The 55,976-nt window shown below is 71.6% G+C and carries 54 protein-coding genes (2 of these 54 running past the window's edge); 31 read left to right on the forward strand and 23 right to left on the reverse strand.

The window, feature by feature from the left end; all coding sequences use genetic code 11:
* Window positions 1-51, reverse strand: partial view of an inorganic diphosphatase gene (locus AC07DF_RS15550; RefSeq protein WP_217556031.1) — the start only. It extends 441 nt beyond the left edge of the window; only the first 51 of its 492 coding nucleotides appear in the window; the start codon lies at window positions 49-51; its stop codon lies off the left edge, out of view.
* Between the two features lie 79 nt (window positions 52-130).
* On the opposite strand from AC07DF_RS15550, the gene dacB reads away from it, so the two are divergent.
* The 6 genes from dacB to folE all read left to right on the forward strand — a co-directional run bounded on the left by dacB (window position 131) and on the right by folE (window position 7,945).
* A complete protein-coding gene (gene dacB / locus AC07DF_RS15555) occupies window positions 131-1,720 on the forward strand; it encodes a D-alanyl-D-alanine carboxypeptidase/D-alanyl-D-alanine endopeptidase (RefSeq protein WP_478970828.1) in 1,590 nt (529 codons plus the stop codon).
* Between the two features lie 282 nt (window positions 1,721-2,002).
* Entirely contained in the window at window positions 2,003-3,130 is a 1,128-nt protein-coding gene (locus tag AC07DF_RS15560; RefSeq protein WP_478970830.1) for a zinc-dependent metalloprotease, read from the forward strand.
* Window positions 3,131-3,325: 195 nt separating this feature from the next.
* On the forward strand, window positions 3,326-4,363 hold the full coding sequence (gene tilS / locus AC07DF_RS15565; protein ID WP_478970832.1) for a tRNA lysidine(34) synthetase TilS: 1,038 nt from the start codon (window positions 3,326-3,328) through the stop codon (window positions 4,361-4,363).
* Window positions 4,364-4,425: 62 nt separating this feature from the next.
* Window positions 4,426-4,986 carry a hypoxanthine phosphoribosyltransferase gene (gene hpt, locus AC07DF_RS15570; RefSeq protein WP_184594965.1) on the forward strand — a complete coding sequence of 187 codons (561 nt, stop codon included), beginning with the start codon at window positions 4,426-4,428 and terminating at the stop codon, window positions 4,984-4,986.
* A 185-nt stretch (window positions 4,987-5,171) separates the two neighbouring features.
* Window positions 5,172-7,211, forward strand: coding sequence for an ATP-dependent zinc metalloprotease FtsH (gene ftsH, locus AC07DF_RS15575; protein WP_478970833.1), 2,040 nt, complete (start codon window positions 5,172-5,174; stop codon window positions 7,209-7,211).
* Between the two features lie 128 nt (window positions 7,212-7,339).
* Window positions 7,340-7,945, forward strand: coding sequence for a GTP cyclohydrolase I FolE (gene folE / locus AC07DF_RS15580; protein WP_478970835.1), 606 nt, complete (start codon window positions 7,340-7,342; stop codon window positions 7,943-7,945).
* A 9-nt stretch (window positions 7,946-7,954) separates the two neighbouring features.
* On the opposite strand, the gene AC07DF_RS15585 is transcribed toward folE, so the two are convergent.
* The 6 genes from AC07DF_RS15585 to AC07DF_RS15610 form a co-directional block, all read right to left on the reverse strand.
* Window positions 7,955-8,443 carry a DUF3180 domain-containing protein gene (locus AC07DF_RS15585; RefSeq protein WP_454364620.1) on the reverse strand — a complete coding sequence of 163 codons (489 nt, stop codon included), beginning with the start codon at window positions 8,441-8,443 and terminating at the stop codon, window positions 7,955-7,957.
* Window positions 8,444-8,502: 59 nt separating this feature from the next.
* Entirely contained in the window at window positions 8,503-9,114 is a 612-nt protein-coding gene (gene folK, locus AC07DF_RS15590; RefSeq protein ID WP_399024575.1) for a 2-amino-4-hydroxy-6-hydroxymethyldihydropteridine diphosphokinase, read from the reverse strand.
* Window positions 9,111-9,470 (reverse strand): dihydroneopterin aldolase, encoded by a 360-nt coding sequence (gene folB, locus AC07DF_RS15595; RefSeq protein ID WP_478970839.1) that lies wholly within the window; start codon window positions 9,468-9,470, stop codon window positions 9,111-9,113. Before folB ends, folK begins: the two co-directional genes overlap by 4 nt.
* A gap of 260 nt (window positions 9,471-9,730) precedes the next feature.
* Complete coding sequence (locus tag AC07DF_RS15600) at window positions 9,731-10,234, reverse strand: nuclear transport factor 2 family protein (RefSeq protein WP_382490895.1); 504 nt, start codon at window positions 10,232-10,234, stop codon at window positions 9,731-9,733.
* On the reverse strand, window positions 10,231-11,121 hold the full coding sequence (folP, locus tag AC07DF_RS15605) for a dihydropteroate synthase (protein WP_478970841.1): 891 nt from the start codon (window positions 11,119-11,121) through the stop codon (window positions 10,231-10,233). Before folP ends, AC07DF_RS15600 begins: the two co-directional genes overlap by 4 nt.
* 80 nt (window positions 11,122-11,201) lie before the next feature.
* The gene (locus tag AC07DF_RS15610) at window positions 11,202-13,046 is read right to left on the reverse strand and encodes a phosphatidylglycerol lysyltransferase domain-containing protein (RefSeq protein WP_478970844.1); all 1,845 of its coding nucleotides are present in this window, start codon (window positions 13,044-13,046) and stop codon (window positions 11,202-11,204) included.
* Window positions 13,047-13,278: 232 nt separating this feature from the next.
* On the opposite strand from AC07DF_RS15610, the gene AC07DF_RS15615 reads away from it, so the two are divergent.
* Both AC07DF_RS15615 and AC07DF_RS15620 read left to right on the forward strand, forming a co-directional pair.
* Window positions 13,279-14,427: an alpha/beta hydrolase gene (locus AC07DF_RS15615; protein ID WP_478970846.1), complete on the forward strand. Its 1,149-nt coding sequence runs from the start codon at window positions 13,279-13,281 to the stop codon at window positions 14,425-14,427.
* A 115-nt stretch (window positions 14,428-14,542) separates the two neighbouring features.
* Window positions 14,543-15,763 (forward strand): hypothetical protein, encoded by a 1,221-nt coding sequence (locus tag AC07DF_RS15620; RefSeq protein ID WP_478970848.1) that lies wholly within the window; start codon window positions 14,543-14,545, stop codon window positions 15,761-15,763.
* Between the two features lie 21 nt (window positions 15,764-15,784).
* Here the strand turns inward: AC07DF_RS15620 and AC07DF_RS15625 are convergent, their stop codons facing one another.
* On the reverse strand, window positions 15,785-17,059 hold the full coding sequence (locus AC07DF_RS15625) for a PH domain-containing protein (protein ID WP_478971005.1): 1,275 nt from the start codon (window positions 17,057-17,059) through the stop codon (window positions 15,785-15,787).
* A 497-nt stretch (window positions 17,060-17,556) separates the two neighbouring features.
* The gene (locus AC07DF_RS15630) at window positions 17,557-18,114 is read right to left on the reverse strand and encodes a PH domain-containing protein (protein ID WP_478970850.1); all 558 of its coding nucleotides are present in this window, start codon (window positions 18,112-18,114) and stop codon (window positions 17,557-17,559) included.
* Window positions 18,115-18,145: 31 nt separating this feature from the next.
* On the opposite strand from AC07DF_RS15630, the gene AC07DF_RS15635 reads away from it, so the two are divergent.
* Window positions 18,146-19,297, forward strand: a complete 1,152-nt coding sequence (locus tag AC07DF_RS15635) for an NADH-quinone oxidoreductase subunit D (protein WP_478970852.1) — start codon at window positions 18,146-18,148, stop codon at window positions 19,295-19,297.
* 4 nt (window positions 19,298-19,301) lie between these two features.
* Here AC07DF_RS15635 and AC07DF_RS15640 read toward each other — a convergent pair whose 3' ends face one another.
* Window positions 19,302-20,312, reverse strand: coding sequence for an SAM-dependent methyltransferase (locus AC07DF_RS15640; RefSeq protein WP_478970854.1), 1,011 nt, complete (start codon window positions 20,310-20,312; stop codon window positions 19,302-19,304).
* 118 nt (window positions 20,313-20,430) lie between these two features.
* On the opposite strand from AC07DF_RS15640, the gene AC07DF_RS15645 reads away from it, so the two are divergent.
* Complete coding sequence (locus AC07DF_RS15645) at window positions 20,431-21,621, forward strand: sensor histidine kinase (protein WP_478970856.1); 1,191 nt, start codon at window positions 20,431-20,433, stop codon at window positions 21,619-21,621.
* 68 nt (window positions 21,622-21,689) lie between these two features.
* Window positions 21,690-22,361 carry a response regulator gene (locus tag AC07DF_RS15650; protein WP_478970858.1) on the forward strand — a complete coding sequence of 224 codons (672 nt, stop codon included), beginning with the start codon at window positions 21,690-21,692 and terminating at the stop codon, window positions 22,359-22,361.
* 70 nt (window positions 22,362-22,431) lie between these two features.
* Here the strand turns inward: AC07DF_RS15650 and AC07DF_RS15655 are convergent, their stop codons facing one another.
* The gene (locus AC07DF_RS15655) at window positions 22,432-23,541 is read right to left on the reverse strand and encodes a DUF5937 family protein (RefSeq protein WP_478970860.1); all 1,110 of its coding nucleotides are present in this window, start codon (window positions 23,539-23,541) and stop codon (window positions 22,432-22,434) included.
* Window positions 23,542-23,701: 160 nt separating this feature from the next.
* Between AC07DF_RS15655 and AC07DF_RS15660 the strand changes: the two genes are divergently transcribed.
* Window positions 23,702-23,923, forward strand: coding sequence for a hypothetical protein (locus tag AC07DF_RS15660; protein WP_478970862.1), 222 nt, complete (start codon window positions 23,702-23,704; stop codon window positions 23,921-23,923).
* Here AC07DF_RS15660 and AC07DF_RS15665 read toward each other — a convergent pair.
* The gene (locus AC07DF_RS15665) at window positions 23,917-25,077 is read right to left on the reverse strand and encodes a threonine aldolase family protein (protein ID WP_478970864.1); all 1,161 of its coding nucleotides are present in this window, start codon (window positions 25,075-25,077) and stop codon (window positions 23,917-23,919) included. The genes AC07DF_RS15660 and AC07DF_RS15665 overlap by 7 nt on opposite strands.
* Window positions 25,078-25,250: 173 nt before the next feature.
* Here AC07DF_RS15665 and AC07DF_RS15670 point away from each other — a divergent pair, with 173 nt between their 5' ends.
* From AC07DF_RS15670 to AC07DF_RS15715, 10 genes are all read left to right on the forward strand, one after another.
* Window positions 25,251-26,189, forward strand: coding sequence for a Rossmann-like and DUF2520 domain-containing protein (locus AC07DF_RS15670; RefSeq protein WP_478970866.1), 939 nt, complete (start codon window positions 25,251-25,253; stop codon window positions 26,187-26,189).
* The gene (gene panC, locus AC07DF_RS15675) at window positions 26,186-27,187 is read left to right on the forward strand and encodes a pantoate--beta-alanine ligase (protein ID WP_478970868.1); all 1,002 of its coding nucleotides are present in this window, start codon (window positions 26,186-26,188) and stop codon (window positions 27,185-27,187) included. The genes AC07DF_RS15670 and panC overlap by 4 nt, the downstream gene beginning before the upstream one ends.
* Window positions 27,184-28,893, forward strand: a complete 1,710-nt coding sequence (locus tag AC07DF_RS15680) for an L-aspartate oxidase (protein ID WP_478970870.1) — start codon at window positions 27,184-27,186, stop codon at window positions 28,891-28,893. The genes panC and AC07DF_RS15680 overlap by 4 nt, the downstream gene beginning before the upstream one ends.
* A gap of 5 nt (window positions 28,894-28,898) precedes the next feature.
* The gene (nadC, locus tag AC07DF_RS15685; RefSeq protein ID WP_478970872.1) at window positions 28,899-29,873 is read left to right on the forward strand and encodes a carboxylating nicotinate-nucleotide diphosphorylase; all 975 of its coding nucleotides are present in this window, start codon (window positions 28,899-28,901) and stop codon (window positions 29,871-29,873) included.
* A 17-nt stretch (window positions 29,874-29,890) separates the two neighbouring features.
* Window positions 29,891-30,688, forward strand: a complete 798-nt coding sequence (locus AC07DF_RS15690; RefSeq protein ID WP_478970874.1) for a type III pantothenate kinase — start codon at window positions 29,891-29,893, stop codon at window positions 30,686-30,688.
* A 368-nt stretch (window positions 30,689-31,056) separates the two neighbouring features.
* Window positions 31,057-31,791, forward strand: coding sequence for a hypothetical protein (locus AC07DF_RS15695; RefSeq protein ID WP_478971007.1), 735 nt, complete (start codon window positions 31,057-31,059; stop codon window positions 31,789-31,791).
* 18 nt (window positions 31,792-31,809) lie between these two features.
* Entirely contained in the window at window positions 31,810-31,992 is a 183-nt protein-coding gene (locus AC07DF_RS15700) for a hypothetical protein (RefSeq protein WP_478970876.1), read from the forward strand.
* 188 nt (window positions 31,993-32,180) lie between these two features.
* Entirely contained in the window at window positions 32,181-32,654 is a 474-nt protein-coding gene (locus AC07DF_RS15705) for a BlaI/MecI/CopY family transcriptional regulator (RefSeq protein ID WP_478971009.1), read from the forward strand.
* A gap of 9 nt (window positions 32,655-32,663) precedes the next feature.
* A complete protein-coding gene (locus AC07DF_RS15710; protein ID WP_478970878.1) occupies window positions 32,664-33,197 on the forward strand; it encodes an amino-acid N-acetyltransferase in 534 nt (177 codons plus the stop codon).
* Window positions 33,198-33,420: 223 nt separating this feature from the next.
* Window positions 33,421-33,756 carry a histone-like nucleoid-structuring protein Lsr2 gene (locus AC07DF_RS15715; RefSeq protein WP_053673923.1) on the forward strand — a complete coding sequence of 112 codons (336 nt, stop codon included), beginning with the start codon at window positions 33,421-33,423 and terminating at the stop codon, window positions 33,754-33,756.
* 9 nt (window positions 33,757-33,765) lie between these two features.
* Here the strand turns inward: AC07DF_RS15715 and AC07DF_RS15720 are convergent, their stop codons facing one another.
* Window positions 33,766-34,680, reverse strand: coding sequence for an SCO3374 family protein (locus tag AC07DF_RS15720; RefSeq protein WP_478970880.1), 915 nt, complete (start codon window positions 34,678-34,680; stop codon window positions 33,766-33,768).
* Window positions 34,681-35,110: 430 nt separating this feature from the next.
* Between AC07DF_RS15720 and AC07DF_RS15725 the strand changes: the two genes are divergently transcribed.
* Window positions 35,111-37,636, forward strand: coding sequence for an ATP-dependent Clp protease ATP-binding subunit (locus tag AC07DF_RS15725; RefSeq protein WP_478970882.1), 2,526 nt, complete (start codon window positions 35,111-35,113; stop codon window positions 37,634-37,636).
* 81 nt (window positions 37,637-37,717) lie between these two features.
* Here AC07DF_RS15725 and AC07DF_RS15730 read toward each other — a convergent pair whose 3' ends face one another.
* Window positions 37,718-38,359 carry an HAD family acid phosphatase gene (locus AC07DF_RS15730; protein WP_478970884.1) on the reverse strand — a complete coding sequence of 214 codons (642 nt, stop codon included), beginning with the start codon at window positions 38,357-38,359 and terminating at the stop codon, window positions 37,718-37,720.
* A 438-nt stretch (window positions 38,360-38,797) separates the two neighbouring features.
* On the opposite strand from AC07DF_RS15730, the gene AC07DF_RS15735 reads away from it, so the two are divergent.
* Window positions 38,798-39,511: a M23 family metallopeptidase gene (locus AC07DF_RS15735; RefSeq protein ID WP_478970886.1), complete on the forward strand. Its 714-nt coding sequence runs from the start codon at window positions 38,798-38,800 to the stop codon at window positions 39,509-39,511.
* Window positions 39,512-39,539: 28 nt separating this feature from the next.
* Here the strand turns inward: AC07DF_RS15735 and AC07DF_RS15740 are convergent, their stop codons facing one another.
* Window positions 39,540-40,136, reverse strand: coding sequence for a TetR/AcrR family transcriptional regulator (locus tag AC07DF_RS15740; protein ID WP_478970888.1), 597 nt, complete (start codon window positions 40,134-40,136; stop codon window positions 39,540-39,542).
* A 139-nt stretch (window positions 40,137-40,275) separates the two neighbouring features.
* Between AC07DF_RS15740 and AC07DF_RS15745 the strand changes: the two genes are divergently transcribed.
* The 3 genes from AC07DF_RS15745 (at window position 40,276) to AC07DF_RS15755 (ending at window position 42,964) form a co-directional block, all read left to right on the forward strand.
* On the forward strand, window positions 40,276-41,871 hold the full coding sequence (locus tag AC07DF_RS15745) for an MDR family MFS transporter (RefSeq protein ID WP_478970890.1): 1,596 nt from the start codon (window positions 40,276-40,278) through the stop codon (window positions 41,869-41,871).
* Between the two features lie 149 nt (window positions 41,872-42,020).
* Entirely contained in the window at window positions 42,021-42,455 is a 435-nt protein-coding gene (locus AC07DF_RS15750; protein ID WP_382490824.1) for a helix-turn-helix transcriptional regulator, read from the forward strand.
* A gap of 62 nt (window positions 42,456-42,517) precedes the next feature.
* Window positions 42,518-42,964, forward strand: coding sequence for a VOC family protein (locus AC07DF_RS15755; protein ID WP_478971011.1), 447 nt, complete (start codon window positions 42,518-42,520; stop codon window positions 42,962-42,964).
* A gap of 13 nt (window positions 42,965-42,977) precedes the next feature.
* Here AC07DF_RS15755 and cseC read toward each other — a convergent pair whose 3' ends face one another.
* The 5 genes from cseC to AC07DF_RS15780 all read right to left on the reverse strand — a co-directional run bounded on the left by cseC (window position 42,978) and on the right by AC07DF_RS15780 (window position 47,596).
* Entirely contained in the window at window positions 42,978-44,327 is a 1,350-nt protein-coding gene (gene cseC, locus AC07DF_RS15760) for a two-component system sensor histidine kinase CseC (protein ID WP_478970893.1), read from the reverse strand.
* Window positions 44,328-44,334: 7 nt separating this feature from the next.
* The gene (gene cseB, locus AC07DF_RS15765; RefSeq protein WP_478970894.1) at window positions 44,335-45,036 is read right to left on the reverse strand and encodes a two-component system response regulator CseB; all 702 of its coding nucleotides are present in this window, start codon (window positions 45,034-45,036) and stop codon (window positions 44,335-44,337) included.
* A gap of 152 nt (window positions 45,037-45,188) precedes the next feature.
* Window positions 45,189-45,845, reverse strand: a complete 657-nt coding sequence (locus AC07DF_RS15770) for a hypothetical protein (protein ID WP_478970896.1) — start codon at window positions 45,843-45,845, stop codon at window positions 45,189-45,191.
* Window positions 45,833-46,372 carry a SigE family RNA polymerase sigma factor gene (locus AC07DF_RS15775; RefSeq protein ID WP_398108755.1) on the reverse strand — a complete coding sequence of 180 codons (540 nt, stop codon included), beginning with the start codon at window positions 46,370-46,372 and terminating at the stop codon, window positions 45,833-45,835. The genes AC07DF_RS15770 and AC07DF_RS15775 overlap by 13 nt, the downstream gene beginning before the upstream one ends.
* 282 nt (window positions 46,373-46,654) lie before the next feature.
* Window positions 46,655-47,596, reverse strand: coding sequence for an HhH-GPD family protein (locus AC07DF_RS15780; protein WP_478970898.1), 942 nt, complete (start codon window positions 47,594-47,596; stop codon window positions 46,655-46,657).
* A gap of 117 nt (window positions 47,597-47,713) precedes the next feature.
* Here AC07DF_RS15780 and AC07DF_RS15785 point away from each other — a divergent pair, with 117 nt between their 5' ends.
* Complete coding sequence (locus AC07DF_RS15785) at window positions 47,714-49,294, forward strand: sensor histidine kinase (RefSeq protein ID WP_478970900.1); 1,581 nt, start codon at window positions 47,714-47,716, stop codon at window positions 49,292-49,294.
* Window positions 49,291-49,947 carry a response regulator gene (locus tag AC07DF_RS15790; RefSeq protein ID WP_478970902.1) on the forward strand — a complete coding sequence of 219 codons (657 nt, stop codon included), beginning with the start codon at window positions 49,291-49,293 and terminating at the stop codon, window positions 49,945-49,947. Before AC07DF_RS15785 ends, AC07DF_RS15790 begins: the two co-directional genes overlap by 4 nt.
* Before the next feature lie 12 nt (window positions 49,948-49,959).
* Here AC07DF_RS15790 and AC07DF_RS15795 read toward each other — a convergent pair whose 3' ends face one another.
* Window positions 49,960-50,604 (reverse strand): phosphatase PAP2 family protein, encoded by a 645-nt coding sequence (locus AC07DF_RS15795; protein ID WP_478970904.1) that lies wholly within the window; start codon window positions 50,602-50,604, stop codon window positions 49,960-49,962.
* 175 nt (window positions 50,605-50,779) lie between these two features.
* On the opposite strand from AC07DF_RS15795, the gene AC07DF_RS15800 reads away from it, so the two are divergent.
* On the forward strand, window positions 50,780-51,670 hold the full coding sequence (locus AC07DF_RS15800) for a hypothetical protein (protein ID WP_478970905.1): 891 nt from the start codon (window positions 50,780-50,782) through the stop codon (window positions 51,668-51,670).
* Between the two features lie 96 nt (window positions 51,671-51,766).
* Here the strand turns inward: AC07DF_RS15800 and disA are convergent, their stop codons facing one another.
* Both disA and radA read right to left on the reverse strand, forming a co-directional pair.
* Complete coding sequence (gene disA / locus AC07DF_RS15805) at window positions 51,767-52,891, reverse strand: DNA integrity scanning diadenylate cyclase DisA (RefSeq protein ID WP_215119785.1); 1,125 nt, start codon at window positions 52,889-52,891, stop codon at window positions 51,767-51,769.
* 80 nt (window positions 52,892-52,971) lie between these two features.
* Window positions 52,972-54,381, reverse strand: coding sequence for a DNA repair protein RadA (gene radA, locus AC07DF_RS15810; protein ID WP_478970906.1), 1,410 nt, complete (start codon window positions 54,379-54,381; stop codon window positions 52,972-52,974).
* A gap of 220 nt (window positions 54,382-54,601) precedes the next feature.
* Here radA and AC07DF_RS15815 point away from each other — a divergent pair, with 220 nt between their 5' ends.
* Window positions 54,602-55,976, forward strand: the 5' portion of a protein-coding gene (locus tag AC07DF_RS15815) for a BACON domain-containing protein (RefSeq protein ID WP_478970908.1). The gene runs 329 nt beyond the window's last position; 1,375 of the gene's 1,704 nt are visible here — the first part of the coding sequence; its start codon is at window positions 54,602-54,604; its stop codon lies beyond the right edge, outside the window.

The raw sequence follows: 55,976 nt of genomic DNA on the forward strand, positions 1-55,976 counted from the left end.
GTACTTGTTGCGCGAACCCTTCGGAATCTCGATCGTGACGTCGAACTCCACCGGTGGCTCCTCCATGATCAACACATAGTTCTGGTGGTTAAGTGTCCCTCACGCAGGTGTGTGATCGCGAAAGGGGCTGGTGTTCGTGCCAGAGCTGAGGCCTTGGCGGTCCGCGAGGCCGCACGTGGTGCGGATCGCGGGTGCCGTACGACCGCGTCTGGCCCGGGCCGCCGCGGCCGCGAAACCACGGGTCGCGCGGCTTGCACGGGCCGGGAAACCGCAGGTCGCGCGGCTCACACGGCCGAAGACCTGGCAGTACACCGCGGGTGCCGCCACCGCCGGTCTCGCACTGGCCGCCGGTGTGGTGACCGCCGCCGGTCCCTGGGACTCCTCGGGTCAGCGTACGGCCGAGCGGGACCGGGCCGCCGCCCTGAACCGCCCGGGTGGCACAGATCACGGCGGCACCTCCGGCACCTCCGGCGCCCCCGGCCGGCCCCGGCCCGCCCCCAGCGCCGCCCCGGTGCTGACCGGCCTCGGCGGCATCAGCAAGGTGAAGTCCGCCCCTGACGGCAAGGCCCTCGCGGACGCCCTCACACCCCTGCTGAAGAACCCGGCCCTCGGCCCCCGGCCCGCCGCGGCGGTCGTGGACGTCACGAGCGGCAGGCGCCTGTACGGCACGGACGCGGACGCCGCGCTCACCCCGGCCTCGACGACGAAGATCGCCACGGCCGTCGCCGCGCTGTCCGCCATGGGCGCCGACCACCGCATCACCACCCGCGCCGCGCTGGAACCCGACACCAAGGAAGTCGTCCTGGTCGGCGGCGGCGACCCCACGCTCACGGCCCACGAGGACTCCGCCGGCTCGGCGAGCCTGCGCGATCTGGCCGCCGACACGGCCGGAGCCCTCGCCGAGCGAGGCGTCCGCGAGGTGACGCTCTCCTACGACACGACCCTCTACGCGGGCGACGAAAAACACCCGATCGGGGTCAACCCCAACCTCGCCCTCGTCAGCCCCCTGATGGCCGACGAGGGCCGCACCGACGACTCGACGAGGGGCCCGGCCGCCCGTGTCCCCGACCCGGCGCAGGACGCGGCCCACCGGTTCGGGGACCTCCTGAAATCCCACGGCATCAAGACCACCGCCCCCGGCCCGTCCAAGGCCACCACCCGGGCCAAGACCCTCGCCACGGTCTCCTCGCCCCCGCTCTCCGCCCTCGTCGAGCGCATGCTGACCAACAGCGACAACGACATCGCCGAGGCCCTCGCCCGCCAGACGGCCCTCGCCGGCGGCGACCGCGCCGACTTCGCCGGCGCCGACCGGGCGGTCAGCGCCCAGCTGCGCAAGCTCGGCCTCCCGCTGAAGGGCGCCGCCTTCAAGGACGGCAGCGGCCTGAACCGCGCCGACCGGCTGACGGCGGACCTCCTCACCGCACTGCTGGCCAAGGCGGCCGACCCCGACCGCCCCGAACTCCGCCCGGCCCTCACCGGGCTCCCCGTCGCCGGCTTCACCGGCACCCTGACCAGCCGCTACACGGACGGAGCGGCCGGCGTCGTACGCGCCAAGACCGGCACCCTGACCGGCGTCAACACCCTCGCGGGCACCCTGGTCGACCAGGACGGCCGCCTCCTCGCGTTCGCGTTCATGGCCAACGACACGACGAACCCGGAAGCAGCCCAGAAGGCCCTGGACAGAGCAGCGACGACACTGGCGGAATGCGGCTGCCGATAGCTGCTTGCCCCGCTGTGGGCAGTCGTTCCGCCCAGCTGTGCCCACCCGCCCCGCCCGGCTGTGCCCACCCGCCCCGCCCGGCTGTGGGCAGTCGTTCCGCCCGGCTGTGGGCAGTCGTTCCGCTGGGGCGGAACGGGTGGGCACAGCCGACAACGCCGAGCACCGGCCGAGCAACCCCGGCGTCAGCCGACCCCGCAAACGCCGAGTACCGGAAAACGGGACCCGGCGTCACCCACCCTCGCCGCCCTGCCCCAGCGGCCGGCGCTCACGTACGGTTGACGCATGACGAGCATCGGTGGTGCTTCAACCGGCATGGTCGACTGGAATCTCGCGGTCGCGACCGCGACCCGGCTCGTACGGCCGGGCCCCGACGTCAGCCGGGACGAGGCCCGCGCCGTCGTCGCGGAACTGCGCCGGCACGCCAAGGCCTCGGAGGAACACGTCCGCGGCTTCACCCGCCTGGGCACCGAGGAGGGCCACGACACCCCCGTCCTCGTCGTCGACCGCCCCGGCTGGATCCGCGCGAACGTCGCCGGCTTCCGGGAACTCCTCAAGCCCCTGCTCGACAAGATGCAGGACCGGCGCGGCAACACCCCGGGCAGCGCGGTGATGAGCGCGGTCGGCGGCAAGGTCACCGGCGTCGAGCTGGGCATGCTGCTGTCCTTCCTGGCCTCCCGGGTCCTCGGCCAGTACGAGACCTTCGCCCCCGCCACCCGGCAGCTCCCGGCCGCGGAGAACGGCGGCGGCCGGCTCCTGCTCGTCGCCCCCAACATCGTGCACGTGGAACGCGAACTCGACGTCGACCCCCACGACTTCCGCCTCTGGGTCTGCCTCCACGAGGAGACCCACCGGACCCAGTTCACCGCCGTCCCCTGGCTGCGGGACCACCTCGAGGGCGAGATCCAGTCCTTCCTGGGCGAGACCGACGTCGACCCCATGACCGTCCTCGAACGCGTACGCGAAGCCGCCCAGACCCTCGCCGGGGGCCGCCCCGAGGCCGAGGAGGACGACGGCGGACGCTCCCTCGTCGAGATCGTCCAGACCCCCGCCCAGCGGGAGATCCTCGGCCGCCTCACCGCCGTCATGTCCCTGCTGGAAGGCCACGCCGACTTCGTGATGGACGGCGTCGGCCCGGACGTCGTACCGACCGTCGGGGAGATCCGCGAGAAGTTCCAGCAGCGCCGCGCCAAGGGCGCCTCCCGCCTGGACATGGCCCTGCGCAAGCTCCTCGGCCTGGACGCCAAGCTCCGCCAGTACCGCGACGGCGAACGCTTCGTACGGGCCGTCGTCGACGAGGTCGGCATGGACGGCTTCAACCGCGTGTGGACCTCGCCCAACACCCTCCCCACCAAGACGGAGATCGCCAAACCGGCGGACTGGATCGCGCGGGTGCATCGCAGGGCCGAGTAGTGAACATCGCGGGAAGGTCGTGAAAGAAAGCCGGCCGACGGCAGGCGAACGCCCCTTCAATCACCCGTCCGAGGGACCGTGAGGCAGGGGTAGGCGTGCAATGCTCGGGGAACGGCCCGGTTCTGTCACCATCTACACACTCTGCGTGACCGACCTCGGGCTCACCCCCCGACAACTTCATGAAGGGAACCGGACATGGGTCCCCATCCTGCGGTCGCGGCGATACGCCTGGCGGTCCGCCGCGTCCTCCACGACCTCCTCACCGAACACCACAGCACCACCGCCGCACTCCGGCACGCCCCCTCGCACGAGCCGCCGCCCCCGCCGCTCGTGCTCGTGGCATGCTCCGGCGGCGCCGACTCCATGGCCCTCGCCTCAGCCCTCGCCTTCGAGTCCCCCAAACTCGGCATCAGAGCCGGCGGGGTGACCGTCGACCACGGCCTCCAGCCCGGCTCCGACGCACGCGCCGCGGAAGTCGTCCAGCGCCTGCGCGAACTCGGCCTCGACCCGGTCGACTCCGTCGCCGTGACCGTCGGCCGAACCGGCGGCCCCGAAGCCGCCGCCCGCGACGCCCGCTACGCCGCACTCGACACCGCGGCCGAACGCCACGGCGCCACCGCGGTCCTCCTCGGCCACACCCGCGACGACCAGGCCGAAACCGTCCTGCTGGGCCTCGCCCGCGGCTCCGGCATCCGCTCCCTGTCCGGAATGGCCGCGGTCTCGGGGGCCGGCGGCCGCTACCGGCGCCCCTTCCTGGAACTCGACCGGCAGACCGCCCGCAAGGCCTGCATGGTCCAGTCCCTGCCCGTCTGGGACGACCCCCACAACGCCGACCCCGCCTACACCCGCTCCCGGCTGCGCCACGAAGGCCTGCCCGCCCTGGAGAAGGCACTCGGCAAAGGCGTCGTCGAAGCCCTCGCCCGCACGGCACAGCTCTCCCGCGACGACGCCGACGCCCTCGACGCCTGGGCCGGCCGGGCCGAGGCCACCGTCCGCGACGCCACCGGGCTGCTGGAGTGCGCGAAGCTCTACGCCCTGCCCCCCGCCGTACGCCGCCGCATCCTGCGCCGGGCCGCCATCGAGGCCGGTGCGCCGGCCGGCTCGCTGTTCGCCCGCCACATCGAAGAAGTCGACCGGCTCATCACCGGCTGGCGCGGTCAGGGAGCCATCAACCTCCCCGGCAAGGTCGTGGCCCAGCGGCAGGGTGGCAGACTGGTGATTCGGCAAGGCTGAACCAACGACCCCTCCGGGCAATCGGTGGAGGGGCCGCTCAGCCGGTGGGACGACCGAAAGTGATGCGGGTGGACGCGAAAGACATGGGTGCCGACCTCCAGCAGGTACTCATCACCAAAGAAGAGATCGACGCCAAGCTCGCCGAGCTGGCCGCGAAGATCGACGCGGAGTACGCGGGCAAGGACCTGCTGATCGTCGGAGTCCTCAAGGGCGCGGTGATGGTCATGGCCGATCTCGCCCGGGCGCTGTCCACCCCCCTCACCATGGACTGGATGGCCGTATCCTCGTACGGGGCGGGCACCCAGTCCTCCGGTGTGGTGCGGATCCTCAAGGACCTCGACACCGACATCAAGGGCAAGCACGTCCTCATCGTCGAAGACATCATCGACTCCGGACTGACCCTGTCCTGGCTGCTCTCCAACCTCGGCTCGCGCGAGCCCGCCTCCCTCAAGGTGTGCACCCTGCTGCGCAAGCCCGAGGCCGCGAAGGTCGCCATCGACGTGGAATGGGTCGGATTCGACATCCCCAACGAATTCGTCGTCGGCTACGGACTGGACTACGCCGAGAAGTACCGCAACCTCCCGTTCGTCGGTACGCTCGCGCCCCACGTGTACGGCGGCTGAATCCCGGCCGGGGTGCCGTGACGGTGATCGGGAACCCCAGCGGACTTCCCGCCGTTGGAGCATGCGTAGACGGATCGCCAGTCGTCCCGCGCAGCTTCAGGTGACAATGCTGGGGTACCGTCCGAAGAACAGCCTTTATCAAACTCACTATGGCAGGAGGGACGGGGCGGCACCGCTCCGTATGGATGGACGTGAAGCGATACTTCCGTGGGCCGGTCATGTGGATCGTGCTGGCCGTCCTTGCCGTGGTCGTGTTGATGCAGGTCGTCGGCTCGTCCGGCGGCTACAAGACGGTGGACACCGGCCAGGTCGTCCAGGCGATCAATGACAACAAGGTCGATTCGGCCAAGCTGACCACCGGCGATGAGCAGATCATCAAGGCCGAGCTCAAAGACGGCGTAAAGATCGAGGGCAGCTCGAAGATCCAGGCGAGCTACATCGGCGACCAGGGCGTGACGATTGCCAACACGCTCCAGGCCAAGTTCCAGGACAAGCAGATCTCGGACGGCTACACGGTCTCGCCGTCGAAGCAGAACCCGTTCGTCGGGATCCTGCTCTCGCTGCTGCCCTTCGTCCTCATCGTCGTCGTCTTCCTGTTCCTGATGAATCAGATGCAGGGCGGCGGCTCCCGGGTCATGAACTTCGGGAAGTCCAAGGCCAAGCTCATCACCAAGGACACCCCCAAGACGACGTTCTCGGACGTCGCCGGCTCGGACGAGGCCGTCGAGGAACTCCACGAGATCAAGGAATTCCTCCAGGAGCCGGCCAAGTTCCAGGCCGTCGGCGCCAAGATCCCCAAGGGCGTGCTGCTGTACGGCCCGCCCGGCACCGGCAAGACCCTGCTCGCGCGTGCCGTCGCGGGCGAGGCGGGCGTGCCGTTCTACTCGATCTCCGGATCCGACTTCGTCGAGATGTTCGTCGGTGTCGGTGCCTCCCGAGTCCGTGACCTGTTCGAGCAGGCCAAGGCGAACGCCCCGGCGATCGTCTTCGTCGACGAGATCGACGCGGTCGGCCGCCACCGCGGCGCCGGCCTCGGCGGTGGCCACGACGAGCGCGAGCAGACCCTGAACCAGCTGCTCGTCGAGATGGACGGCTTCGACGTCAAGGGCGGCGTCATCCTGATCGCCGCCACGAACCGTCCGGACATCCTCGACCCGGCCCTCCTGCGCCCCGGCCGCTTCGACCGTCAGATCGCGGTCGACCGCCCGGACATGCAGGGCCGTCTGGAGATCCTCAAGGTCCACCAGAAGGGCAAGCCGGTCGCGCCCGACGTCGACCTGTCGGCGGTCTCCCGCCGCACGCCCGGCATGACGGGTGCCGATCTCGCCAACGTGCTGAACGAGGCCGCCCTGCTGACGGCCCGCAGCGACCAGAAGCTGATCGACAACCACATGCTGGACGAGGCGATCGACCGTGTGGTCGCGGGCCCGCAGAAGCGGACCCGGATCATGTCGGACAAGGAGAAGAAGATCACCGCGTACCACGAGGGCGGACACGCCCTGGTCGCGGCGGCCTCACCCAACTCCGATCCCGTCCACAAGATCACGATCCTGTCGAGAGGCCGCGCCCTCGGCTACACGATGGTGCTGCCGGACGAGGACAAGTACTCGACCACGCGCAACGAGATGCTCGACCAGCTCGCCTACATGCTGGGCGGCCGCGCGGCCGAGGAGCTCGTCTTCCACGACCCGACGACGGGTGCGGCCAACGACATCGAGAAGGCCACAGGCCTGGCCCGCGCGATGGTCACGCAGTACGGCATGACCGAGCGTCTCGGCGCGATCAAGTTCGGTGGCGACAACACCGAGCCGTTCCTCGGGCGTGAGATGTCTCACCAGCGCGACTATTCGGAAGAGGTCGCCGCGCTGGTCGACGAAGAGGTCAAGAAGCTCATCGAGACCGCGCACAACGAGGCGTGGGAGATCCTGGTCGAGAACCGCGACGTGCTCGACAACCTGGTCCTGGCCCTCCTCGAGAAGGAGACGCTGGGCAAGGAGGAGATCGCCGAGATCTTCGCGCCGATCGTCAAGCGCCCGCCGCGGCCCGCCTGGACGGGCTCCTCCCGCCGTACGCCGTCCACCCGCCCGCCGGTCCTCTCCCCCAAGGAGCTGGCCCTGACGAACGGGACGAACGGCGCGACGCCGGCGATCACCACCGCGAAGAGCACCGCGGCGGACCCCGCCCCGGCGCCCGAGCGGACCCCGGAGGACCGCCCCGAGAGCTGACCCCAGCTCTCCCGGCGGCCCCCGGGCCCGGAATGGATGCCGCGCCCCCCAGGTTTTAGCCTGGGGGGCGCGGCTTTTCGCCATTTCCGCAGGCCGCCACGTGAAGGACACAGGAACGAGGCACCCAGATGACCGACCCCGTGACCCTGGCCGGCGAGGGCCAGCTCGGCGAATTCGACGAGAAGAGAGCCGAGAACGCCGTTCGGGAGCTGCTGATCGCGGTCGGCGAGGACCCCGACCGCGAGGGGCTTCGGGAGACCCCGGCGCGGGTCGCGCGGGCGTACAAGGAGATATTCGGCGGGCTGTGGCAGAAGCCCGAGGATGTGCTGACGACGACGTTCGACATCGGGCACGACGAAATGGTGCTCGTGAAGGACATCGAGGTGTACTCGACCTGTGAGCACCATCTGGTGCCCTTCCGTGGCGTCGCTCACGTCGGGTACATCCCGGCCACCAGCGGCAAGATCACCGGGCTGTCCAAGCTGGCCCGGCTCGTGGACGTCTACGCGCGGCGCCCACAGGTGCAGGAACGACTCACCACGCAGATCGCGGACTCGCTGATGGAGATTCTCGAGCCGCGCGGGGTCATCGTGGTCATCGAGTGCGAGCACATGTGCATGTCGATGCGAGGGATCCGCAAGCCCGGCGCGAAGACGCTGACGTCGGCCGTGCGGGGGCAGTTGCGGGACGCGGCGACGCGGAACGAGGCGATGAGCCTCATCATGGCGCGCTGACGCCGGGCGTCACGTCGTCGGAGCCGCCCCCGTGCCGTCGTGTTCGTCGTCCTCCGGGAGTTTGCAGACGCGTTCCAGGAAGATGGCCGCCGCTATGACGCCGATGCCCGCGACGACGGAGAAGCCGGCGTAGATGGCCTGGTCGCGGCGGGCGGGGATGTCGAGGGACTCCAGCAGGAAGACGCCGGTGCCGCCGTACATGCCGGAGACGAGGGCGGCGACCAGGGCGCTGGCGTGGCCGAAAACGACCGCTCGGGCCGCCATCATGGGGTCGACGCCCTTGGCGTCGGGCTGCCGCTCGCGCTGGGCCTTCAGCCGGGAGCGGAGCGAGAGCGCCGTGGCCAGGAGGACCACGGCGATCAGCGCCAGGACGATCGGGGCGGCCAGGGGGACGCTCGGGAGAGTGCCGACCGAGTTCCACAGGCGGGCCCCGGCCCAGGACAGCACCCCGGCCACGACGAAAACGCCGACCAGCACCCTGATGCGCAGCTCTCTCACGGTGTCCCTTCAGTTCCCCCGGCGGTGGCCCCGTTCCGCGGCCGTCTTGACCTTAACGGCTACTCGGGCAGCCGGAGTTCCAGGTCCTTGCGGGGTTCGACGCCCGTACGGGTCACGGCGTCCAGCAGGCCCGCGACCGGGCCGCGGCCCGGAAGCTGCGCCTCGGGGTCCAGGTCGTGCCAGGGAGCCAGGACGAAGGCGCGCTCGTGGGCGCGGGGGTGGGGGAGGGTGAGCTGCGGGTCGTCGGAGACGACGTCGGCGTACGACACGATGTCGACGTCCAGGGTGCGGGGGCCCCAGTGCTCGTCCCGGACGCGGTGGAAGGCCTCCTCGACCGCGTGCGCGCGCTCCAGGAGCGAGGAGGGCGGAAGGGTGGTCTTCAGGACGACGACCGCGTTGAAGTAGGCGGGCTGGCTGCCGGGCTCCACGCCCCAGGGCTCGGTCTCGTAGACCGGGGAGACGCCCTTGATGCGGAGGCCGGGCGTGTCCTCGAGGGCGTCGACGGCTCCCTGGAGGGTCTCCAGTCGGTTCCCGAGGTTGGAGCCGAGGGCGATGACGGCCCATTTGGGGTTGCTGAGCGTGGTGTCGGCGGCGTCGACCTTGTCGACGACGGAGGCGGGTACCGGCTGTACGGTCGGGTCGCTGGGACCCTTGATGAAGGGTGCAGTCATACTCGGCTCCGGGTGATGGTGACGGTCACGTCGTCGAAGGGGACCGTGATCGGCGCGTCCGGCTTGTGGACGCAGACGTCGATCTCCTTGACCCCCTCGTGCTTCAGACATACCTGGGCTATGCGCTCGGCGAGCGTCTCGATGAGGTTGACGGGCTCGCCCTCGACGACGGCCACGACCTCCTCGGCCACGATGCCGTAGTGCACGGTCTTCGCCAGGTCGTCGTCGGCCGCGGCCGGCCGGGTGTCCAGGCCGAGGACGAGGTCCACGACGAAGGTCTGGCCCTCCTCACGTTCCTCGGGGAACACACCGTGGTGCCCACGGGCCTTCAGGCCGCGCAGCGCGACACGATCCACGCGAATCACTCCTGCAATCGTCGGTCACGGCCGGTCCGTGCCGTGTGCGGGCGGCACACCGGCCTCAGTCGAATCTACCTGCGAGCCCGGACGGGGCCGGGCCACGGGGGTGGGCACCCGGGCCGGGCCGGGCAGGATTCATCCAGCGTTTCCCCTGGCGAACCCGGCGGCTCATGGGTTGGTAGCCGCCCATACCCGGGGGTCCGTGATTCCAACCACGTCGTCGTCCCGCGTTCGGCCCTTGTGAGCCGCCTACCCACTCAGGAGGGGGTCTCCTCGCCCTCGTCCTCGTCGGTTTCGGCCAGAACGGGGGAAGCGTGGTGCGACCAGAGTTTCCACCCCTGGGGCGTGCGCCGGAACACGTTGGTGGCGACCACGAGCTGGCCGACGAGCGGGCCGAGCTCCTCGTCGCCCTCGGGGGCGGGGCCGCCGCTGAGGATGTTCTCCGTGCAGTTCACCAGGGCGGTGTCGCCGGTGACCGAGACATGCACATCGGTGAGGAAGAACTGGATGTAGTCGGTGTTCGCCATGATCAGCGCGTACGACCGGAGGACCTCGCCGCGGCCGGTGAGCACGGGCCAGCCTGGGTGTACGCAGGAGACCACGCCGGTGTCGGCCGGGTCGTGGTAGGACTCGTCGACGCCCAGGTCGGAGGGGGTCAGCCAGAGCGACGCCAGTTCCTCGAAGTCGCCCTGTTCCAGTGCCTCGTAGAAGGCGGTGTTGGCGGCCTCGACCTGTTCGACGTCGGTGTGCGGGGCGCTCACCGTGCTCCTTCTGCGCCGGTGCCCGTCGTACGCGCCCCTTCGATGGCGTGGGCGACGCGTACGGCATCAGCCGTGGCGCGTACCTCGTGCACGCGTACGGCCCAGGCGCCGGCGTGCGCGGCGAGGGCGGAGACGGCGGCGGTGGCGGCGTCGCGCTCGCGTGCGGGCGGGGGCGGGCCGTCGGGGCCGGCCAGGACCCGGCCGAGGAAGCGCTTGCGGGAGGCGGCGACGAGCAGCGGGTGGCCGAGGCGCAGGACGCGGTCGAGGCTCGCGAGGAGCGCGAGGTCGTGCTCGGCGTCCTTGGAGAAGCCGAGCCCGGGGTCGACGATGACGCGGTCGGGGGCGATGCCGCCGGCCAGGACGGCTTCCACGCGGGCGCGGAGCTCGTCCACGACCTCGCTGACGACGTCGGTGTACTCACCCTTGACGTTGCCGCCCTGGAGGAAGCCGCGCCAGTGCATGACGACGAAGGGGGCGCCGGCGTCGGCGACGGCGGGGATCATGCGGGGGTCGGCGAGGCCGCCACTGACGTCGTTGACGAGGGCGGCGCCGGCCGCGAGGGCTCGTTCGGCCACGGAGGCGCGCATGGTGTCGACGGAGACGGTGACGCCCTCGGAGGCCAGGCCGCGGACGACGGGGATGACGCGGCGGAGTTCCTCGGCCTCGTCCACCCGGGCCGCGCCGGGGCGGGTCGACTCGCCGCCGACGTCGACCAGGTCCGCGCCTTCGGTGACGAGGGCGAGGCCGTGTTTGACGGCGGTCGTGGTGTCGAAGAAGCGGCCGCCGTCGGAGAAGGAGTCGGGGGTGACGTTCACGACTCCCATGACCGCGCAGCGGTCCCATTCCGGTAGGCCCGCCGCGCGCCCGCGTCCGCTGTGGTTGCTCATATGTTCAGCGTAGGCCCAGGCGGGGGCCGTCAGGCGCTGCGGCCCAAGTGACGGCCCCGTGTGGGGGGCAAGGCCTTGGGTCACGCCGCCCGGACGCTCCGTTCCGCCGTGGTGCCGTGGGGGCAGGGGCGGCGGCCGGCCGGGCCGCGGCGGCGCAGGAAGCGCGGCAGGGGGAGGGCGAGGTTGACGAAGCCCTCGGCCTGCATGGCGGCGAATCCGATGCGGGGCAGGTCGGCGGAGGCGCGGTAGACGACGAAGCGGGGCTCCCAGCGCGGCTGGAACTTGGCGTTGAACTTGTACAGGGACTCGATCTGGAACCAGCGGGAGAGGAAGACGAGCAGTCCGCGCCAGGCGCGCAGCACCGGGCCGGCGCCGATCTTCTCGCCGCGTGCCAGGGCGGCGCGGAACATGGCGAAGTTGAGGGAGACGCGGTCGATGCCGAGCTTGGGGGCGGCCTGGAGGGCGGCGACGATGAGCAGTTCGTTCATGCCGGGGTCGGCCAAGCGGTCGCGGCGCATGAGGTCCAGGGAGACTCCGTCGGTGCCCCACGGCACGAAGTGCAGGATCGCCTTGAGGTCGCCGTATTCGCCGGGGTGGTCGTCCTGTTTGTGGGCGGTCGCGATGAGGCAGTCGCCGTCGGCGGGGTCGCCGATACGGCCCAGGGCCATGGAGAAGCCGCGTTCGGTGTCGGTGCCGCGCCAGTCGTCGGCGGCGCGGCGGACGCGGTCCAGCTCGGCCTCGCCGAGGTCACGGACACGTCGTACCCGGGTTTCGTAACCGGCGCGCTCGATGCGCTTGACCATCTGGCGCACGTTGCGCATCGCGCGGCCGGCGAGTGAGAAATCCTTGACGTCCACCACCGCCTCGTCACCCAGTTCGAGGGCGTCGAGCCCGGTCTCGCGGGTCCACACCTGGCCGCCGGTCTCGGAGCAGCCCATGACGGCGGGGGTCCAGGAGTGGGCCTTGGCCTCGTCCATGAACTGTTCGATGGCGCCGGGCCAGGCCTCGACGTCGCCGATGGGGTCGCCGCTGGCGAGCATCACGCCGGAGACCACGCGATAGGTGACGGCCGCCTTGCCGCTGGGGGAGAAGACGACGGCCTTGTCGCGGCGGAGCGCGAAGTGGCCGAGGGAGTCGCGGTCGCCGTGCCGCTCCAGCAGGGCGCGCAGCCGGGTCTCGTCCTCCTCGGTGAGCCGGGCGGCCGGGTGCTCGGGGCGGAAGGCCAGGTAGATGGTGGTGACGGCGGTGAGCAGGCCGAGGGCGCCGAGCGAGAAGGCCACCGTCCAGGAGGTGTTGCCCTGGTAGTCGACGGGGCCTTCGAAGCCGAACAGGCCGTAGATGACGTGGGTGATGCGGTCGGCCAGGCTCGGGTCGCCGACGATGCGCTCGGAGTGGACGCTGACGATGAGCAGTCCGAGCGTCAGCGAACCGGCGCTCATCAGGACGAAGTTGGCGAGGGCCCGCCAGCGGCTGCGCGGGTCGGGCAGGGCGTCGAACTGGTCGCGGTGGCGCAGCAGGGGTGCCAGCAGTGCCAGGGAGATGAGTACGCCCACGAGCGAGTGCCGGTAGGTGAACTGCGCGACGGCACCGGCGGGCAGCAGGGCGACGGCCGCCCGCCAGGCCCGGCGCTTGCCGCGCTTGAGGCCGTGGGCGAGCAGCAGCAACAGCACGCCGGTGCTGAGCGACAGGGCGGCCGCGAACGGGCCGAGGGCGCCGGGCAGTACCTCGGCGATGGCGTGCATGCGGCTGTGGCGGAAGCGCGGGAACACGCCCGCGGCGATGTCCAGGACGCCTACGAGGGCGCATGCTCTGCCGACCAGGACGGGGACGGCCTCGGGGCGCGGGCCGCGCAGCAGTTGGCGCACCCGGTTCATCCGGGCCGTGGGCGCCGCGTCGCCTCTGCGACTCGGAACCCCGACCGACATTTCCTCATCTGTCCTGACAGACATCGCATCCCGTAGTTCTGCGAGAGACCTTGGATCCGGTGCCGATTCGGGCATCCGGCGACATTGCGCCCTCTAGGACGGTGTCTAAGAGGGAGAGGTTCACTCCCCACGTCAAAGCCGTTTCAAAGGCCAAGGAAAGTCCGGGACAAGCCCTCGCGAAGGTGTGGTCGCGGGGGTGGCCGGGCGGAGAGCGCGGACAGGTAACCAACCCATGGGTCTCACGAGCAACAAGGTGCTGCTGCTGGCGGTGCTGTCGGCCGTGCTGCTGTTCGCCGGCACGGTCTGGCTGTGGCCACGGCTGGCCCGGCGCGGCTGGCGGATGGTGGGCGGGCGCGTCGGCCTGCTGCTGGCCACCCAGTTGGCGCTGTTCGCCGCGGTGGGTCTCGCCGCCAATCAGGCCTTCGGGTTCTACGCGAGCTGGGCGGACCTGTTCGGGCAGGAGAAGGACCAGGGCGTGGTGGTCGACCACGCGCGGGGCGAGGGCCCGCTGGAGGTGGTCGCCACGCGGCGGGTGCCGGGGGCAGGTGGCGCGCAGCCCCAGGCCGGCGGCCGGATCCAGGAGGTCGGGATCGTGGGCCGGACGACCCGTATCGCCACCCCGGCGTACGTCTATCTGCCGCCGGAGTACTTCCAGCCGCGGTACCGCACCCGTTCGTTCCCCGCGGCCGTGGTGCTGACCGGCTACCCGGGCACGGCGTCGGCGCTGGTGGAGAAGCTCCACTATCCGCGTACGGCCCTGGAACTGGCCCGGGCGGGCCGGATGCGGCCGACGATCCTCGTGATGCTGCGGCCGACGGTGGCGCCGCCCCGGGACACGGAGTGCGTGGACATCCCGGGCGGGCCGCAGACCGAGTCGTTCTTCGCCAGGGATCTGCCCGAGGCGTTGCGTTCGCAGTTCCGGGTGGTCGGAAAGCCGGGCCGGCTGGGCATCATCGGCAACTCCACGGGCGGGTACTGCGCCTTGAAGATCGCCATGCACCATCCCGATGTGTATGCCGCGGGGGCGGGTCTCTCCGCGTACTACAAGGCGCCGATCGACGCCACCACGGGTGATCTCTTCCAGGGTGACAAGGAGTTGCGGAATCGGGCCGACCTGTGGTGGTACCTGAAGCACAGGCCCGCTCCCGATACCTCGCTGCTGGTCACCAGCAGCAAGGCGGGCGAGTCCAACTACAAGGACACGCTGCGGTTCATCGAGCGGGTGAAGAACACCGGGCGGACGCGGATCTCGTCGATCGTCCTCGAAAGCGGCGGGCACAACTTCAACACCTGGCGGCGCGAGATTCCGGCGACGCTGGAGTGGATCAGCGGGCGGCTGGAGGGCCGTTCGGGGAACGCTGGGAATGATCTTGAGAATTGATTGAAGGCCAGATTCCGCTTCCTGTCGAGTTCTGATGCGGTGTGAACACTTCGGTATGGCTTTGTTTTGCGGGGTGGCTCACCATGATTCGCCTACGCGCGGTAAGTTTCTGGCCATGCCACGTGGACGTCACCGCCATTCCCCGCCCCTGCACAGGCTGCTCCCCCCGTCGGCGATCGCAGGCGTCTCCCTCGTCTGCGCCCTGGGGCCCTGGGTCTTCACGGAGCCGATGGCGCTCCGCGGTCTGGCCGCGGCGGCCGCGGTCACGGCGGTCGTCGGCGCGGTCGTGCTGCGCCGCTGGGACGCCCAGGCGGGCAAGCGCGTCGCCGACCTCACGCGCGGGCGCGCGAGCGACGAGTGGCGCTTCGAGGAGCGCGTCGCCGAACTGGAGGGCGACCTCGAGGAGTCCCGCGAGCTGCGCGTGAAGCTCGAGCAGCGGCTGCGCGCCAAGCGCACGGAACTGGCCGGGCTGCGCAACGAACACGCCGCGCTGCTGCGCCGGTACGCCACGTCCGAGACCGAGCGGGCGAGCGTCCTGGAGGAACGCCGGGTACTGGAGATCGAGGCGACGGTACCGGTGCGCGCCGAGCTGACCGCGGGGGCGGCGAAGACGGCGGACGCTTCGGCGGAGGCCTCGGCGGAGGCGGACGAGGCGGCCGCAGCTCAGGCCGATGGCCTCACCGCCGAGGAGGAGCCGGCGGTTCCCGCCGTCTTCTCGCCGGAGGGCTCCCGGCTGTTCCTGCGCGCGGCGGCCGCGCTCGCCCGGTTCGACGGCGACACGGCCCCGGACCCGGACGGCGGCCCGGACGGCGACGGTGACGGCGTCCCGGAGGACGACGAGGACGAGCCCGCGCAGGAGCAGCAGGACGAACAGCCGGACCGGCGGGCGCCGTCGCACGAGGACGAGCCGCAGGGGCGGTCCGAGGCGGCCGAGGCCCACGAGCGCCCGGCCGTCGGCACGTCCGCCCAGGACGACACCTCCGCCAGGGCCGAGATCGAGCGGCTCCCGCAGCCCGCCTCTCCCGGCCACTACACGGTGCCGACCGCGGTGGCCGTCGCCCCGCAGACGCCGGCGCGGCGCCCCCGGACGGAGGGCGGGTTCGACTTCTTCGGTACAAAGCAGGAGACGTCCCGCGCCGCCCTGGAGGCCGTGCAGAACGAGGACCTGGCGGATGTCGTCGGCCAGGAGGCCCTCGCCCTGCACAAGGCCGAGGCGGAGGCCCGGTACAAGCCCGCGGACGAGGATGCGCGCGGGATCGGCCAGGTCATCGACCTGACCGCGCACGACGAGACGGAACAGATCGACGTGCAGGGCCTGCGCAGCGCGGTTTCCTGACAGGGCGGACCGGGCGGCCTGTCACGCCATCCAGCGGTCCGGCCGCGCGTCCCTGCGCCCGGTCCGGGACCGCTCCGCCTGCCGGGCCAGCAGCTCGCGTGCCTCGTCGGCGTCCCGCAGCCGCGCCCGCACCACCTTGTTCGCGCCCGTGTCCACACACACGTCCGCCACGCCCCGGGCCCGCTCCCAGGGCCCCTGCGTCATCCGTACGCTCTGCACCTTGGCGTGCGGCACCAGCGCCAGGCTCCGCGCCAGCAGCCCGGAGCGCGCCGCGAACACCGCGTCGGTGACGGCGAGTCCGTACCCCCGCCACCACACCGGCACGCACCAGCGGGCGCGGCGCGGCGACGGCGACAGGGCCGCGCGCTCCGGCACGGTCACCCCGGGCAGCACCAGCGCGACGAGGGTCTCCGCGAGTTCGCGCGGGGCGACCGGCACCAGCACGGAGTTGGACGAGCCCGCCACATCGAGCTCCACGCGCACCCAGCCGCGCCGCCGCCACAGCAGCGGCTCCACGATCCGCACGGTCTGCACCCGCCCCGGTGGCACCGTCTCATGGGCCCGGTCCAGCAGGCCGTGGTCGATGCGCAGCCCGTCGGGCGACTCGCCCACCGTCCAGTCGTACTCGCCGACGAACCGCCCCACGCTGCTCGCGCCGGCCGCGCCCAGCAGCGGCAGGGCGACCGCGAGGACCGTCCACAGGCTGTGGGTGAGCAGCCACAGCACCGGCGGAACGACGAGCGCCGCCGCCAGCGACCCCCAGGTCGCGCCCGTCAGCACCAGCGACAGGGCGAGGACGCCGGGCGGCACCCGCAGCAGCTGCCGGGACGGCGCCTCACCGACCTCGTGCGCGGTCTCGGGGGCGAAACCGGCCGCCCTTGCGAGCAGTTCGGCCCGCAGCGTCCGTGCCTCGTCCGCGCCCAGGAAGGCCAGTTCGTCCTTCTTGTCGGTCCCTATGACGTCGAGTCTCAGCTTGGCGACGCCCGCGACCCGGGCGAGCAGCGGCTGGGTGACGTCGATGGCCTGGATCCGCTCCAGCCGGATGTGCGCGGTGCGCCGGAACACCAGGCCGGTGCGGATGCGCAGTTCGGTGCCGGTCACCGCGAAGTGCGTGAACCACCAGGAGCAGAAGCCGTAGAGGGCGGCGGCCGGGACGATCACGGCGAGGCCGATCAGCAGCGTGGTCGTCGTCAGCCGGGTCAGATGGCGCTGTGCCCCGTCGGGGTCGTGCACGGCCCAGCCGATGAGCACGGCGACCGGCGCCCAGGCCCGCCGCAGTGGCGTGACGGGATGCAGCCGCCGCTCGGCCGGGCCGTCGCGCTTGGCCGCGTCGTCTTGTTCGGCCGTGCGGTTTCTCCGGGCCGTGCCGTCTTGTTCGGGCGGGGTGTTTCTCCGGGCCGTGCCGTCTTGTTCGGGCGTGCCGTCTCTCCCGGCTGCGCCGTCTCTCTCGGCTGCGCCGTTTCTCCCGGGCGCGCCATCTCCGTCGGCCAGGCCGTCTCGCTCGGCCGCGTCGTCTTGTTCGGCCGGGGTGTTTCTCCGGGCCGTGCCGTCTTGTTCGGCCGGGGTGTTTCTCCCGGCCGCGCCGACTCCCTCGGGCACCGCGCCGCCGCCGGGCACCGCGGCTCCGCCGGGCGCCGCGCCGCCGCCGACGTGCGCGGCGCCCTCGGCCGGGTCGCCGGTGTCGGTCAGCTCCTGGCCGACGGTCACTCCGCCCCGGCCGGCCGGGGCGCTGCCGTCCGTTCCGCCGCCCCCGTCGGTCATCTCGCCGCCGGCCCCCGCGGCCTCGGGCGCCGTCACAGCCCGGCCGATCGGGCCTCGCCCAGCTCGGTGAGCCGGTCGCGCAGCCGTTCCGCCTCGGCCGGGTCCAGGCCGGGAATCGTCGCGTCGGTGGCCGCGGCGGCCGTGTGCAGTTGCACGCTGGCCAGCCCGAAGTGCCGCTCGACGGGCCCGGAGGTGACCTCGACCAGTTGCATCCGCCCGTACGGCACGACCGTCTCCTCGCGCCACAGCACGCCCCGGCTGATCAGCAGGTCGTCGGCGCGCTCGGCGTACCGCCAGGAACGCCAGTTGCGGTCGATCATCACCCAGCCCCAGGCCATCAGCGCCAGCGGCAGCACGGCGAAGACGGCCCAGGCGGGCCCGGCCAGCAGGCCCGGCAGCAGCCCGGCGGCCAGGGCGATCAGTCCCAGCCACACCACCAGCAGCAACCGCCGCATCTTCAGCAGCCCGGGCGGCAGCGCGATCCACACCGGCCCGCCCTCGACCGCCGCCCCCGCCGTCCCCTCGACGGCCCCCGCCGTGCCCTCGGCCGCCGCCGTCGGCCCCGTCCCGTGCGGACTCCCCGTATCCATGAGCCCAGCGTACGTAGGAGAGACTGTGTCCATGACTCCTACGACGGAGACCATGGTCGGAATCGGCGGCGCCGCGGAGAGCACCGACATGGTGCTCAACATCGGACCCCAGCATCCCTCCACGCACGGCGTGCTGCGGCTGAAGCTGGTCCTGGACGGCGAGCGCATCCAGCACGCCGAGCCGGTGATCGGCTATATGCACCGCGGCGCGGAGAAGCTGTTCGAGGCGCGCGACTACCGCCAGATCATCATGCTGGCCAACCGCCACGACTGGCTGTCGGCGTTCTCCAACGAGCTGGGCGTGGTCCTCGCCGTGGAGCGGATGCTCGGCATGGAGGTCCCCGAGCGCGCGGTGTGGCTGCGCACGCTGCTCGCCGAGCTGAACCGGGTGCTCAACCACCTGATGTTCCTCGGCTCGTACCCGCTGGAGCTCGGCGGGATCACCCCGATCTTCTACGCCTTCCGGGAGCGCGAGGAGCTCCAGCACGTGATGGAGGAGGTCTCCGGCGGGCGGATGCACTACATGTTCAACCGCGTCGGCGGCCTCAAGGAGGACCTGCCGGCCGGGTGGACCACGCGCGCGCGTGCCGCCGTCGCGGACGTGCGCTCGCGGATGGACCGCTTCGACGACCTGGTGCTCGGCAACGAGATCTTCCGGGGCCGCACCCGAGGCGTCGGCAGGCTCACGCCCGAGGCCGTGCACGCGTACGGGGTCAGCGGGCCCATCGGGCGCGGCTCGGGCGTCGACTTCGACCTGCGCAGGGACGAGCCGTACCTCGCCTACGGTGAGCTGCGCGACGTCCTGAAGGTGGTGACCCGGCAGGAGGGCGACTGCCTGGCCCGCTTCGAGTGCCTCCTGGAGCAGACGCACAACGCGCTCGACCTGGCCGACGCCTGCCTCGACCGAATCGCCGAGCTGCCGCCCGGGCCGGTCAACCAGCGGCTCCCCAAGGTGCTGAAGGCGCCCGAGGGCCACACGTACGCCTGGACCGAGAACCCCCTCGGCATCAACGGCTACTACCTGGTCAGCAAGGGCGAGAAGACCCCGTACCGGCTGAAGCTGCGCTCGGCCTCGTACAACAACATCCAGGCGCTGACGGAGCTGCTGCCGGGGACGCTGGTCGCGGACATGGTGGCGATCCTGGGGTCGATGTTCTTCGTGGTCGGGGACATCGACAAGTAGGGGCTCAGTTCCGGAGCGGGTCCGGGATCCCGACCGGCTGGACCAGCCACCCGAAGTCGCCCAGCCCGCCCGCGGCCGTGAGCTCGGCGGCCTCTCCGGCGCTCGCGAGGGCGCGTACATAGGCGGTGGGGTCCGTGGACGCGAGCGTGAGCGGGGGCCGCGCGCCGGTCACCCCCAGCGTGCGCAGTGCCTCGCGCTGCGGGAGCAGGCGCCCACCGGGCAGCGCGCACGCGTCCAGGGCCACATGCGCGGTGATGTCGCAGGAGCCGTCCGGTACGGCGGTTGTCTCGCGGCCCTCCCGGAACCCGGTGAGCGTCCCGAACGGCGGTCGCGCATCCGCCGTGTGCGCGTAGTCCACGGCGACGGCGAGCCCCCCATCGAGCGTGGCGACCGCCGAGGCCCAGGCCTCGTCCCTGGTCAGGCCGATCTCGGCCCGCAGCCCCGCCTCGCCGGGCAGCGGCCACCACCGCTGGAGCCACCGCGCCTGATCCCCGTCGACCGGCTCCCCGAGCCGCTCGCTCCCGTCCTCCCGGACCAGCACCAGCCGGGCCGTGCCCGCGGAGTCCACCTCCGCGACCTCCACCGGCACGTTGTCCAGCCACTCGTTGGCGAACAGCAGCCCCGTCGTCCCTTCCGGGGGCTCGGCCAGCCACTCGATCCGGTGATCGAGCCCCGCGGGCCGCCCGGCGATCTCCACGGCGTACGCGCGCGTGCGGGCCGCCACCTCGGCCGGGAGCGCGGCGAGCACCCCGCCGGCCAGCTCGCCCCGCCCGGCCGCCATGTCGACGAAGTCCAGCACCGCGGGCCGCCCCAGCGCCTCGTCGACCCGGCACAGCAACCGCGCCACGGCCCCGGCGAACAGCGACGACGCGTGCACGGACGTACGGAAATGCCCGCCCGGCCCCTCGTCCCGCCGGTAGAAGCCGCCCGGCCCGTACAGCGCTTTCTCCACCGCCGCACGCCACCCACGCCACTCGTGCGACTCGCGCTCTCCGGCCCTGGTTCCTGATGTCACCGGGCCAGGCTAAGCGCACACAACGAACGCAACTCCACCTTGCGGAGTACGTGCGCCCGGTGCGGATCGGCCCTCCGGTTGACCCCTGCACCTATCGCGCTTCCCTACGCTGGGTTACGTGCAGCGCCTCTATGACTTCCTCCGCAGGCACCCGATGTGGGTCGACGGCTCCTGGGCCGTGGTCCTCCTCGGGATTTCCGTGGTCGGCGGAGCGGCGGGCGGATACGGCTCACCGGCCGTCGCCGTCCCGCTCACGCTGCTGCTGTGCCTGGTGGTCGCGCTGCGCCGCCGCCTGCCGGAGAAGATGCTGCTGCTCGCGACCGCGGTCGGCGTGGCTCAGCTGATCACCGATGTGGAGCGGGGTCCGGCCGACTTCGCCCTGCTGGTGATCGTCTACACGGTCGCCGCGGAGGGCGCGCGCTGGGCTTCCCGTTTCGCGCTGGGCGCCGGCCTGTGCGCGGCCCCCGTGTCCCAGCTGCGCTGGCCCAGCGACCAGACGAACGTCGCGGGCAACATCGCCCTGACGGTCTTCATGGCCGTTCCCTTCGCCCTCGCCTGGGTGCTCGGCGACTCCATCCGCACCCGCCGCGCCTACTTCGCGCAGCTGGAGGAGCGGGCCGCCCGCCTGGAGAAGGAGCGCGAGGCCCAGTCCAAGGTCGCCGTCGCCGCCGAACGCGCCCGGATCGCACGTGAGTTGCACGACGTCGTCGCGCACAACGTCTCGGTGATGGTGGTCCAGGCCGACGGCGCCGCCTACGTCCTCGACGCGGCTCCCGACCAGGCCAAGAAGGCCCTGGAGACCATCTCCTCCACCGGCCGCCAGGCCCTCGCCGAGATGCGCCGCCTGCTCGGCGTGCTGCGCACCGGCGAGCACCAGGAGGCCGGCGAGTACGTGCCGCAGCCCGACGTCCAGCAGATCGAGGACCTCGTCGAGGAGTGCCGCGCTTCCGGACTGCCCGTCGACTTCAAGGTCGAGGGCACGCCCCGGCCGCTGCCCAGCGGCGTCGAACTCACGGCGTACCGCATCGTGCAGGAGGCGCTCACCAACACCCGTAAGCACGGCGGGCCCAACGCGGTCGCGAGCGTGCGCCTGGTGTACTTCGACGACGGCCTCGGCCTGCTCGTCGAGGACGACGGCAAGGGCGCCCCGCACGAGCTGTACGAGGAGGGCGGTTTCGACGGCCAGGGCCACGGCCTCATCGGCATGCGCGAGCGGATCGGCATGGTCGGCGGCACCCTGGACGCCGGACCGCGCCCCGGCGGAGGATTCCGCATCAGTGCCCTGCTGCCGCTCAAACCAGCCAACTGACGCCGGCACAGGCACAGCGCTGACACCTGTAACGCTCCCCCCGTAAAACAGACTTGGAAGAGGCCCTGATGACGATCCGCGTGATGCTCGTCGACGACCAGGTGCTGCTGCGCACCGGGTTCCGGATGGTGCTCGCCGCCCAGCCGGACATGGAGGTCGTGGCGGAGGCGGGCGACGGTGTCGAGGCCCTCCAGGTGCTGCGCTCGACCGAGGTCGACGTGGTGCTGATGGACGTCCGCATGCCGAAGCTCGACGGTGTGGAGACGACCCGCCGGATCTGCGAGGACACCGACCCGCCGAAGGTGCTCATCCTGACCACGTTCGACCTCGACGAGTACGCCTTCTCCGGGCTGAAGGCGGGCGCCTCCGGCTTCATGCTCAAGGACGTGCCGCCCGGTGAGCTGCTCGCCGCGATCCGCGCCGTGCACAGCGGTGACGCGGTCGTGGCGCCCTCCACCACCCGACGGCTCCTGGACCGCTTCGCACCGATGCTGCCGGGCACCGCCAAGCAGCCCCAGCACCAGCAGCTGGAGCGGCTCACCGGCCGCGAGCGCGAGGTCATGGTGCTGGTCGCGCAGGGCCTGTCCAACGGCGAGATCGCGGCCCGGCTCGTGCTGTCCGAGGCGACCGTGAAGACGCACGTGGGCCGCATCCTGACCAAGCTGGGACTCAGGGACCGGGTGCAGGTCGTGGTGCTGGCCTACGAGACCGGGCTGGTACGGGCCGGCGGCCACGGCTGAGCCGGACGGCGACCGGTCGGCTCCCGCCGGCTGTCCGAGGATGCCCGCCTAGCTGTCTGAGGATGCCCGCCTATCTGAGGATCCCCTCCAGGAACTCGCTGCCCAGCCGGGCCACCACGGTCACATCCAGCTGGTGCAGGACGTAGCGCCCGCGGCGGCGGGTGGTGAGCAGGCCCGCCTTCTTCAGCACGGCCAGGTGCCGGGATATCTCCGGCGCCGTCATGCCGTGCACCTGCGCCAGTTCACCCGTGGTGTACGCGCTGCGGGCCAGATTGCGGCACATGCGCATCCGCACGGGGTGGGACAGCGCGGTCATGCGCAGGGCCAGCTGCTCGACATTGGGCGGGGCGGCGAGCTCGGGCGAGCCGACCGGGTAGTGCAGCACCGGCTGCCAGCCGTACCGGTGCAGGACCATCAGATGCGGCCAGCCCAGGCTCGTCGGGACGAGCAGCAGGCCGCCGTCGCCGGTGGACGTACCGTCGTCGCCGCCCAGCTTGTCGACCGTGATCCGGGCGGTCGCCTCGTCGAGCGTGATCGCCGGGGACACCGCGGCCAGCGCCTCGGCCATGCCCTTGCGCCTAAAGAGGTCCGTCTTGAGCCGCGCGTCCGCCGCGAGCTGGTGGCGCAACCGGGACCAGGCCTCAGCGAAGAACGCCTCGTCGCAGTCCTGGAGGAACTGCCGCAGCCAGGCCCGGATCGCGGGCGGGTCGCTCAGCAGCCGTCGGCTGAACCGCAGTTGCTGGGGCCCGCGCGCGGCGGCCAGGTCCAGCGCCCTGCGGCGCACCTCGGGGTCGGACAGCGCGGTGGGCCCGCACGAGCCGTACCCGACGGCACAGGTGAACTCCAGTGCCGCGTCCACGAACTGCTCGTCCGACAGCTTGTCGAGCAGGTCCAGCTCCTCGGCGAGCGTGCCGCCCGGGAGTGTGCTCCGGCCCGGGACGCCGGCGAAGGGCATGAACAGGTCCGAGAACGTCGACCGCCACAGGAAGTCGGCCTCGCACATCCGGTCGGCCAGGTGCGGGTCGAGCCGGGCGGTCACGCCCGTCACCCAGCCCTGGAGGCCCGGGTGGTGGCCCGGCTCGGACAGCGCGTGCAGTGCCATTCCCAGCTCGGCCAGGGGCGAGGGCACGACGGCGATCTCCTCGGGCCGCAGCCCCGCGATGTCGATGTGCACGCTCATGCCCTCATGGTGCACTGCGCCACTGACAACGCCCCCGTCGATTGACGGGCGTCGTCAATCGACGCGACTTCACCTCCGGCCCGGGCGCAGGGTGGGAGCACCGGGGCAGCCGCGGAGCCTTCGGACCTCCATTCCCCCCGACCCGCCGAGGCGATCCACGATGAGCATCACGCAGCAGCACCTCCTCGACCTCTACCGCGCCCAGCAGCTCGGCGAGCCCACCCCGCCCGCGCCGGGCACACACGACCGGCAGGTCGTCCGCGAGTGGCGCGACGAACGCCGGTTCCGCGCGGTCCTGGCCGGGCGCCCGGCCAGTGGCCGGCAGCGGATCCGGCACGCCCTGGGCCGGTGGGTGTCCTTGAGGCGCCGCACCACCTACTGAGCCCCCAGCCGGGCGACGAAGTCGGCGACCGCCGTCTTCACGTCCTCGGCGGTCCACTCCAGTCCGGGGGCCCGCACGCTCACCTCCGTGCGTGCCAGGCCGGGACCGCCCCTGCCCCAGGCGGCGGCGAACAGGAAGACACCCGTCTCCTCGGCCGTCCTGACCGCCGCCTCCCCGGCCACGTCCGCCTCGTACGGCAGCCAGACCTGGAAGTCGTGAGTGTGCGGCACCTCCGGGTACACGCGGGCCCACGGCACCCCGGCCGCCGCGAACCCCTCGCGCAGGGCGGCGGCCACCACGCGCGCGTGGGCGACGTACTCCGGCAGCCGGGGCAGCTCCCGCTCCAACCCGGCCAGCGCCGACAGAGCCGTGGGGAACTGCTGGAAGACCTCCCCGCCGTACCGGTGCCGCCAGGCCTTCGACTCCTCCACCAGCTCCTTCGGGCCGGCGAGCGCCGCACCTCCGACCCCTTCCAGGGCCTTGTAGAACGACACGTAGACGCTGTCCGCCAGGCCCGCGATCTCCTCCAGGGACCGGCCGAGGTGGACGGTGGACTCCCACAGCCGGGCCCCGTCGAAGTGCACCACGGCATCCCGCTCCCGCGCGGCCTCCACCACCTCCGTGAGCTCCTCCCAGGAGGGCAGCACGAAACCGGCCTCCCTGAGGGGGAGTTCCAGCATCAGCGCCCCGAAGGGCTCCTCGAAGTCGCGCACCTCGGCGGCCGTGGGCAGCCGCGGCTCGTCCGTCACACGCACCGGGCGCAGACCGCCGACCTCGCTGAACGCGTTCCGTTCGTGCACCTCGGGATGGCTGAGCGCGTGCAGGGCGACGGTCGGATCGCCGGTGCGGCCCGCCCAGCAGCGCAGGGCCACCTGCTGGGCCATCGTGCCCGTCGGGAAGAACGCGGCGGCCTCGGTGCCGAGCAGCCCGGCGACCTTCGTCTCCAGCGCCTCGACGACCCCGTCGCCGTACGCGTCGGACAACTCGTCCAGGTCGTAGAGGTCCCCCGCGTCGTCCAGCTCCGCCAGGCGCTCCCGGAGCGTCTTGTGGAAGGCGAAGCGCGCGAGCACCCGCCGTGCGCCGCGATGGGCGGCCAGCCGCCGCTCACGCAGCCCCGCGCGCCGCTCCTCGTCCTGTGCCGTCGTCTCAGTCATGCCCCGGATCCTGCCTCGCGCGCGTGCGGGCGGGCACCCGCATTTCCGCACACCCTGTGGATGGCTTTCCGCACACCCTGTGGACGACCGAACACCCCTCGAACCGATCGCGTTAACATGACGAGAAATCGTCCGGTACCCGGAGCGGACTGGAACGGGAAGGCCACCGTCGAGTGAACACAACCCCACAGCCAGACCCCAAGGACCGCCCCGCGCGCCTGACCGTCGGCGTCGTCGGCGCCGGCCGCGTGGGACCCGCGCTGGCCGCGGCCCTGCAGCTCGCCGGGCACCGCCCGGTCGCCGTCTCCGCGGTCTCCGACACCTCCCGCCGCCGTGCCGCGCAACTGCTGCCCGACGTGCCCGTGATGCCGCCCGCCGAGGTCCTCCAGCGGTCCGACCTGGTCCTGCTGACCGTTCCGGACGACGCCCTGCCCGAGCTGGTCACCGGACTCGCCGACACGGGGTCCGTACGGCCGGGACAACTGCTCGTCCACACCTCCGGGCGCTACGGCGCCCAGGTGCTCGCCCCCGCCCTGCGCGCGGGCGCCCTGCCGCTGGCCCTGCACCCCGCGATGACCTTCACCGGCACGCCCGTGGACGTCCAGCGGCTGGCCGGCTGCTCCTTCGGCGTCACCGCGCCCGAGGAACTGCGGCTGGCCGCCGAGGCCCTCGTGATCGAGATGGGCGGCGAGCCCGAGTGGATCGCCGAGGAGAACCGGCCGCTCTACCACGCGGCGCTCGCCCTCGGCGCCAACCACCTGGTCACCCTGGTCGCCCAGTCCCTGGAGCTGCTGCGCGCGGCCGGGGTCGCCGCCCCCGACCGGATGCTCGGCCCGCTGCTCGGCGCGGCCCTGGACAACGCCCTGCGCTCCGGCGACGCGGCCCTCACCGGCCCGGTCGCGCGCGGCGACGCGGGCACGGTCGCGGCCCATGTCACCGAGCTGCGCCGGCACGCCCCGGGGGCCGTCGCCGGCTATCTGGCGATGGCCCGCGCGACCGCCGACCGGGCCCTGGCCCACGGCCTGCTGAAGCCGGAGCTCGCCGAGGACCTCCTCGGGGTACTCGCCGACGGGACGGACGGCACCGACGGCACCGAAGGGGACGGCCGATGACCACCACCCTGCTGAGCACCGCCGACGAGCTGCACGCACGCGTGCGGGCGGGCCGCCGCGCCGTGGTGATGACCATGGGCGCTCTGCACGAGGGCCACGCCACGCTGATCCGCACCGCGCGCGGCATCGCGGGCCGGGACGGCGAGGTCGTCGTCACCGTCTTCGTCAACCCGCTGCAGTTCGGCCAGGGCGAGGACCTCGACCGCTATCCGCGCACCCTGGACGCCGACCTCAAGCTCGCCGAGGAGTCCGGCGCGGACATCGTGTTCGCCCCCGCCGTGGACGAGGTGTACCCCGGTGGCGAGCCCCAGGTCCGCATCACCGCGGGCCCCATGGGCGAGCGCCTGGAGGGCTCCGCCCGCCCGGGCCACTTCGACGGCATGCTCACGGTCGTCGCCAAGCTGCTGCACCTGACCCGCCCCGACGTCGCCCTGTACGGCCAGAAGGACGCCCAGCAGCTCGCCCTGATCCGCCGTATGGTGCGGGACCTGAACTTCGGCGTGGAGATCGTCGGCGTCCCCACCGTCCGCGAGGACGACGGCCTGGCCCTGTCCAGTCGCAACCGCTACCTCTCGCCCGCCGAGCGGCGCACCGCCCTCGCGCTGTCCAGCGCCCTGTTCGCGGGCCAGGACCGGCACGCCGCGCAGGAGGCGCTGCGGGCCCGGGCCCGTGAAGTACCCGCCACGCGCGCGCGTGCCGAGGCGCTCAGCGCCATCGGCGAGTCCCGCGCGGCGGCCGACGCGCATGCCGTGGCGACGGCCGTCCCGGGCGGCCCGGCGGCCGTCCGCGCCGCCGCCCGCCAGGTCCTCGACGAGGCCGCCCGCCTCGATCCGCCGCTGGCCCTGGACTACCTCGCGCTGGTCGACCCCTCCGACTTCACCGAGATCGGGCACGACTTCACCGGCGAGGCGGTCCTCGCCGTGGCCGCCCGGGTCGGGACGACCCGGTTGATCGACAATCTCCCCCTCACCTTCGGAACCCTCGGAGCCGCCTCGTGACCAGCACAGGCATACGACTGCACGCGCCTGAGCCCGGGTGGTCCATCGACGCGGACGTGGTCGTCGTCGGCTCCGGCGTCGCCGGCCTGACCGCGGCCCTGCGCTGCCAGGCCGCGGGCCTGCGGACCGTCGTCGTCACCAAGGCCCGCCTCGACGACGGCTCCACCCGCTGGGCCCAGGGCGGCATCGCCGCGGCCCTCGGCGAGGGCGACACCCCCGAACAGCACCTCGACGACACCCTGGTCGCGGGCGCGGGCCTGTGCGACGAGGAAGCGGTCCGCATCCTCGTCACCGAGGGCCCCGACGCCGTACGCCGTCTCATCGAGACCGGCGCCCGGTTCGACGAGTCCACCGAGGGCGGGCTCGAACTCACCCGCGAGGGCGGCCACCACCGCCGCCGCATCGCCCACGCCGGCGGTGACGCCACGGGCGCCGAGATCTCCCGCGCCCTGGTCGACGCGGTACGCGCGCGTGGCGTGCGCACCGTCGAGAACGCGCTGGTCCTGGACCTCCTCACGGACGCAGCGGGCCACACCGCGGGCGTCACCCTGCACGTCATGGGGGAGGGCCAGCACGACGGCGTGGGCGCGGTCCACGCACCCGCCGTGGTCCTGGCGACCGGCGGCATGGGCCAGGTCTTCTCGGCGACCACCAACCCCTCCGTGTCCACGGGCGACGGCGTGGCCCTGGCGCTCCGCGCGGGCGCCGAGGTCAGCGACCTGGAGTTCGTCCAGTTCCACCCGACCGTCCTCTTCCTGGGCGCCGACGCCGAGGGCCAGCAGCCCCTGGTCTCCGAGGCGGTCCGCGGCGAGGGCGCCCACCTGGTCGACGCCGACGGCACGCGCTTCATGCTCGGCCGGCACGAACTCGCCGAACTCGCCCCCCGGGACATCGTCGCCAAGGGCATCATGCGCCGCATGCAGGAGCAGGACGCCGACCACATGTTCCTCGACGGCCGTCACTTCGGCGCCGAGATGTGGGAACACCGCTTCCCGACGATCCTCGCCGCCTGCCGCGCCCACGGCATCGACCCCGTCACCAGTCCCATCCCGGTCGCCCCGGCCGCCCACTACGCCTCCGGCGGCGTCCGCACCGACTCCCGGGGCCGCACGACCGTCCCCGGCCTGTACGCGTGCGGCGAGGTCGCCTGCACCGGCGTGCACGGCGCCAACCGCCTGGCCTCCAACTCCCTCCTCGAGGGCCTGGTCTACGCCGAGCGCATCGCGGCCGACATCGAGGCGAACGGCCCCCAGTCGCGCGTGCCGAAACCACTTCCGCACCCGGAGACCCCCGAGCACCCCCTGCAGACCGCGGAGGCCCGCTTCACGATCCAGCGGATCATGTCCGACGGCGCGGGAGTACTCCGTTCGGCCGGCTCCCTGGCCAAGGCCGCCGACCAGCTCCAGCGGCTGCACACCGACGCCCGCGACGCCCTCGCCGAGAACGGCAAGACCGCCGAGCCCGGCGTCGACACCTGGGAGGCCACCAACCTCCTGTGCGTGGCCCGCGTCCTGGTCGCCGCCGCCCGGCTCCGCGAGGAGACCCGGGGCTGCCACTGGCGCGAGGACCGCGCCGAGCGCGACGACACCAACTGGCGGCGCCACATCGTCGTACGCCTGAACCCGGACCGCTCGCTGGCCGTGCACACCACGGACACCACACACTTCCCCACGACCCTCCCCACCCAGGCCCCCCAGGAGCAGTGACCGACGTGACCACCCCCGACCTTCCCCTCGCCTCGTCCGGAGGCTGCGGCGACGGCTGTGCCTGCGGCGCGGACGAGCAGGCGTACCTGGAGTGCGGCCTGGACCCCGCACTCGCCCAGCTCCTGGCCGACGCCGGCCTCGACCCCGTCGAGGTCGAGGACATCGCCAACGTGGCCATCCAGGAAGACCTGGCCAACGGCGTGGACGTCACGACCGTCGCGACCATCCCCGAGGAGGCGGTGGCCACCGCCGACTTCACCGCCCGCGAAGCAGGAGTGGTGGCAGGCCTCCGGATCGCGGAAGCCGTCATCTCGGTCGTCTGCGAAGAGGAACTGGAGATCGAACGCCACGCGGAGGACGGCGACAAGGTCGAGGCAGGCCAGAAGCTCCTCTCGGTCACCACCCGCACCCGCGACCTCCTCACGGCCGAACGCAGCGCGCTGAACATCCTGTGCCGCCTGTCGGGCATCGCGACGGCCACGCGCGCGTGGGCGGACACGCTCGACGGCACCAAGGCCAAGGTGCGCGACACCCGCAAGACGACCCCCGGGCTGCGCAGCCTCGAGAAGTACGCGGTCCGCTGCGGCGGCGGCGTCAACCACCGCATGTCCCTCTCGGACGCGGCCCTGGTCAAGGACAACCACGTGGTCGCCGCGGGCGGCGTCGCCCAGGCCTTCCAGGCGGTCCGCGACCGCTTCCCGGACGTCCCCATCGAGGTCGAGGTCGACACGCTGCACCAGCTCCGCGAGGTCCTTGACGCCGGCGCCGACCTGATCCTCCTGGACAACTTCACTCCCGGGGAATGCGAGGAGGCCGTCGCCCTCGTCCAGGGCCGCGCCGCCCTGGAGGCCTCGGGCCGCCTGACCCTCACCAACGCCAAGGCGTACGCGGACACCGGCGTCGACTACCTGGCCGTCGGAGCCCTCACCCACTCCTCGCCGATCCTGGACATCGGCCTCGACCTGCGACCGGCGCAGTAGGGGAGCGGGTACGGGCCATGCTGCTGACGATCGACGTAGGAAACACCCACACCGTCCTCGGCCTGTTCGACGGCGAGGACATCGTCGAACACTGGCGCATCTCCACGGACGCGCGCCGCACCGCCGACGAACTGGCGGTCCTCCTCCAGGGCCTGATGGGCATGCACCCGCTCCTCGGCGACGACCTGGGCGACGGCATCGACGGCATCGCCATCTGCGCGACCGTCCCCTCGGTCCTGCACGAGCTCCGCGAGGTGACCCGCCGCTACTACGGCGACGTACCCGCCATCCTCGTCGAACCGGGCGTCAAGACAGGCGTCCCGATCCTCATGGACAACCCCAAGGAGGTCGGAGCCGACCGCATCATCAACGCGGTGGCCGCGGTCGAGCTCTACGGCGGTCCCGCCATCGTCGTCGACTTCGGCACGGCGACGACGTTCGACGCGATCAGCGCGCGCGGCGAGTACGTCGGCGGCGTCATCTCGCCCGGCATCGAGATCTCCGTGGAGGCCCTCGGCGTCCGCGGCGCCCAGCTCCGCAAGATCGAGGTCGCCCGGCCCCGCAGCGTCATCGGCAAGAACACGGTCGAGGCCATGCAGTCGGGCGTCATCTACGGCTTCGCCGGCCAGGTCGACGGCGTCGTCAACCGCATGGCCCGCGAACTGGCGGAGGACCCGGAGGACGTCACCGTGATCGCGACGGGCGGCCTCGCACCGATGGTCCTGGGCGAGTCGTCGGTCATAGACGAGCACGAGCCATGGCTGACCCTGATCGGCCTACGACTGGTGTACGAGCGAAACGTGTCACGTATGTGAGCGACTCGCCGCCGCCGGGTGCCCGCAGCTACAGCGGATAGCGGGAGCCGAACGCTCCCGCACCCGCGTACGGCGAGAAGGGGACGTGTCGGGGGGTGTCCGCCCGCAGCGGTTGTCGCGTCAACGAACAGCCAGTCGGCATGGCACCCCATCGCGACGTTCCGAGGACGGACACCCCCCGGCGCGGCCCCGACCCACACCCGGCGAGATGGCGCTACGCGCACCCCCACCAAAGGGCCACAGGCCGCCGCAGGCACCCCCACCCACCCGAGTGGTCCCCCACGCCACACCCGCACCCCCTATGCGTAATTTGTCTGATTAGCGCGTATCGTCGCAGCATGCCCACGCCATACGGATCCCGCGGCGGCATGGCGTTCGGCGTGGAGGAGCTGCGTGTGCTCCGCCGCGCTCTCGCCCTCGCCCTCCACCCCACCTCCGCCTCGTCCGACGACGTCCAGGACTGCCTCCGCCTAGCAGAGTCGCTCGACGAGGCGACGCGGGAGGGGGCCAGGCTGCGTGCCTTCCTCGTGGCCGATCTAGGCCGGTACCGCGCCGCCCTGCCCGGCACCGCCGCCGGCTACCTCACCCTCCTGGACGAGGCCCTGGGTGCCGGATACCGCCCCCACCCGCACGACCTCACGGCCCTCCGCGCCCTGCGCGGCAACCCCACCGCCGCCGCCCTCCTGGACCGCTGCCGCCTGCTCGCCGAGCAGCGCGTACACGCCCACGCGCAGCGGCACTCCCAGACCCCCCGCGCGACCCCCACCACCCCCGCACCCGCCCCCACCGTCCCAGCGGCCCGCACCCGCCTCCTGGCCCTCCCAGGAGGCCTCTCCGCAAGCCCCTCCACCCCCGGAGACTCCGCGGACTCCGCCAAGGACACCCCCGGAAAGGACCCCGCGAAGGACCCCGCGAAGAAGCCCGCCCGCAAGCCCCCGGCCCCGAAACCCGCCCCCAAGCCCGCCCCGGCCCCGACCCCACCCCCCACCCCGGGCACCCCGAAGCCCAGCCGCCGCCCGATCCCCACCCCGGGCGAGGTCTTCCCGCGCCGCAAGCCCACCCCACCGCCCCCCGCGAACCCCCAGCAGCTCGCCGCCGGCTGACGTGGCTACCCTGGATCCATGGACTATGTCTCCGCGCTCCTGCCCCCGGTCGTGATGGCCGTCTTCTTCATCGGCGTGATCCGGGTGATCGTGAAGACACAGGGCGGCGCCAACAAGGCCAAGGAGGACGCGGCCGTGGACGCCGCCCTCGCGCGCGTGGAGGGCGCCCACCAGTCCTCCGCGACCACCCCGAAGGCCTGACCACACCTTCACCCCACCCGGCGTACGACTCCGCGAGGCCCGCCCACCGTGAGGCCCGCACCTTCGAGTCGTACGCCCTTTTTGTTCCTGTTCGCCGCGGAAGCGCACGTCCGCCACGCCATTACCGAGATCTCCCACTATTGTTCTGAGCTGTGCCTCGCCCATTGGGAGAACTCGAAGACGCGGTCATGTCGCGGGTGTGGAAGTGGAACCGCCCGGTGACCGTTCGAGAAGTCCTGGAAGATCTTCAGAAGGAGCGGTCCATCGCCTACACCACGGTGATGACCGTTTTGGACAATCTCCATCAGAAGGGCTGGGTGCGCCGCGAGGCGGAAGGCCGCGCCTATCGATATGAGGCGGTCTCCACACGCGCCGCCTACGCCGCCGCCCTGATGAACGACGCCTGGTCGCAGAGCGACAACCCCGCAGCCGCTCTCGTCGCCTTCTTCGGCATGATGAGCGAGGAACAGCGACAGGCTCTCCGCGCTGCCGTACGCATCGTCCAGGTCCCGGAAACCCTGGAACCGACCGAAGCGTCGGATTCGACCGAGCCGGCTCAACCCACTGGACGTCCGGAACCCGCAGAACCGCCGCAACCCGCAGAACCGCGAGAAGCCACTCCCGAGAACCCCGCCTCCGCTCAGGACCGCGACGGGCGATAGCGTCCGCCCATGTCCGCGAAGAGCCCCGAAGCCACCGCAAAAGCCATCACCGTCCGACGGGCCCGCACCAGCGATGTCCCGGCGGTGCGCCGTCTCCTTGACGCCTACGTCCGCGGCGGCATCCTGCTCGACAAAGCAACGGTGACGCTTTACGAGGACATCCAGGAGTTCTGGGTCGCGGAACGGGACGACAACGCGGAGGTCGTCGGCTGCGGCGCCCTGCACGTGATGTGGGAAGACCTCGCGGAAGTCCGCACTCTCGCGGTGAAGCGCGGCCTGAAGGGCGCGGGCGTCGGACACCAGTTGCTGGAGAAGTTGCTCCACACCGCCCGCTGGCTCGGCGTTCGCCGCGTTTTCTGTCTGACCTTCGAAGTCGACTTCTTCGTCAAGCACGGCTTCGTGGAGATCGGCGAGACGCCGGTCGACACGGATGTCTACGCGGAGCTGCTGCGTTCCTATGACGAGGGTGTCGCGGAGTTCCTCGGTCTCGAACGAGTGAAACCGAACACCTTGGGCAACAGCCGGATGCTTCTGCATCTGTGATCGTCGGCGATTGGGGATCGACACCTGCCCCGGTGCCCTATGTCCGAAACGCGCACGTTTCCGGACGGAGCCAGGGCTCCCGGTCTCTGCCGAGGGTTTGTGTTTTTCCGGCAAAAGCGGTTTGCTTTCCGACGTACTGCAGTACTGCATATAACAGGGGACGGCGATACGGCGGACGCCGGCACACTCCCCGGCCCTGAAGATATCGATGAAAGGAAATCCGGTGGCACAGAAGGTTCAGGTCCTTCTTGTCGACGACCTCGACGGTGGCGAGGCGGACGAGACCGTGACGTTTGCGCTGGACGGCAAGACGTACGAGATCGATCTCACCACCTCCAATGCGGACAAGCTCCGTGGCCTTCTCGAGCCTTACGTGAAGGGCGGTCGTCGTACCGGAGGCCGTGCTTCGGGCGGGCGCGGAAAGGCGCGCGCGGCTTCGAGCGGCAGCCAGGACACCGCGGCCATCCGCGCCTGGGCGAAGGAGAACGGCTACGAGGTCAACGACCGCGGCCGTGTCCCCGCGACCATCCGCGAGGCCTACGAGAAGGCCAACGGCTGAACTGCGGCACTACTGACCTTGCGCACGCAGGGCCGGCGGCTGGGCGCACGCGCGCCGCAGCCGGACCCGGTGGCAGTGCGTGGCCACCGTGTCCACCAGCCGTACGAGATCGGGGGCGCCCCCACCACCCCCCAAGGCCGACAGCGTCGGCAGCGAGGCCTCGACCTCGCATCCCGGCTCGGGGGGCCGCAGCCACACGGCGGCCCCCTGGGAACCGACCGGGCCCAGGGGAAGCGGCAGGCCGGTGAACGGCCCGGCCATGTCGGCACCCGGCGCCACAGCCGCCCCCGTAGGCCCCGCCCCCGTAGGCCCCTGACAGGCCCTCTGGCCGGGCAGCGGCACGTTCTCACGGGCATCCACCTCACAGGGCGACAGGGCATCCACCTCACAGGGCGACAAGGCATCCGTCCCGCACGACGGCACCCCACCATCCCCGCTCAACCCACCAGCCCCGCTCAACCCGGCGGCCCCGCTCAACCCACCAGCCCCGCTCAACCCAGCCGCCCCGCCAAACCCGGCCGCCCCGCCCACCCCAGGCGGCACCGGCGCCTCCATTGACCCGCCGGCCCCGATCGGAATCAGGTCGAGCGCCAGCGATCCCCATTCCAGCCACTGCAGCAGCCCGGGCAACTCCTCCGCGCTGCCCGCCGCGACCAGCAGCCGCATGCGGTCGCCCAGCACGGCCACGGGAGAGCCTGGCCCCAGACGCCGCAGGGCCGCGTGTCCCGCCTCGGCCGGCACGTCCAGGACGTCGAAGCGAGCGCCCACCACCAGGCGCACGGGGTCCCCTGGCACCGTCGGCCAGCCCAGTTCCCTCTCGTACCACCGCCGGACCTGACAGCTCTCGTAGAGCGGCCGGCGGGGGAGCGGGACGAGCGGGGACACGGACGCGGACGCGGTCACGGAGTGCGGGGCGCCGAACATGCCAAGTGCAACCGCCGGAAGGACGTGCGAGTTACGCTGGGTGTCGCGGTGGGCGCACAGAGTGGCGAAAAGGGGGCGCGTGGGGGCTGCCGGGAGGCGCAAGGTTGTTCGCCCGTAGCGGAGGGAACAGGGGCACCCGGCATGGACATCCGGGCTCTACGGGTAAGACATCCCTAGTGGGAGGGGGCGACACGCAGGAAAGGCCGTCTCACGTTCGCCATCGGCGTACTGGCGATGGGGGTAACTGCCTGGCCTGCGGGAACATCGTCTCGCACCATCGGGTTGGAGCAGATGTCGGCGTTCGGGGTCAGGAGGCCATCGACGGTGTCGGCAGTTGGAATGAGCGGTCCCCGCTTGCGGGACTAAGCTGCGGAAGGACAGGGAGGGGAAGTTCCCCCCACTGCCTGACCGCTCTGAGGAGCGATTAACGATGTTCGAGAGGTTCACCGACCGCGCGCGGCGGGTTGTCGTCCTGGCTCAGGAAGAAGCCCGGATGCTCAACCACAACTACATCGGCACTGAGCACATCCTCCTGGGCCTGATCCACGAGGGTGAAGGTGTCGCCGCCAAGGCCCTTGAGAGCCTCGGGATTTCGCTCGAGGCGGTCCGCCAGCAGGTGGAGGAGATCATCGGCCAGGGCCAGCAGGCCCCGTCCGGCCACATCCCCTTCACCCCCCGTGCCAAGAAGGTCCTGGAGCTGTCGCTCCGCGAGGCCCTTCAGCTGGGCCACAACTACATCGGCACGGAGCACATCCTGCTCGGCCTGATCCGCGAGGGCGAGGGCGTCGCCGCCCAGGTCCTCGTCAAGCTGGGCGCAGATCTCAACCGGGTGCGGCAGCAGGTCATCCAGCTGCTCTCCGGTTACCAGGGCAAGGAGACCGCCACCGCCGGCGGGCCTGCCGAGGGCACCCCCTCGACGTCCCTGGTCCTCGACCAGTTCGGCCGGAACCTCACCCAGGCCGCTCGTGAGTCCAAGCTCGACCCGGTCATCGGGCGCGAGAAGGAGATCGAGCGGGTCATGCAGGTGCTGTCCCGCCGTACGAAGAACAACCCGGTCCTGATCGGTGAGCCCGGCGTCGGCAAGACCGCCGTCGTCGAGGGCCTCGCCCAGGCCATCGTCAAGGGCGAGGTGCCCGAGACCCTCAAGGACAAGCACCTCTACACCCTGGACCTCGGCGCGCTGGTCGCCGGCTCCCGCTACCGCGGTGACTTCGAGGAGCGCCTGAAGAAGGTGCTCAAGGAGATCCGCACCCGCGGCGACATCATCCTGTTCATCGACGAGCTCCACACGCTGGTCGGTGCGGGTGCCGCCGAGGGCGCCATCGACGCGGCTTCCATCCTGAAGCCGATGCTGGCCCGCGGTGAGCTGCAGACCATCGGTGCCACCACGCTGGACGAGTACCGCAAGCACCTGGAGAAGGACGCGGCCCTCGAGCGCCGCTTCCAGCCCATCCAGGTCGCGGAGCCGTCCCTGCCGCACACGATCGAGATCCTCAAGGGTCTCCGTGACCGGTACGAGGCCCACCACCGCGTCTCCATCACCGACGAGGCGCTGGTCCAGGCCGCCACCCTGGCCGACCGGTACATCTCGGACCGCTTCCTGCCGGACAAGGCGATCGACCTGATCGACGAGGCCGGTTCCCGGATGCGCATCCGCCGGATGACCGCGCCGCCGGACCTGCGCGAGTTCGACGAGAAGATCGCCGGTGTCCGCCGGGACAAGGAGTCCGCGATCGACTCGCAGGACTTCGAGAAGGCCGCCTCCCTCCGCGACAAGGAGAAGCAGCTCCTGGCCGCCAAGGCCAAGCGGGAGAAGGAGTGGAAGGCCGGCGACATGGACGTCGTCGCCGAGGTCGACGGCGAGCTGATCGCCGAGGTCCTCGCGACCGCCACCGGCATCCCGGTCTTCAAGCTGACCGAGGAGGAGTCCTCGCGTCTGCTGCGCATGGAGGACGAGCTTCACAAGCGGGTCATCGGCCAGGTCGACGCCGTCAAGGCGCTGTCGAAGGCGATCCGCCGTACGCGTGCCGGTCTGAAGGACCCGAAGCGCCCCGGTGGCTCGTTCATCTTCGCCGGCCCCTCCGGTGTCGGTAAGACCGAGCTGTCCAAGGCGCTCGCCGAGTTCCTCTTCGGCGACGAGGACGCGCTGATCTCCCTCGACATGTCGGAGTTCAGTGAGAAGCACACGGTCTCGCGGCTCTTCGGTTCGCCCCCCGGCTACGTGGGCTACGAAGAGGGCGGCCAGCTGACCGAGAAGGTCCGCCGTAAGCCGTTCTCCGTCGTCCTCTTCGACGAGGTCGAGAAGGCCCACCCGGACATCTTCAACTCGCTGCTGCAGATCCTGGAGGACGGTCGTCTGACCGACTCCCAGGGCCGGGTCGTGGACTTCAAGAACACGGTCATCATCATGACGACCAACCTCGGCACCCGGGACATCTCCAAGGGCTTCAACCTGGGCTTCGCGGCCTCGGGTGACACGAAGTCCAACTACGAGCGCATGAAGAACAAGGTCCAGGACGAGCTCAAGCAGCACTTCCGGCCCGAGTTCCTCAACCGCGTCGACGACGTGGTCGTCTTCCCGCAGCTCAGCCAGGACGACATCCTCAAGATCGTCGACCTGATGATCGGCAAGGTGGACGAGCGCCTGAAGGACCGGGACATGGGCATCGAGCTCTCCCAGTCCGCCAAGGAGCTGCTGTCCCAGAAGGGCTACGACCCGGTGCTGGGTGCGCGTCCGCTGCGTCGCACCATCCAGCGCGAGATCGAGGACTCGCTGTCGGAGAAGATCCTCTTCGGCGAGCTGCGTCCCGGTCACATCGTGGTCGTCGACACGGAGGGCGAGGGCGAATCCAAGACCTTCACCTTCCGGGGCGAGGAGAAGGCGGCCCTGCCGGACGTCCCGCCGATCGAGCAGGCGGCCGGGGGAACCGGGCCGAACCTGAGCAAGGACGCGTAAGCGTCACGGCTGACGAAATGGGCCGGTGCCGAAAGGCACCGGCCCATTTCGCATGCCCGGAGGCCGGGCATGCGCCGCGCTCTACGACAGCTGCCCGTCGTAATCCGGCAGCTTGAACGTCTTCTCGGCATGGCCGCCCGAGAGATCGGTGGCGCTGTTGCCGATGTTCGCGATGATCGTGTAGCCCTTCTTCTCGATGTCGACGCGCTGGGCCGTCTTGTACTCGGCGACGTTCTTGAAGAGGTCGATGAAGTTCCGGACGTAGAGGCCGGAGACCCGGTAGCCGGTCTGCTTCAGGTTGTACTCGGTGAACGAGTAGATGATGTCCGGGCGGGCGGTCACGAAGAACAGGGCGACACCGTGCTCCTGGGCGTATCTGGCGGCCTCCAGGACCGGCTTGTTGGCCGGCTGCGGATAGCTGAAGCCGAAGTCGGTCTCCAGCGTGGTGTTGTCGATGTCGAAGACGATCGCCTGCTTCTCACCCGGCTTCGTGGCCGCGATCCGCTGCTTCAGATAGGGCAGCGCCTGGGCCATCACCGCCTGGCAGTCCTTCTGCCAGGTGTTGTAGTCGACGTCCGCCGCAGCGGCCGTGGGGGCGGCGGTGGCGGCCGTGGAGGCGCGGGTGGCGGTCGTGGCGTCGGCCGGTGCGGCCATCGCCACCAGGGCTGCCGCCGATACGGCGGTCACCGATGCGCGGCGCAACCAGGGGCGTCGGGTCTGCATGTCGTGGGGGTCCTCTCACGTCAATGACGCTGCAACATGTCGTGTGCATGTTCGTGCGCGAGGGTGGCGCGAGGGGAACCGTAAGGTTACCGAACGGTAGGTGCCTAGAGGCGTGCGCCACATTTCCGGAATGGCTGAAGAGGGCCTCCGGTGACATGGCGCACAGGCGATATGTCCGTTACTAGGTGGAATAGTGGCTAACGGACCGGGAGGAAAGGGATTCTTGCCCCATGGGGCGGGGGGAAGTGCGGTGCAGTGCGTGATTCGTCCCGTATGGCGGCTGTGTCAAGAGACGTAGAACACTGAACCAAATTACTAACTTAGGCCGTAGATCACGACTTTTGGGGTTTGTCGGACTTCGGGTTACCAAGGGATGGCCATTCGGCGAGCGTCTGTGCGCCGGGTGGTTTTCTCCGTCCCCTTCCACACGAGGTTTCGATGTCCCAGCGCGTCACGTCCCGTTCTTCCCGTACGTCCCAGCTCCGCACCCGTGCGACCGTGCTGGCCGCCGGCCTTGGCGTCTCGGTCGCACTGGGAGCCGGGGTGGCGTCCGCCGCCGACACCACGTCCGCGTCCGGCGCCGCCAGTGCCGTCCAGGCGCAGGCCGCCGCCCAGGCCAAGCACGCCAAGGCCGAGGCCGTGAAGGCCGAGAAGGCCGCCAAGGTCGCCGCCGCGAAGAAGGCGGCCGAGAAGAAGGCCGCTGCCCAGAAGGCCGCAGCCAAGAAGGCCAAGCCCTCCTGGGTCGACCCGGTGAAGAAGTACAAGCTCTCCGCGAGCTTCGCCCAGAACGGCGGCATGTGGCAGTCCACCCACAGCGGTCAGGACTTCGCCGTGCCTAGCGGCACCCAGGTCGTCGCCGCGCACGGCGGCACCGTGGTCAAGGCCGGCGGCAACGGCGCCGGTGACGGCCCCGCCTACGGCAACGCCGTCGTGATCAAGCACGGCAACGGCACGTACTCCCAGTACGCCCACCTGTCGAAGGTCACGGTGAACGTCGGCCAGATAGTCAAGACCGGCCAGGAGATCGCCAAGTCCGGCAACACCGGTAACTCGAGCGGTCCGCACCTGCACTTCGAGATCCGTACGACCGCGAACTACGGCTCGGCCGTCGACCCGGTGAAGTTCCTGCGCGCCAAGGGCGTGAAGGTCTGAGGACCCCGCCCCTGACCCGGCAGAACCTCTAGGAGCCCTCGGCTCCCCGGTGGGCCCGGGTCACCAGTTCGGTGGCGACCTCGAGGACGGCTTTGTCCTTCTCCTCGGGGTCGCCTTCGAGGTCCTGGAGCAGGAACATCCCGGCGTGCAGCGTGAAGAGCGCGCTGGCGCAGCGGACCTGGTCGACCAGGTCCGCGTCCGGGTCGACGATGATGTCGCGCAGCCTGTGGATGCGCGCCTTGAAGGAGTCGCCGATCCGCAGTTCCCGGACCGTCGCCTGGTTCTCGTGCATGAAGCGGAACAGCGGCGCCGCCTGGGCGAGCGTGTCGGCGTAGCGGCGGATGATCTCCTGCTTGGTCGCGAGGCCGCGCGGCTGCTGCCCGCCCCACTCGATCAGGTCCTCGATCGGTTGGGTGAGGTCCTCGAAGATGCTGACGAGGATCTCTTCCTTCGTCTTGAAGTGGTAGTAGAGCGCCGCCTTGGTGACCTCCAGGCGCTCGGCGATCTCGCGCAGGGACGTCTTCTCGTAGCCCTGCTCCGCGAAGAGTTCGAGGGCCACGTCCTGGATGCGCTGGCGGGTGTTCCCGCGGCGCCGCTGCCTGGTGCCGTCCATGGTGCCGCCCATCCTCCTACGCCGCCCCGCTTTCCATAAAACTTACTTGACGCCCGGCTAGTTCCGGAGCTAACTTCCGAGTGTAGTCACTAGCCGGTCGGCAAGTAAGTAGCGGTAGCTCAAGTAGCGGTAGCTGGGGGAGTGGGAAGCGATGGCGGACACGACGGACACACCGGCGGTCGACGCCGGCAGCGGGGGGAAACAGCCGAGGAGCGTGCGGGTCGTACTGCTCGCGCTGATGATCGCGATGATGCTCGCGATGCTCGACAACATGATCATCGGTACGGCGATGCCGACGATCGTCGGTGAGCTGGGCGGGCTCGAACACCTCTCCTGGGTCGTCACCGCCTACACGCTCGCGACCGCGGCCTCCACCCCGCTGTGGGGCAAGCTCGGCGACATGTACGGCCGCAAGGGCACGTTCATGACGTCCATCGTCATCTTCCTGATCGGCTCGGCGCTCAGCGGCATGGCCCAGAACATGGGCGAGCTGATCGGCTTCCGTGCCGTCCAGGGCCTCGGCGCCGGCGGTCTGATGGTCGGCGTCATGGCGATCATCGGTGACCTGATCCCGCCCCGGGAGCGTGGCAAGTACCAGGGCATGATGGCCGGCGTCATGGCGCTGGCGATGATCGGCGGCCCGCTGGTCGGCGGCACCATCACCGACAACTGGGGCTGGCGCTGGGCGTTCTACATCAACCTGCCGCTCGGCGTCGTCGCGCTGGCCGCCGTCAGCGTCGTCCTGCACCTGCCGAAGAAGCGGTCCGAGGCGCGGATCGACTACCTGGGTGCCGCGCTGCTGACCGTCGGCATCACCGCGATCGTGCTCGTCACCACCTGGGGCGGCACGGAGTACGCCTGGAGCTCCGCGCGGATCATGGAGCTGATCGGCATCGGCGTCGCCGCGCTCGTCGGGTTCGTGTTCTGGCAGACGAAGGCCGCCGAGCCGATCGTGCCGCTGCACATCTTCCGCAGCCGCAACTTCACGCTGATGTCGGTCATCGGCTTCATCACCGGCTTCGTGATGTTCGGGGCCACGCTCTTCCTGCCGCTGTACCAGCAGTCCGTGCAGGGTGCCTCCGCGACGAACTCCGGGCTGCTGCTCCTGCCGATGCTCGGTGCGATGCTCGTCACCTCGATGGTCGCCGGGCGCGTCACCACGAACACCGGCAAGTACAAGGTCTTCCCGGTCCTCGGCAGCGCCCTGATGATCGTCGGGCTCTACCTGCTCTCCACGATGGACACGGGCACCTCCCGCCTGACCTCCGGCGTCTTCATGGCCGTGGTCGGGCTCGGCATGGGCTGTCTGATGCAGATCACCATGCTGGTCGCGCAGAACAGCGTCGAGATGAAGGACATGGGCGTCGCGTCCTCCTCCACCACGCTCTTCCGCACCCTCGGCTCCTCCTTCGGCGTCGCGATCATGGGCGCGCTGTTCAACAACCGCGTCCAGGACGTCATGGCCGAGCGGGCCGGCGCGCTGGGCTCCAAGGTGACCGAGCAGTCGGCGCAGCTCGACGCGAAGGGCCTGGAGAAGCTCCCGGCGCTGGCCCGCGAGGCCTACCAGCACGCGGTCTCCGCAGGCATCCACTCGGCGTTCCTGCTCGGAGCCGTGGTGGCGGTCGTCGCGCTCGCGGCGGCGGTGTTCGTGAAGGAGGTACCGCTGAAGGGCGCGGGACCGAAGGCCTCGGACGACGACAAGGCCGACGGCCCGGCCCCGCAGACGCCGGTCGTCGAGACCGTCTGACCAGCTCCAGCTCCAGCTCCAGCTCCAGCTCTTTCCGACCTGCCCGAGCTGCTGACGAAGGCCCCGGACGGGACACCCGACCGGGGCCTTCGCCTTGCCGGGGAGCGAGGCCGGTGCCGCTGTCAGACCCCCGTGCCACCATCGACGTCATGGACAAGACGCGGCAGCTGCGGCTCGCCAAGGACGCCATGGACCGGGACTGGGCCGATCCCGGACTGGACCTGGACACCGTCGCCGCGCACGCCGGGTACTCGCGGTATCACTTCATCCGCGCCTTCAAGGAGGCCTACGGCGAGACCCCCGGCCAGTACCTCACACACCGCCGCATAGAACGCGCCGAGGACCTGCTGCGCACGGCGAACCTGTCGGTCACGGAGATCTGCCACCTGGTCGGCTTCAGCAGCGTCGGCACGTTCTCGGCCCGCTTCAAGACCTGGACCGGCCTCACCCCCAGCGAGTACCGCACCAAGCACGTCGGCAGGGGAGCCGCCCTCATCCCCGGCTGCTACGCCATGCTCTGGGCCGGCGGCTTCCGCTCCGCGCCCGGCGCGGGCAAGGAGCGCAATTCCGGAGAAGCGGGCTGACACCCCCGCTGCCTACCGTGGCAGGGCACACCCGAACCGGCCGCCAGCAGCAGGAGCACGCCATGATCAAGGGTCTCGCCATCTCGACCGTCTGGGTCCTCGACCAGGACCGGGCCAAGGAGTTCTACACCCAGAAACTGGGCCTGGAGGTCCGTACGGACATGACCATGGGCGAGGGCGGCATGCGCTGGCTCACCGTCGGCTCACCGAAGCAGCCCGACGTCGAACTCACCCTGATGGTGCCCGGCGGCCCCGCGATGGACCCCGAGTCCGCCGAGATGCTCAGGAAGCTGGTGACCAAGGGAGCGCTCGGCGCGGGTGTCCTGACCACCGACGACATCCACGGCGACTACAAGAAGCTCAAGGACCGCGGTGTGGAGTTCCTCCAGGAGCCGCAGGAGCGCCCGTACGGCACGGAGGCGCTGTTCCGCGACGACTCCGGCAACTGGTTCTCCTTCACCCAGCCCCGAGAAGGCGGACTCGACATGGACCAGGACTGGTCCTGCTGAAGCAGCCGGAGGGCTACGACCCCGGCAGCATCGGATAGCTCCCCGTGTTCGTCGGCGCGTGCTCCGGCAGCCACAGGACGGCCACCGCGCCCTCGGCCGGCAGGTGCTCCGGCGTCCCGGGCGTGCGGACGTTGCGGAAGGTCAGCCGGGCGCCCAGCACCCGGGCCTGTCCGGCCGCGATGGTCAGGCCCAGGCCGTGGCCGTGTCCGGCCCGGTCCTTGCTGCCGGTGCGGAAGCGGCTCGGCCCCTCGGCGAGCAGGTCCTCGGGGAAGCCCGGGCCGTGGTCGCGGACCCGGATGACCCGGCCCTCGACGGTGACCTCGATGGGCGGCTTGCCGTGCCGGGCCGCGTTGGCCAGGAGATTGAACAGGACCCGCTCCAGGCGCCGCGGGTCGGTCGTGACCTCCGACTCGTGCACGACGCGCACCTCGATGGCCGGGTCCTTGGCCGCCACCCGCCGGGCGACGAACTCGCCCAGCATGATGTCCTGCAGCTCCGCCCGCTCCGAGGCCCCGTCCAGCCGGGCCACCTCCAGCACGTCCTCCACGAGCGTGCGCATGGCCTTCGCCCGGTCCAGCACCAGCTCGGTCGGGCGTCCCGGCGGCAGCAGCTCTGCCGCGGTCAGCAGCCCGGTCACCGGCGTGCGCAGCTCGTGTGCGATGTCGGCGGTGACCCGGCGCTCCGCCTCGATGCGCTGCCGCAGCGTGTCCGCCATGGCGTCCACCGCGCTCGCCAGGTCGTCGGTCTCGTCCCGGACGACCCCGCCCATGGCGTCCCGCACCCGCACGTCCGTCTCGCCGCCGGCGAGCTGGTGGGCCGCGACGGCCGCCTTGCGCAGCCGCCGCGAGAGATGCCCGCCGATGAGCACGCCGAGCGCGCTCCCGCCGAGGACGACCGCGATGGACCCGATGAGCAGGGCCTGGTCGAGGTCCTGAAGGATGTCCGAGCTGCGGTCGGTGAAGCCCGAGTGCAGGGACATCACATGCCCGTTCTTCAGCGGCACGGCGGCCCATATGTCCGGCGAGCCACCCGGCCGGTCCGCCACGTAGGTCGCCCGCTGGCCCACCTCGACCCGGTCCCGCAGCGCCTCCGGCAGATCCGGGTCGTCGATCTTGGTGTTGGGGAAGTTCATCCGCCCGGACAGCTCGAAGTTGCGCTGGGCGATCATGATGCGCTCGTCGGCGAGGTCGCGCGCGTTGTCCAGCATTGACACCCGCGCGGCGTTGTGCACGACCAGGCTCAGCGCGATCGCCACCAGCGCGCCGACCAGCGCGATGGCCGCGCTCAGCTTCCATCTGAGGCCCGTACGGATCCCCGCGCGCTCCACGCCCGAGGCGACCAGGCGCCGGAAATGCCCCCTCATACCCCGCTCAGGCCTTCAACTTGTAGCCGAAACCACGGACCGTCTCGATACGGTCCTGGCCGATCTTCTGTCGCAGCCGCTGCACATGCACGTCGACGACGCGGGTGTCCCCGCCCCAGCCGTAGTCCCAGACCCGCTCCAGCAGTTTGTCGCGGGAGAGCACTGTGCCCGGCGCCGAGGAGAACTCCAGGAGCAGCCGCATCTCGGTCGGCGTCAGCGCCACCGGCTGCCCGGCCCGGCGGACCTCCATGCCCTCGGTGTCGACCTCCAGGTCCCCGAAGGCCAGCATCCCGCCGCTCGCCGGGGCGTCCGGATCCTCGGCCCGGCCGCCGCCCGCGTGCCCGAAGCGGCGCAGCACGGCGCGGATCCGGGCGACCAGCACGGCCCCGTCGAACGGCTTGGTCACATAGTCGTCGGCGCCCGCCTCCAGGCCCAGCACCACGTCGATGGAGTCGGCCCGCGCCGACAGCATGATGACCGGCACGGTCGACTCGTCCCGGATACGGCGGCACAGACTGACCCCGTCGAGGCCGGGAACCATGACGTCCAGCAGCGCGATGTCGGGGCGGTCCGTCCGGAACGCCTCCAGGCCCGACAGGCCGTCGGGCATCGCGGTGACCACGAAGCCGTCCCGTTCCAGGGCGAGCTGTGTGGCCTCGCGGATGACGTCGTCGTCCTCGACGAACAGAACGTGGGTCTGGTCTGCCATCCCGGTGCTCTCAGTCCTCGTGTGGGTCGTGGGGGTGCGTACTTCTCACAGGACGCACGGTCCGTCCTCTCAGGGGACGCACGGTCCGTGCATCGCGTTCACCCATAGATCGGTCCGAGCGGCCCGATCGGTTCACGCACGCCGCGCCCGCGTCAGCTCGCGGGCGCCGGCGACGGGCTGTCGCCGACGACCTTGCCGTAGTCGTTGTGCGTGCGGTACTTCTCGCTGAACCGGCCGGAAGCCCATCTGTACGTGATCACGTTCTCCCCGGAGGGGCTCGACACCGGGTCGCCCTTGTCGTACACCTGCTTGGTCACCACCAGGTCGCCGCGGTCGATCTCCGCGTAGACCGGGGGTTCCTCGGCCTTGAACACATTCTCGTACGAGCCGTCCCGCTCGCGATACACATAGCTGCCCACGCCCACCGCGTCGCCGCAGGTCAGCACATTGACGACGACATCGTCTGACGATCCGCCGGTCAGATTGCCGTAGGACACGTCGACGGGATACTCGTCGGCCACGCACGGCTTCAGCTCGCTCTTCACCTCGGGTGAGACGTTGGGGTCGTCCTTGACGAGCCGGACCGCGTTCACGGCGTCGGGCGTCTTGGACGGGGAGGCCGAGGGTGTGGCGGCGGAGGCGCCCGCCACCGCGTCGGCGTGCGCCGGGCCCTCGTCACGGGCGCCGGTGCCGCCGGCGCCGCACCCGGATGCGAAAAGGGCGAGGGCGGTGACCACGGCCGATGCCGTGCTCACCGCCTGGATGCTGCCCCGGGTCCGTGGGGACCCCTCGCCGGTCAGGCCGCGCACCGCTCCCGCTCCTCACGCTCCAGCGCGCGTGCGTCCAGATCGCGGGACTCCAGCTCCTCGCGGAGCCGGGCGAGCGCCCGGTGCAGCGTGCTCTTGACCGTTCCGGCCGACATTCCGAGGGCGGCGGCCGTCTCCTCCGTGGACATCTGCTCCCAGTGTCGCAGCACCACGACACTGCGCTGCTTCGGGGCGAGCACCCTCAGGATGTCCATCAGCAGGGCGCGGTCCGCGTGCTGCTCGGTGGCGTCGTCGACCGAGGCGTCCGGGAGCTGCTCGGTCGGGACCTCCTCCAGCTTGCGGGCCCGCCACCACTCGGTCCGCGTGTTGATCATCACCCGGCGCAGGTAGGCGTCCGCCAGCCGCTTGTCCTCGATGGTCTCCCAGCGGCCGTAGGTCCGCACCAGCGCCGTCTGCAGCAGATCCTGTGCGTCCGTCGGGTCCGGGACCAGGCGGCGAGCACTGCGCAGCAGTGCGTCCTGCCGGGTGCGGACGTACTCCTCGAACTCGAGCACCTCGCCCTGCGCCATGGTGAACCGCCTCCCGTTTCCCCGTTCGGGCCGGCTCCCCGCCGCCCGTGCACTGCCTGTGTTCCTTGGTCGTCCCGTGTCTTCCGGGAACGCAATTGAAGGTACGGAGGCGTTGTCACGGCGCTGTCCGAAGCAGCCTGCGGCTAGCACTCGGCTGTCCGTCGGTTGTGTAACGGAAGTCGGAACGGGGTACAGCGGTGGGGGTGTTGAGGCGACTATGGGGTGATTTGTCCACCCTGTGTCGCCGTTACGGGAGACCCATGGCTGTGATCTGTCTGTACGTCAGGTCAGCGGCAGCCGGTACATCCCGCCCGCCAGCGGCTCCACCAAGCCGTCGGCGACCAGGCCGTCCAGGGCGCGGGCCCGCTGCACCGGCTCGTGCCACACGCGGTCGAGCGCCGCCTGCGGAACCGGGGCGTGGGCCTCCCGCAGCACGGCGAGCAGCCGCCCGCGGACCTGCCGGTCGGTGCCCGCGTAGGTCTGGCCGCGGCGCGGCGGCCCGTCGTGCTCCGGCTTGCCCGCCAGCCGCCACGCGCACTGCGCGGCGATCGGGCAGCGGTGGCACGACTCGCTCTTCGCCGTGCACACGAGCGCACCCAGTTCCATGGAGGCGGCGGCCCAGCGGGCGGCGGTCGACTCCTCCTCGGGGAGGAGCGCGCGGGCCAGTTTGCGCTCGGCGGCGGTGGTGGCGTTCGGCGGGTACTGCACGCCGGTGACCGCGCGGGCGAAGACCCGGCGCACATTGGTGTCCAGCACCGGGTGCCGCTGCCCGTAGGCGAAGGAGGCCACGGCGGCGGCCGTGTACTCGCCGATGCCGGGCAGCGCCAGCAACTGGGCGTGGTCGGCCGGTACGTCACCGCCGTGCCGTTCCGTTATGGCGACGGCGGCGCCGTGCAGCCGCAGCGCGCGGCGCGGGTAGCCGAGCCGGCCCCAGGCGCGGACGGCCTCGCCGGGCGCCTCCTTGGCCAGGTCGGCGGGGCGCGGCCAGCGGGCCAGCCACTGCTCGTAGACGGGCAGGACGCGGTTCACCGGCGTCTGCTGGAGCATGAACTCACTGACCATCACGCCCCACGCCCCGGCCTCGGGGCGCCGCCACGGCAGGTCGCGGGCGTGGTCGTCGAACCAGTCGATGACGGGGGAGTGCAGTTCCTCGCCCGGGGGCGGGCCGGACGCGGTGTCGGTGGGGCCGGGGCTGGTGCGCGGGATGTTCGTGGGAGCAGTCATGGCCATTCGATCCTGCCACGCGGGAGCCGCGAATCGGGCACATTGCCACCGCCGAGGGAGAGGTACCTGACGATCGGCAGCAGTGCCGCCCCGCCGTCCGCCTATAGCGTCGGCCGAATGGAACGTCCTCGTTCGGCGCGGCTCGCCCGGGGCGCCCTTTTCTGGGCCGCCCTCGCCCTTCCCGCGCTCACGGCCGACCGGATCGGGCTGAACGAGCCGCGCACGGCTTGGCAGCAGGCCGCCGGCCTGGCAGTGCTGGCCACGGTGGCCGGCCTGGCCCGGCGGCTGCCGCTCGCCGCCTTCGGGCTGGCGGCCGCCCTGAGCCTGGCCGCAGCCCCGGCCCTGTTCACCGTCTCCTACGGCCCGGCCCTCGGCGTGTCCGCCCTGCTCCTCGGGCTGCGGGCGGCCCGGGCCCGCCCCGCGGTGCTGTGCTTCGCCACCGTCGGCTGCGCGGGTACCGCGCGGATCGTGCTCGCCGGGGTCGACCCGGCACCCGAGTGGCTGGTCATGACGGGCACGCTGCTCTTCGGCTGCGTCTTCCCCTGGCTCGGCGGGCGCTACTGGCGGCAGAGCCGCGAGCTGGCCGCGGAGGGCTGGCTGCGCGCGGCCCGGCTGGAGGACGAGCAGCGCCTCGCCGAGGAACGCGCCCGGCTGCGCGAACGCTCGCGGATCGCCCAGGACATGCATGACTCCCTCGGCCACGAACTGAGCCTCATCGCCCTGCGCGCGGGCGCCCTCCAGGTCGCCCCGGGCCTCGCCGGTGAACACCGGGCGGCGGCGGCCGAACTGCGCGGGGCCGCGGCCGACGCCACGGACAGGCTGCACCACATCATCGGCGTCCTGCGCGAGGACGACGACGAGCCGCCACCGCTGACCCCCGCGGGCGAGACCCTGGAACAACTCGTCGCCCGCGCCGCGGAGTCCGGCCTCCAGGTCCGCTGGGAGCAGCCCGCCGGCCTGCGCCCGACCGAGGCAGCCGGCGGTCTCGCCGAACGGCTGCTGTACCGCGTGGCCCGTGAGGCACTGACCAACGCGACACGGCACGCGCCGGGCGCCCCAGTGGTCGTAGAGGTGACCGGGCGGGCCGAGGGGACGTCCGTCACCGTCACCAACGGCGCGTCCACCGAGCACAGTTCCCGGCCGTCCGCAGGCGGCACCGGCCTGCTCGGGCTGCGTACCGCCGTGACCGCCGTCGGCGGGAAGTTCGAGGCGGGCCCACTGGGGGAGGGCTTTCGCGTCCGGGCGTACGTCCCCGCACAGCGGACCCCGACCAGACCGGCACGCCCCGCCCCCTCCCCGTTCACCCACGCCCGCCGCCGGGTCGCCATCGCCCTCGGCACGGCCACCGGTACGGGTGTCGTCCTCGTCGGCGTCGCCTTCGGCTGGTACGCGTACGTGGAGAACCACTCGGTGCTCGCACCCGCCGCCTACGCGAAACTGCGCCTGGGCGCCCCGGCCGCCGATATCGACCGAGTACTGCCCGAACGGGACGTGAACGACCCGCCCGCCGAGCGGGCGCCCACACCGGCACCGGAGGGTGCCGACTGCCGTTACTACCGGGCGAGCGGCGAGCTGTTCGTCTCCGTAGACCATTTCAGACTGTGTTTCGCCGCCGGGCGGCTCGTCGCCAAGGACGTGGTCCCGCGTGCCGGCCGGTCCGGCGAAGGCCGGGACGATGACGAGGAGTTCTCACAGTGATCCGCGTGCTGCTGGCCGACGACGAGGCGATGGTGCGGGCCGGGGTGCGCGCCATCCTGGGCAGCGGCGGCGAGACGGAGGTCGTCGCCGAGGCGGGCGACGGCCGTGAGGCGGTCGAGCTGGCCCGCGCCCACCGCCCGGACGTGGCCCTGCTCGACATCCGCATGCCGCGCCTCGACGGCCTGACGGCGTCGGAGGAGATCGTACGGACCGTGCCCGGCACGGCCGTCGCGATGCTCACCACCTTCTCCGAGGGCGCCTACGTCACCCGTGCCCTCGGCGGCGGCGCCACCGGGTTCCTGCTGAAGTCCGGGGACCCGTACGAACTGATCGCCGGCGTACGGGCGGTGGCCGCGGGCGCCGCGTTCCTGTCGCCGAAGGTGGCCCGGTACGTCATCGACGAGGGCCTCGGCGGCGGCCGGCTCACCCGCGAGGCACGGGCACGCGCGAGCGTGTCCGTCCTGAGCCCCCGCGAACGCGAAGTGCTCGGCCTGGTCGGCGCCGGCCTCTCCAACCCGGAGATCGCCGCCCGGCTGCATCTCGTCGAGGGCACGGTGAAGGCGTATGTCAGCGCGGTCCTGGACCGGCTGGGCGTGCGCAACCGCGTGCAGGCGGCGATCGTGGCGTACGAGGCGGGACTGGTGGAGCAGTGACGCCCCGTCGGCTCAGGACCGGGCGTGCTTCTTCCCGAACGACGGTACGGGCGCCGGACCCGGCCCGGTGACCCACCGGGCGGCCGCTGACGGCGAACCGCGCATCGCCCCGGCCAGCCGCGTCATCGGGTCCGTGCCCAGCCGTACGGCGACGAGGGCGACGAGCGTGCCGAGGCCCAGCCCCGCGAGCACGTCGTGCGGATAGTGCACGCCGACGAAGACCCGGGAGAAGGCCATCAGCAGGGCGAGCGGTGCCGTGAGCCACAGGAGGGTGCGCCGGACCAGGCCCAGGGCGACGGCCGCGGCGCCCGCGATCGTGGCGTGGTTGGACGGGAACGACCAGTCCCCGTGCGGCGGACACTCGGCCAGGGACGCCGCCGCCCCGGCGACCGCCCGGCACGGACGCTCCTGCGTGACCGCCGACTTGAGCATCTCACTGCACACATACGCCACAGCCGTGGCCAGAGGTGCAAGGGCCGCGATCGCGAACGCGTGGGAGGTGTCGCGGCGGGCACGCCACCAGGCGGCGGCGAACAGCAGGACGAAGACCAGCAGTCCGGCCTCCGTCCATAATCCGGCCCCGTGCTGTATCCACACCGGGGAGTCATCTGCGAAGTCCGTGATGTCGCGGTAGAGCGCGCTGTCCTCGAAGTCCATGGTCACGGACGGTAAGTGACGAGCCGATCCCGTCACACCCAGCGATCGTCGGGTGCCGAACCTGACGAAAGACAGGGGTGGGGCGGCTGCTTCCGGCATGATGATCCGGAAAAGTTGTGGGCCTGAGCGGCGGGTGGGACCGGCTAACGCTCCGATCTCTCGTAAGGTTTGCGCCGTGGGATCTCTGCGCAATCCGGTCGGGCCGCTTCCCTCCTCCATCTACTGGCGTCGGAGGGTCGTACTGGTGTCCGTGGCTGCCCTGTTGGCGCTGCTGACCACCTGGCTCGTGACCATGGGCGGCGAAGGCGGCAAGGACGGCGACAACGGCGCCAACGGCAAGAATCCCGCGCCCTCCATCACTCCCGGCCCGTCGAGTTCGGGTCCGGCGATCAGCCAAGCGCCCGGCGGGCGCGACGAGTCGGGCGACGAGAGCTCCGGCGGCTCGTCGTCCGGGTCCGGGGCAGGGTCCGGCGGCGGTTCCGGTGACGGCTCGGGCGGCGGAGCAGGGGACGGTTCCGGCGTGGGCTCCGGCGGCGGTTCCGGCTCCGGCGGGTCCGAGGGGGCGAGTGGTTCGGGCGGCTCCGGCGGTGCCGGTGGCTACGACGGCGGTACCACGGTGGGCGGCGTCGGCGCGGGAGACACGCTGCCGGCCGGTTCCCTGCTGCCCAACTGCACCGCGAGCATGGTCAAGTTCAGCCTGCGCAGCCAGCACAACAGCTACGACCCCGAGCAGACGCCCACGTTCCTGCTGACCGCGCGGAACATCTCCGGCCACGACTGCAAGATCGATCTCGGGCCGAAGAACGCGGTGTTCACGATCACCGAGGCGAGCGCCGACGACGACTACTGGTCCTCGAAGGACTGCCCCAGGGTCGCCGGCAGCCGGCTGTACCGCGTTCCCGCGGGCAGCGGCATCACCTACGCACTGAAGTGGGACCGCAAGCCCAGCGCCGCCGAGTGCGCCACGCCTCCCTCGGGCTCGGCCGGGGCGGGCACGTACCTGGTGGAAGCCAAGGCTCCGGGCTACGCGAAGGTGCAGACGTCGTTCGTGCTGAAGAATGACTAGCCGCTTGTCGTTCAGTCGGCCTGCGTGACCTTCATGCGTGAGGGGGGTGTTCCCGACCGGGAACACCCCCCCCCACGCGTCAGCGTGCGCCGAGGGCTAGACGTACCGCTCCAGGATCGAGGATTCCGCCAGCCGGGACAGGCCCTCCCGCACGCTGCGCGCCCGGGCCTCGCCCACGCCGTCCACCGTCTGGAGGTCGTCGACGCTCGCGGCGAGCAGCTTCTGCAGGCCGCCGAAGTGCTCCACGAGGCGGTCGATGATCGCGCCGGGGAGCCGGGGCACCTTGGCGAGGAGGCGGAAGCCCCGCGGGGACACCGCCGAGTCGAGCGTCTCGGGCGAGCCCGTGTAACCCAGGGCCCGCGCCACGATGGGCAGTTCGAGCAGCTCGGCGTGGGTGAGGGCGTCGAGCTCGGCCAGGGCCTCGTCGACCGTACGGGACCGCTTGGCGGTCGGCTCGGGGACGTAGTCCCGGACGACCAGCTCGCGCTCGGGCTCCACGCCGGCGATCAGTTCGTCGAGCTGGAGGGCCAGCAGACGCCCGTCCGTGCCCAGCTCCACCACGTACTCGGCGATCTCCGTGGCGATCCGGCGCACCATCTCCAGGCGCTGGGCGACCGCCGAGACGTCCCGGACGGTCACCAGGTCCTCGATCTCCAGCGCCGACAGCGTGCCCGCGACCTCGTCGAGGCGGAGCTTGTAGCGCTCCAGGGTGGCGAGGGCCTGGTTGGCGCGGGACAGGATCGCCGCCGAGTCCTCCAGGACACGGCGCTGGCCGTCGACGTACAGGGCGATCAGCCGCATCGACTGGGAGACCGAGACCACCGGGAAGCCGACCTGCCTGCTCACGCGGTCCGCGGTGCGGTGCCGGGTGCCGGTCTCCTCCGTGGGGATCGTCGGGTCCGGGACCAGCTGCACGCCCGCGCGCAGGATCTTCGACAGGTCGGAGGACAGCACGATGCCGCCGTCCAGCTTGCACAGCTCACGCAGTCGGGTCGCGGTGAACTCGACGTCCAGCACGAAACCGCCGCTGCACAGCGCCTCGACCGTCTTGTCGGAGCCCAGCACGATGAGACCGCCGGTGTTGCCCCGGAGCACCCGCTCCAGGCCGTCACGCAGGGCGGTTCCGGGTGCCACGGCGCTCAGTGAAGCGCGCATCAGGCCATCGGTACCGGCACTCCCACCGGATTTTCCGGGAGCTGCTGCCCGGTCGTTGGCTGCCACTGCACTCCTCCGGTCGCAGGTTCTGGGGCGCCCCGTGTCGCACACTCGGTTCGCACGGACGGGCGAGACCTGGGCAAAGTCTACCGGCGACCCTCCTCGTCCCGTGGGGCCTCTCTGCGACGGGAGCGGGGAAGGACCCGCAGCGCGTCCCCTATGTCCGAGACTTCCAGAACCTTCATACCCGCGGGGATCTTGCCCGGGTCGCCCGGTACCAGGGCGTGTGTGAAGCCCAGACGGTGGGCTTCCGCCAGCCTGCGCTGCACGCCCGTGACCCGCCTCACCTCGCCGGCGAGACCGACTTCCCCGATCGCGACCAGGTTCTTGGGGAGAGGTGTGTCACTCGCCGCGCTCGCCAGGGCGAGGGCGACGGCCAGATCCGCCGCGGGCTCCGAGAGCTTCACGCCGCCGACCGTCGCGGAGTAGATGTCCCGCTTGCCCAAGGCGCTGATCCGGCCGCGCTGTTCCAGCACCGCCAGCATCATCGAGACCCGGGAGGTCTCCAGGCCCGAGGTGGTGCGGCGCGGGGAGGGGATCTGCGAGTCGACCGTGAGGGCCTGGACCTCGGCGACCAGCGGGCGGCGGCCCTCCAGGGTGACGGTCAGGCAGGTGCCCGGGACCGGTTCGGCGCGACGGGTCAGGAAGAGTCCGCTCGGGTCAGCGAGGCCCGTAATGCCCTCGTCGTGCAGTTCGAAGCAGCCGACCTCGTCGGTGGTGCCGTAGCGGTTCTTGACGCCTCGGACGAGGCGGAGGCGGGCGTGCCGGTCGCCCTCGAAGTGCAGGACGACGTCCACGAGGTGCTCCAGCAGGCGTGGTCCGGCGATGGCGCCGTCCTTGGTGACATGGCCCACGAGCAGCGTGGACATGCCGCGTTCCTTCGACGCCCGGATCAGGGCCCCGGCGACCTCCCGCACCTGGGCCATGCCGCCGGGCGCGCCGTCGATCTCCGGGGAGGCCACCGTCTGCACCGAGTCCAGGATCAGCAGCGACGGCTTCACCGCGTCCAAGTGGCCCAGCACCGCCGCCAGATCCGTCTCGGCGGCCAGGTACAGATGGTCGTCGATGGCGTTGATGCGGTCGGCGCGCAGCCGGACCTGGCTCGCCGACTCCTCGCCCGTCACGTACAGCGTGCGGTGCTCGTCGCTCGCCGACTTGGCCGCCACGTCGAGCAGGAGCGTCGACTTGCCCACCCCCGGCTCGCCCGCGACCAGCACCACCGCGCCGGGGATCAGTCCGCCGCCGAGCACCCGGTCCAGCTCGGGCACGCCGGTGGAGCGGGCCGTCGCCCGGCGGCCGTCCACCTGGCCGATGGGCACGGCGGAGGTGGTGACCCTGCCCGGTGTCGTCGTACGGACCGCGGGCGCGCCGTACTCCTCGACCGTCCCCCAGGCCTGGCACTCGGGGCAGCGGCCGAGCCACTTCGCCGTCTGCCACCCGCACTCGGTGCAGCGGTAGGACGGACGGTCCTTGGTGGTCTTCGTACGGGCAGCCATGGACGAAACCGTAGCCGCAGGCACTGACAGCGCGGTGACCGGAGGGCGCGGCCAGCGGTGCGACCGGAGGGCCCGGCCATCTGCGCGCCAGGCCCCGCCACCCCGCGCCAGCGGCGGAACAACTGGTTCCTGTCCCCTATTGAGGGATCGTTTCACCCGTACGGATTAAATGTGCTCAAGCCGCCGGAAGGTAACACTCCCGGCCCCCTACGGTCGCCGAATGACGAGCAGTACGCCGGAGATCTCGACCCGCTCGGCCGGCGCCCACCGGGCGCACCGGGAAACGCGTGATCGCGGTGCGGCGCGCACGCTGGTGCAGCGGCCGCTCGCGCGCTACGAGCCCTACCTGGACGGCCTGTTCACCTACTGCCTGTCCGTGCTGTGCGACCACGACGCCGCGACCGCCGCCCTGGGCGACGTCCTCGCGCTCGCCGAACGCCGCGGCCGGCACGTCCCCGAGGCGCCCGCGGACCGCAGGGCCTGGCTGTACGCGCTGGCCCGCTGGGCGTGCCTGCGGGGGCTGGCCGAGGCCAAGCAGAAACGTACGAGCAGCCATGCGGCGGGCCGCACGCGGCGTGCCGAACCCCCGGCCGCCCCGGCCCTCTCCGAGGAGGTCCAGGAGCGGCGCCGCGGCGAACTGGCCCTGCTGGCCTGGCCGGAGGCCGCCGGCACCACCCCGGAGCAGCGGGAGGCGCTCGAACTGGCCGTGCGACACCACCTCGCCGCCCATGAGGTCGCCGCCGTCCTCGGCATGGACCTGGCCGCCACCCGCGACCTGCTCGCCTCCGCCGCCTGCGAGGTCGAACGCACGCGCGCGGCCCTCGCCGTGGTGGAGACCGGGGCGTGTCCGAGCGTCGCCCACCTCGTCGGCGACGACCGGCTCGTGCTCGGCACGGCCCTGCGCCGCGAACTCGTCCGGCACGTCGACGACTGCCCGCGCTGCCGCCGCACCGCCGAGCGCGCCATCCCCGGCCGCTGGCCCGGCACCAGCGTCACGCCCGCCGCGCTGCCCGTCCTGCCCGCGCCCCTCGCGGCCCTGCACGCGGCCATGGCCCACCCGCCACGCGCGCGTGGCGCCGCACCCCGCTTCGACCGGCGCGGCTACCCGATGGACCCCAAGGACCGAGCCGCCCGAAGGGACCGTCTCCGCGCGCGTGCCGTCACCACGACCGTCGTCGCCACCGTCGTGGCCGCCCCCGTGCTCGCCCTGTGGGCCGCCTACCGGGGGACCCCCGTGGGCGAGGCCCAGGACGGCCGCTCCGCCTCCGCGCTCGAGGTGGACGACCCGCTCGGCCTGGACGGCGAGATGGCGGGCGGCGGCTACGAGAACACCGGCAACGCGAGCACCAGACCCGGCCCCCGCTTCGGCAAGAACGGCAAGGCCGACGTGTCCGTGGAGGTCATCGGCGTCGCCGTCGCCGGCCGCGCGAGCGCCCTGGACGTCACGGCGGACAACACGGGCGACACCACCCTGATCACCCTCACCGCCACGGGCCCCTCCCCGGTCCGCTGGTCCGCGTCCACGGGAGCCGACTGGCTCTACCTCAGCCAGTCCTCGGGAACGCTCCGGCCCGGCGAGTCGTTGACGATCAAGG

It is taken from the genome of Streptomyces sp. NPDC044719 (genome assembly GCF_056433405.1).

Coding starts and splice junctions, on each gene's coding strand:
- AC07DF_RS15560 (WP_478970830.1), top strand. CDS start 2,003: ATGACGAGCATCGGTGGTGCTTCAACCGGCATGGTCGACTGGAATCTC.
- tilS (WP_478970832.1), top strand. CDS start 3,326: ATGGGTCCCCATCCTGCGGTCGCGGCGATACGCCTGGCGGTCCGCCGC.
- hpt (WP_184594965.1), top strand. CDS start 4,426: ATGCGGGTGGACGCGAAAGACATGGGTGCCGACCTCCAGCAGGTACTC.
- ftsH (WP_478970833.1), top strand. CDS start 5,172: ATGGACGTGAAGCGATACTTCCGTGGGCCGGTCATGTGGATCGTGCTG.
- folE (WP_478970835.1), top strand. CDS start 7,340: ATGACCGACCCCGTGACCCTGGCCGGCGAGGGCCAGCTCGGCGAATTC.
- folK (WP_399024575.1), bottom strand. CDS start 9,114: ATGACTGCACCCTTCATCAAGGGTCCCAGCGACCCGACCGTACAGCCG.
- folP (WP_478970841.1), bottom strand. CDS start 11,121: ATGAGCAACCACAGCGGACGCGGGCGCGCGGCGGGCCTACCGGAATGG.
- AC07DF_RS15610 (WP_478970844.1), bottom strand. CDS start 13,046: ATGTCGGTCGGGGTTCCGAGTCGCAGAGGCGACGCGGCGCCCACGGCC.
- AC07DF_RS15615 (WP_478970846.1), top strand. CDS start 13,279: ATGGGTCTCACGAGCAACAAGGTGCTGCTGCTGGCGGTGCTGTCGGCC.
- AC07DF_RS15620 (WP_478970848.1), top strand. CDS start 14,543: ATGCCACGTGGACGTCACCGCCATTCCCCGCCCCTGCACAGGCTGCTC.
- AC07DF_RS15630 (WP_478970850.1), bottom strand. CDS start 18,114: ATGGATACGGGGAGTCCGCACGGGACGGGGCCGACGGCGGCGGCCGAG.
- AC07DF_RS15635 (WP_478970852.1), top strand. CDS start 18,146: ATGACTCCTACGACGGAGACCATGGTCGGAATCGGCGGCGCCGCGGAG.
- AC07DF_RS15650 (WP_478970858.1), top strand. CDS start 21,690: ATGACGATCCGCGTGATGCTCGTCGACGACCAGGTGCTGCTGCGCACC.
- AC07DF_RS15655 (WP_478970860.1), bottom strand. CDS start 23,541: ATGAGCGTGCACATCGACATCGCGGGGCTGCGGCCCGAGGAGATCGCC.
- AC07DF_RS15660 (WP_478970862.1), top strand. CDS start 23,702: ATGAGCATCACGCAGCAGCACCTCCTCGACCTCTACCGCGCCCAGCAG.
- AC07DF_RS15665 (WP_478970864.1), bottom strand. CDS start 25,077: ATGACTGAGACGACGGCACAGGACGAGGAGCGGCGCGCGGGGCTGCGT.
- panC (WP_478970868.1), top strand. CDS start 26,186: ATGACCACCACCCTGCTGAGCACCGCCGACGAGCTGCACGCACGCGTG.
- AC07DF_RS15690 (WP_478970874.1), top strand. CDS start 29,891: ATGCTGCTGACGATCGACGTAGGAAACACCCACACCGTCCTCGGCCTG.
- AC07DF_RS15695 (WP_478971007.1), top strand. CDS start 31,057: ATGGCGTTCGGCGTGGAGGAGCTGCGTGTGCTCCGCCGCGCTCTCGCC.
- AC07DF_RS15700 (WP_478970876.1), top strand. CDS start 31,810: ATGGACTATGTCTCCGCGCTCCTGCCCCCGGTCGTGATGGCCGTCTTC.
- AC07DF_RS15705 (WP_478971009.1), top strand. CDS start 32,181: ATGTCGCGGGTGTGGAAGTGGAACCGCCCGGTGACCGTTCGAGAAGTC.
- AC07DF_RS15710 (WP_478970878.1), top strand. CDS start 32,664: ATGTCCGCGAAGAGCCCCGAAGCCACCGCAAAAGCCATCACCGTCCGA.
- AC07DF_RS15720 (WP_478970880.1), bottom strand. CDS start 34,680: ATGTTCGGCGCCCCGCACTCCGTGACCGCGTCCGCGTCCGTGTCCCCG.
- AC07DF_RS15725 (WP_478970882.1), top strand. CDS start 35,111: ATGTTCGAGAGGTTCACCGACCGCGCGCGGCGGGTTGTCGTCCTGGCT.
- AC07DF_RS15730 (WP_478970884.1), bottom strand. CDS start 38,359: ATGCAGACCCGACGCCCCTGGTTGCGCCGCGCATCGGTGACCGCCGTA.
- AC07DF_RS15735 (WP_478970886.1), top strand. CDS start 38,798: ATGTCCCAGCGCGTCACGTCCCGTTCTTCCCGTACGTCCCAGCTCCGC.
- AC07DF_RS15740 (WP_478970888.1), bottom strand. CDS start 40,136: ATGGGCGGCACCATGGACGGCACCAGGCAGCGGCGCCGCGGGAACACC.
- AC07DF_RS15745 (WP_478970890.1), top strand. CDS start 40,276: ATGGCGGACACGACGGACACACCGGCGGTCGACGCCGGCAGCGGGGGG.
- AC07DF_RS15750 (WP_382490824.1), top strand. CDS start 42,021: ATGGACAAGACGCGGCAGCTGCGGCTCGCCAAGGACGCCATGGACCGG.
- AC07DF_RS15755 (WP_478971011.1), top strand. CDS start 42,518: ATGATCAAGGGTCTCGCCATCTCGACCGTCTGGGTCCTCGACCAGGAC.
- cseC (WP_478970893.1), bottom strand. CDS start 44,327: ATGAGGGGGCATTTCCGGCGCCTGGTCGCCTCGGGCGTGGAGCGCGCG.
- cseB (WP_478970894.1), bottom strand. CDS start 45,036: ATGGCAGACCAGACCCACGTTCTGTTCGTCGAGGACGACGACGTCATC.
- AC07DF_RS15775 (WP_398108755.1), bottom strand. CDS start 46,372: ATGGCGCAGGGCGAGGTGCTCGAGTTCGAGGAGTACGTCCGCACCCGG.
- AC07DF_RS15780 (WP_478970898.1), bottom strand. CDS start 47,596: ATGACTGCTCCCACGAACATCCCGCGCACCAGCCCCGGCCCCACCGAC.
- AC07DF_RS15785 (WP_478970900.1), top strand. CDS start 47,714: ATGGAACGTCCTCGTTCGGCGCGGCTCGCCCGGGGCGCCCTTTTCTGG.
- AC07DF_RS15795 (WP_478970904.1), bottom strand. CDS start 50,604: ATGGACTTCGAGGACAGCGCGCTCTACCGCGACATCACGGACTTCGCA.
- radA (WP_478970906.1), bottom strand. CDS start 54,381: ATGGCTGCCCGTACGAAGACCACCAAGGACCGTCCGTCCTACCGCTGC.